We start from the raw sequence: 56721 nt of genomic DNA, 5'->3' as shown, positions 1-56721 counted from the left end.
GGTCGTCATCCGTTCAGTCATCAGGCACCCGAACGGACTCATCCCAGGAGGGATTCACGCCCCTGGTTTCGACGACACTTGGTTCTTAACGACGCGTCCTCGAGGGTTCACTTTCGTTCGTCTCTCGGATGCACACCTGCACGAGTGTCCTCGCGCTTTTCTGCCAACGCTCACCACCACGGCTCTTTACCGCAGCAGCTTGGAGTGGTTTGAGACCTGCTCCTGAAAGCCGATCTCGAGGGGCCCACCCTCATCTATGACGCAGCTTCTCGCACAGTCATCAGTTCATTGCGAACCTCTTTCTGTGCTGCTGCAGCACACTGAATCCATGGAACTTGAATCGAACGATACGGAGCCGCCGTTGCGCGCCATTCGGGCCTTCGAGGCCTTTGCCGAGCATGGTTCGATCGCGGGTGCTGCGGCCGAGCTAAATGTCACGCCGTCGGCGGTGAGTCATCAGCTACATGTGCTAGAGACCCACGTGCAGACTGCGCTAACTGTGCGCAAGGGCCGCGCCCTATACCTTACCGACGAGGGTCGCGATTATTACCGGTCGATTCACAGTGCATTCACCGTTCTGCGGACGGCTACCCGTCAAGCGCAGGAGCGGTCAATGCTGACCCAGTTGACTATCGGGGTGACCGGCATTTTTGGAAGCAACTGGCTGTTGCCGCGAATAGGTCGTTTTACAGATGCGCATCGGGATATAGGTATCAGCGTCGTCTATTCGATGCACGGCAGTTACCCGAGCGATTCGACAGACCTATCGATTCGCATGGGCACGGGACGCTGGCCCGGGTACCAGGCCACCCGTTTGCTCTCCGGCGTGCTGGTGCCCGCATGCACACCGGCTTTCGCGCGACGGTACGGTCCGTTCCGTCATGCCCGCGACATCGCTCAGGCGCCTTTAGTGCATGACGGGAACCGAGCGCGATGGGCCGCGTGGTTCGCGCATGCGGGCGTACGAACTGATCGACTGACGGGCCCGCTGCTCGAAGACGGCCAATTGACACTGGCAGCGGTACGGGCGGAGCTCGGGTTTGGACTTATGCGCGCGAAGATCATTGAACGAGAGCTGGCGGACGGCGTACTGGTCGCGCCGCTCGATCTGACGCTCGACATCGGCCTGGATTATTACCTTTGCATTCGCGACGACGTGCCAACAGGCGACGCGGTTTCAAAGTTGAGCAAATGGCTCTTGTCCGAGGTGCGCCAAGCAGGCTGAGTCGCGAAAGATTCTTCGTCGCATACGTTCGCTGCTCGCACCAAGCCGCAATTTTCTCGAGGTCCGCATTTTATAGCGGCGGGCATTTCAGTATGCGGTACGATGCAAATCATCATACTGAGACAGGGCGCCCCTCATGACAATTGCCGGCTACGACAAGGCCCGTTTGCGTGAAAAACTCAAAGTTGCGCTCTCAGCCGCGCAGCCAGTGCGTACGCCCGAGATGCTAAAGGGCCGTGAGCGCGAGCTCGAGGCGATTGACCGTGCGCTGTGCGCACCCGGGCGCAATGTGTTCATCCACGGCGACCGGGGCGTGGGCAAGAGCTCGCTCGGTGCGACAGCCGCGTACCAGTACCGGAGCGCCGACAATCGCCCTATCATCGTTGGCGGTACACCCAACGAGACGTTCGACTCAATCATCGCCAGCATTGCAAACAAGGCAATGGGTTACTCGCGCACGACGAACGTCAAACAGCAGTCTGTCCAGTCCCGTTGAGTTATCGAAGACCCTCAACCGGCACGCGGAACGACTCAAATGGCATATTCGGCGTATCTATCAGGCGCGAAACGACGTGGTCCACAGCGCACGCAGGATCAGCAGTGCACGACTCCTGCGCGCGAACCTCGAGGTCTATCTTAAACACGCGCCCGACGGGTTCCTTGAGGAACTGCAACTCAAGCCTACCCTGCGCGGAGCGGGCGAATATTTCGACCGGCGCAATCATCTGCTTGACAAGATAACAGGCGAACTGAAAATGGGCAACGAGACCACGCTGCTGTCCTGGCTGGCACATTTCGACGGTAGCTATGCATGACATTACCCTCCGATACTGCCGGCGTAAAGCAACCGCAAGCTGATGGGCGTCCTTGCCGTAGTCGGGGGCAAGATTATGACGAACCATCTCGATGATGAGCGATGGACGGATCTGCTCTGCCACCTTGTCGTCGCGCAGCTGATCGCCCGCGCGCGAACCGGTGACTGGCTCCGAACCGATCACCTTGTCGAATCGAAAAGAATTTGGTCGCAGGCCAACGGCGTTTCGCCGGGCTGGCTCGAAGGCGTGCGACTCTCCCGCGCCTCGATGCAGCTCGCGGCGTCCATATGGGCTATCGACCTGCTCCGTAACCCGGACGAGATATCGAAGCTGTTTTCGAAGAACTGGCGACTCGATCAACAGTCACCGATCGTGCGCGGCATTTACGACGTTTGTGCAGCCAGGCTAAGTACATGGTGGTACGAGTCATAGTCGATATGCTCCGTGTCGCCTCGGACCTGCGTCTTGCCGATCCCGCATCGACGAATGCAGGTGGCGCGATCCACGATATCCCTCACGGCCCGTTCTCGACACCACCGTACTTCGAGTTGACCGCGCTTTTCTGATCGCTGCCGACAGAGTGACACTGATTCAGGAAATTTCCGCGCGCGTTGGACGTACCGCTCAGGTCGAAGTGGCCGTGGTGGTAGCGCACAATCGAAAAGTAGTCCGCCTCGTACTGGCTGCACTCTCCGCCGCCATTGCCGCCCAGCATCAGTCCAGCAAGGCAGAGCACGGCTCCACATGCGTTCTGATTGTCGTCGTCGGCCCGCGCCGTTGTGCCGCCTGTTAGCACAGCGCACATCGCTACCACGACCACAAAAAATCTTCTGGATTGCATGGAACAACTCCTATGCCCGCACCAGATGCAGCACCACGACCGCACCGACAGAGAGGACCGCCGAGGCAAGCGCTGCAAAGACGACCCATGTTGCAAGCTCGAGGCGGCCAATAACGCGGCGGCAACCCTCTTCGTGCAGCACTTCACGCAACTCACCACGCACCCGAGCGCTTGCCGCATCGTATTCGCGCAACGCAAGCTCGCCGATCAGCTGGTCGCGCGCCTCCGCAAAATGACCTGCCTCGGCGAGCACGCCCGTGGTTGATGCGTTGAAGTCCTTGAGGAACTGCTCGTAGCGCGACGTGAAGCGCAGCAGCGTCAGTTCGCCGTCATCCTTGAACTGTTTACCGCTCACCTGCAGCAGCTGGGTGAGATCTTTCACGTCGCGACGCAGCTGCGACAGCTGGCCCAGCACTTCGCCGATCAATTCCTCGCGGATCGAGTCTTCTGACGCGCCCATCAGCGCACCAGCACCTTGAACACATCATCGAGCTCTGTAGTCACCCTGCTCGCAAGACGCTTGAGTGCCACCATCTGTCGAATGTGTGCCTTTTCGGCCTCCGATGCCCCATTTTCCATCGCCTCTGCGTTCAGCGCGACGTAGTCACGCGGGTCGTCGCGGAGTTCGACGATCGACCTGTCGAAACCCTTGATCTTTTCGAAGATCGGGTTCTCGTAAATGACGGCGTCACGATGCATCGAAAAAGCGTCGCTGCGGGAGTGAAACTCGAACAGCCTGGCGAAGCCCCGGTTAAGGTCCTGTTTGCGGTCGACCATATTCATGACCAGGCGGATCTTTGTGGCACGCACACCCAGATCAGAAAGCGCACGCAGCGTTGCGATCGTGTCCACCTGCTGCTTGGCGGTCGATACAGCCGGCACGATGAAGAGATCGAAGTCTTCGTGCGAGCCGTCATAGCTTCGCATCAGACCTACAAAATCTTCGACATTCGATGCGCCCACATCGACGACGGCGTTTTCCAGTGTCATCAACTGATCCTGCAGCTCATCGAATTGCGACCCGCGCAACGCACCTTCCTTTTCGCGGTCATCCGAATTGATTGATTCGATCGGGATTACTTCAGCGCCCGGCAGACGTGGCACAAGCAGATGGTGTGCAACAGTACTCTTGCCAACGTTGCCCGAGAAATTGATAACCGCAATCTTCATGATGCAATGTTCCTTATCGGTTGAACTGGATGTGCCCGCATCACCGCGGTCACGCCAAACGGCTTCAGTTACGGGTCAATTTCCAGCGTCGGTGTGTCATGTCCAGCCTCGTGCGACGGCTGGTCCTGTTGTTGTTTCTGTTCCGTGCGCTGCTGCTGTTGCTGCCACATGCTCTGGCTTGCGCGCTCCCGCTCGATCTGTTCGCGCATGGCATCGATCGTCGCTTCGCTCACCTGCGGCATCGGAACATTGAGCGGGCGGTTAGTACCGCGCGCCTCGGCCACGGCGCTTTCAAACTCCCCCCGCAACTGCTCCTGCTGCTCGTCGGATAGTCCCCTGATTTCGTCTTCCAGCACCTCGCGCGCAGCCTGTTCCTTAATCCGCTCACGCGCGGCGGCAAGCGTGACCTGCTGCGCGTCCGTGTATTGCCACTCGCCATTCAGGAAGCGCTCGCGCGCCTCGTCGATGCGCCGGCGCTCGTCAACCTCGCGACGCGCGGACTCGACCCTCTCCCGCTGCTCAGGCGTCAGCAGTCGTGACAGGTCGGGCGCCGACACGCGCCATTCGTTGCGACGACTCTCGACCTCGTTGGGTGCCAGCTCCTGTCCGGTCTCATCGAACTGCCGCTGTTTGACGGTCACGACCTTGCTGCCGCCCCTTTCGAGTTCGATAGGCTGACCAGGTTGCACACCGCTCTCGCCGATCGCGCGTTCGAGGTCCAGCCCCCATACCGTGCGGTCGCCAGACTCCGTGCGTACCGTAGCGTAGTAACTTTCGTTTTCCTTCGGATCGTGATGAAAGTGCGCGGCGCCGTGTTCAACCAGGACGCCAGCCGTGACGGCAGGCGGTTTCTGCGTCCCAGCCTTTTGACGTGCCGGTTTGCCGGAACCTGTCCGACGCGACGACGCACCGTCCGCGTCCAGAGGCAACTGTGTCTGTTTCGAATCTTCTGACGCAGCGCTCGCGTCGGAAGGAGCAGAGGGTTCGGTAGCAGCCGGCCCAGGCTTCGGAGGACGCGGTTTGCCTCCGCGCCGGCCTCCGCCCGGCGATGCTCCTCCGGGATCGGACGGATCCCTGCCGGATACATCAGCCGTCGCCGCCTTGCGGCTCTGGCTCCCCTGCTTCCGTTCTCTCCCAGTCGCCGACGTCGAATCCATCGTGTGCGTGCGAGGAAGATCATTGGTTGGCGACCGCTCGCCTGCCGCAATGCGCATCGCCTCGCGCGCAGCCTGCAGCGTCGCCCGATCCTGTGCTTCGGGTTTGAACCCGCGTGTAGGCATGCCCGCGAGTTCCGCCGCAATCCACGCCTGCCGGCGGAATTCCTCGCTACCCTTCAGTTGCAGCTCGCCCCAGTGCTTTGCCTGAGCGACGGCAACCATTTGTTCGATCACGTCACGATCCTCACTGGCCGTGGCGAGCGAGCGTCCCTTGTCCTCAAAGTGCACCGCCTCGCTTTTGCGATCGAGATACTTCCCTTCAAATGCCACATACCGGTCGCTGACCGACTTCGGTACCGCGTAGCCGCTCTTCTCAAAGATCGGCTTCGGGCGGATCGCGTTTTCCCACTCTTTACCGTTGATGGACTTGCCGATACCGGTGGCGGGCGCGACCCCTTCGTCCGCGGGCGTACTCGCGCTGGCCCGATTCTCGTACCTCTTCCGGTCGGCGTCACGGATCCTTTTCATCCGCGCGTGCGTCGCTTCATCTAGCGGGGTATCCGGGTTGCCGGGTGCACCGCGCGCGTGAGCCTCGTTGGCCGGCGGCGTCGCGCGGGCGCGAATGGACGATGCATCATCCGCATTGGCTGCCTCCATCTCGCGGTAGTCGAGCTGATCGGCCGGAAATTCAATCTCGTTCATGATGCGGCTCCTTGATGGATAGATGGGGAGGCTGCATCGCCCTTGGCAGGTGTGTCGGGCGACGCCTCGGGTAGCACTTCCCGCAGATAAGGCATCAGCTGGAATAGCGATGCACGGATACTGGAGCGGTTGGCGAAGTGGGCGGCACTCAGCACGCCGATCTCATGTTCGCGGACATCCCTCACCGCATTCGCCGCATGGATAGCCGTCGCACCCTGAGCGCGGCGCGCAGCATTCTGTGCGTGCCACCACTGCTCGACATCGATCTGCGGAACGGGCGCGCATAGCTCACGCGCAACGAACGCGGCGTGCTTCATCTGTTCTTCGTCCGGCAACTTCGGGCCGAAGCCGAACCACGCGCGACGGCGGTTGGCTTTTTCCAGCTTCGCCATCACGCCTTGCAGATAGGGGCTCTGCTGCACCAGACGGTCGACCAGTTCCGGATCCTCGTAGAAGTACGCCTTGTCACACAGGATCGGCTCGCATCCGTCCATCGTGATGATCTGCTTGCGACCCGGCAGCGCACGCAGCTCCTGCGGCATCATCAGCGCGCGACCGTGCTCGGTCTCGTTCGTGCTGGTCGATGCGTTGCGTCCCCGGCTGCGGCTGCGCGAACGCGACAGGTGGGTGAACGTGCCGAGGAGCTTCGAGTACTCTTCGGAATCCTTGAGCGTGCGCGGCGCAAAGAGGCTGCGCATCTTGCAGTTGATCGCGAGCGTTTCCGCACCGTGCCTGCCATACAGCTTCGGATCTTCAAGCTGTGACATGCCGTGAAAGATCAGCATCAGTCGCAGATTAAAGCCCGCGATGAAGGCGTTGGCCGTGTCGATAATGTCGATCTTGCCCGGCGCCGCAAATTCGTCCAGCATCAGCGCACACTGGTATTTCAGGTCGGGATTCTCTGCGGGCTGCTCGCGAGTATTCAGGTCGATCAGCTGTGAGAAGAACAGATTGATGAGCAACGCGCCCGCTTTCAGGTCGCCCGGCTTGATGCCCACGTAGATCGACATGGGCTTCCTGCGCACCTCACCCAGGTCGAAGTCGGAGCGGCTGGTCGCCGCGTCGACGATCGGATTGCTGAACACATTAAGCGGCGCGGTCATTGTGGACACGATATTGGCGAACGCTTCCTTTGACTGCGACAGGAACCGGTTCAGGGCGTCCAGACACTCGAAGCTCAGCGGTGGCAGCGTGTCGGTCGCATGCGATCGCGTGCTGACAATGGAAGAGATGTGCTCGCGCACCGCCCTCCCCTTGCCTGAGGCCTGCCGCAACACTTCGCCGAACGTGCAGGGCAAGGTCGGCGTCTCGAGCAGATACAGCACGACGCCAATAAAAAGGTTGCGCGCATTGTCGTTCCAGTACTTCAAACGCGCATCGACGTTCGACGGATACAGGTGCTCGCCAACCGTCAGCACGTCGCCGACCCGCGTATAGGGCGACCTGCGCTGGATGAATTCGAGGGGGTTGTAAGCGTGTGTCCGGCCATTCTCCGAGAACGGCGACCAGAGGAAAGTTGCCTGGCCGCATTTGCGCCGATAGCCGGATGTGTACAGGTAGTTCTCTTCCTTGATGTCCTCGACGACGACGGAATCGGGATAGGTGAGAAGATTCGGGATCACCATCGAGACGCCCTTGCCCGAGCGCGTGCCCGCAGCAAGCATCAGGAAATCCTGGCCGCGGTACTTCAGATATTCGCCCTTGTACTTGCCGACGATAAAGGGGGGATACATGTGGGACATGCTCACTCCTGAGGCGGGATGCGGTGGGAGGCTAGGACACGAATCGTCATCGTCACTTCTCCAGCAGGCCGGCTTTCACGATGTCGCGGCGCGTGGCGAAGCGCGCGTTGCCGAACTGCGCAATGCGACCGCGTGATTTCAGAAGCGCCATCGCGATCACCATGGCGGGCAGGCCGCCAATGACAGCCGAGAGCAGCGTGCAAACCGACAGCGCCCGCTTCACCCCCGGCACATCCCCATACGCCTGCCAGTAGTCGAAAAGCGTGAACACGCCCACCGAGTTCTGCGGCAGTTTCTGCAGGCGGGCGAACAGCAGGCCACCAAGATACTGGCCGAGGGTCGCGGCGCCAGCGACGAGCACCAGCAGCACAAGACACGGGATCAGGATGCGGAGATATTTCGGCATGGTGGATCTCAGTGTGTCGGAGCAGACGATTTTTCAGTGCGCAACGTCGACAGGATTCGCAGCGCGTTGCGCTGCGTCTCATCGAGTTCCGCATCGGCAAGTGCCTCACACCCATGAACGATCACAGCGCCGTAAAGCCGTGCGAGGGCGCAGGCCTCAGCACTCGTTGCAAATGCTTCATCGGACGAGGCGCGCTGGCGCCAGCTCTCGATCGCCGCCTCGATATCGCTGATTGCGAAGTTCATGATTAGTCTTCCCTGCGCATGAGCCAGTGCGCCGCGAGGCCTCGCGCCCATGACGCCGTGTAGACCAGGCTCAGCGCGAGCACGCCGTACTGGTGTGCGCGCCACGCCATGTCGAACCAGAATGGCTGCGCAACGAGCCCGAAGATGCAGGCCCAGCGACGCCAGCCCAGGCGACTGTCCTGCGAGAGGAAGACGGCGAGCGCACCGCACAGGCCGATCAGGGCCTGCTCGATAACCTCTGTGCCTGCGACCGCGTTCATGCAACACCCCCAAGTAACTGCCACTTTCCGACGGGGTCGTACCAGATCTCGGCCAGCCGCTTGTCCCGCATGAAGAGCACGAGATCCATCGTCATGCGAACCTGCTCCAGGATGAACTTCCAGTCGAGCGTCTGACCGACGGCACTCTGTTTGATAAGCGTCGCGGCGCGCGACGCAGCCGAGCGTGCATCGTTGCAGTGAATCGTGGTGATGCCACCGGGCGTTCCCGTGTTCAGCAGCGTCATGTAATCCCACGTCTCGTCGCCCCGGAGTTCGGCGAGGAACACACGGTCGAACTTCATGCGAAGCGTCGAGCGCACGATTTCCTTCGCCGGAAGCGTGTCACTGAAAAACATGTGCACTCGGTTCGGATGATTCGGTAGCGACAGCTCGGGCGTGTCCTCGATTGTGCCGATCCGCTCACTGATCGGCACAAGGTCGGACAGCGCCTTGTTCAGCGTGGTCTTGCCGGAGCCGGTACCGCCGGCGAGAACGATGTTCAGCCGGTTGGCCACGGCAAGTTCGAGCATGCAGGTGACGTCGCGCCGTGACTTCGCGTCCATCATCCCGACTTCGAACGGCTGCAGGTCCACGCCGTCCGGAACCGTCTGATGCGGAGACACGTCACGGAAACCGTCGAACCAGCCGTTGCGCTCGTACTCGTCGACGGAAAACCGCACGTTCGACGGAATGCGGATCGTGATCGAGATCGTGTCGCGTTCGCACGCCGGCTGCATCAGCACGTGTCCCCGCTGGCCCTCTGGTAACACCACCGGGTGAATGGGCTCCTTGGTGGAAAACTTGCCGCCCTTCATGACCGTCAGTGCGTTGGCCAGCTTGAAACACGCGTCCAGCGTGCAGGCAGGTGCATCGTGCCGTTTCCATGCGCTGGCACCCTGCGTCCAGATCTCGCCTGGACGGTTAATCGCGACCTCGGTGAGACTGCCGTCGAAGAAATTCGCAATGCCCATCTGCTTCAGGAAGTTGCGGGCGACGGTCCCCTTTTCGATGACATCGATAACCACCGCATTCATATGCATTCCTTCTGGATATGTCTGATGCAAGCTGGTAAATTGCGGCCCGGAGCGCGCCCTCAGTGCGATCCCGTGTCTGTGCCCCGCGGCTCGACCTGTACTGAGACCCGTTACGGTCGCCTGTCGTCAGGCACGCTGGTCGCCAGATCGCGCAATGTCTGCGCGGGCGACGTAGAAACAACCGTCACCACCATCGATGCCGTATTCGCAGGACTGGCGATCTTCCACATGGCTGTCGCTGTGGCCAGTCCACCCACCGCAGTGCCTGCTGCGATTGCAAGAACGGCGCGCACGGTCCGGGCACGGCAAGGCAAGGGCGGGGTCTTTGACGACGGACGGTTAGTTGCATCCTCTTCCTGGCCGACGATGCCCGTCGCAATCCCGGGCTCGGACAGCTCAAGGCCCAGGCGCGCGGCGATTGCATGCATGACCACGCGGCGCAGCGCCATCGACATGTCGTCGAACCGGCAGCGGTCGAGCGTCATGCATTGTTCGAACGTATGCTCGTCGCCGATCCGGCGCAGCGGCAGGACATCAGACGGCTCGAACGGCCTGCGCGCATCGACCTGTTCGGCCAACCGCCGTACGCGACGCCCGTCGAAGGCGTAATGCAGCGCGTTGCGCAGCTTTGCCTCGAACGCATCACGCTCGACACCATGAAGGGGAAAGGTCTCGGGAAACCGGATATGCAGTTGCATCGTCATGTCCTCACATTCATCGTTGCCGCGCCGACGGCGCAATCTCGCTGCCGTCGGTGCGGACGTTTTCGTATACGCTGCTCAGATCGACGTCGCGCGCAACGAAGATATTGATCACCGACCCCTGGTTCGAATAAGCGGTCGGCGGGATGTTGATCGTGTTGCGAAGCGTTTCGGCAGCCACGTCCTGCGTCGCGTTCGAGCTGTTCGAGAAGGTAATGGTCTGGCCCGCTCCGATTGCCTTGTTCGCAAGCGCCTGACCAAAGTCGCCGATGAGACTCACCATCAGGGCACCCTTGAAGCGCAGCCAGAAATGCTCGTCGATGTAGGCGGGAATCCCGGCCGCACCGAGCGGATCCGTCGCCGGCGAGTTCAGGGGAATACGGACGTCGCCGTCGTCAATCTCGTCCCAGATAGCACCAATGACACCCTGTCCGTGTACGACTGCATCGCGCTGCTCGCCCTTGGCCAGCGCGCCCTTGCGGATGAGCAGCGTCGTGCCATCGTCTGACCAGACGTCATCAGCGATCGGACAGCCAACCAGTCCCGGCCGGTCGGTGCGGATTGCGGTGGCCTGCCCGCAGCGGATCATGGTGTTCCGGGCAATCATGTAGTGCCGGTTCGGCCTGAACGAGGCGCGCATCGGCTGCAGCTTCGAGGGCTGCAGTGACTGGTCGAAGGAAGATCCCTTGCTGTTGCCGGTATCATGGTTATCAGCCATACCTGCGCCAGATGAACCCGCAGCTCCAGATGGACCGCCCCGCAGCGCGGCGAGCCCCATGGACCTCGCCATGCCGGGCAGACCGTCGCCACCCGGGCCACTGCCCGTGGTGTCTGCGTTGCCACCTGCGTCACTGGACGGGAGGGCGGAGTCCTCAGGCGCGCCGGTAGCCCTGCTGTCACCGGACATAACCAGCACGCTGCCCGAGAGACGCCGCTCGGCGGGGGTCAGTGGCTGCGGCCGGTTGTTCGCGATCGCGGTGCTCCCTTCGCCGACAGGATGCGACGCGGCCGCGGCCGGCGTGGCAAGCTGCTGCCTGGCCGCCGCTTCCGATGCGGCGCGCGCCTGCTCTGCTTCGGCCCGCTTGATGCGCTCCTTCTGTGTCTCGAGGTCGGCACCGGTCTCGCTCGCCCCGCTGTCCTTTGGCTTGTTGAGCGCCGCCTGCTTCGCGTCCTGATGCTGCTGGAAGATCCGCTGCAGGTAAATCGTGACGCCCGAAGCGCCCAGCGCGATCACGATCAGCGCGACCAGCACGAGCCTCAGCCTGCCCGCACGAGCCCGGCGGCGCCCGGGCAGGTCCAGCGACGGCTGAGGCCCAGTGTCCGCAGGCCCTGCATTGCCGATTTCATTGCGTTCGCTCATGCGACTGTGCTCTCCCGTCAGTCTCCCGGCCGATCGCTGCCAGCATGTGCGCGTTCGATGCGCGCCGTGCCGGTTAACGACGAGGCGGTGCGGTTGTAGTGGCCGTCGGGCGAGTAGCCGTCGTTGCGGATGCCCAGCACCGACTGGCCGTAGCGGATGACAAACTCCCTTGAGACCTCATGGACGACGACGGTGTCACCCTCCATATGGAAATTCGCTGTCGCCTCGCTGCCATCCGGCAGCTTTGTGAAGATCGTCGGCAGGTCGCGCGCGGTTGCGTACCTGAAGTAGGTGAAACGGCCGTCGTCCCACAAGGCGGTGGGTGCAAGCGCGTGATCGCCCCGCATCATGTACTGCATGTTCGCTGCCGGCGTGGATGATCCGGGCGGACCTGAAGACACCGCTGCGCCCGGCGCTGCAATTCCGGCCGGGACCGCAGGCGTGTCCTGCTGGCCCGCCAGCGCCGCGCTGACAGCTTCCCGGCGCCGGAGCTGTTCGGCCGCGACCTTCGCCTTCGTGTCCGGATAGTCGAAGCGCAGGATCCACGTCGAGGGTTGCAACCGCGATACGTCGACAAGCGACAGCGAATAGGTGCGCCGGTTGGTCACGAGCACGAGGTTGGTTTCGGGTTGCAGCGCGCCTGGCTTGAGCAGCGCCCCGCTGTCGTTAACGGAGACGTGCCAGGCGTGCGCGTCGCCAATGCCGCCGCCATCCTTCATGATGTGCTCACCGGGCTCGAACTGGATCATCACCACACGCCCCGGCATTGTCGCCACGCGGTAGGCCTGGTCGGGGCTATATGTCGCGCACTGGATATGTGGGTCAGCGCCGCAACTACGCGGGATTTCAAGCGCGCATACGCGGCCAGCCGCAAGTGCACAAGCGGTAATCGCGACCACGTTAGCCGGCAAGCGGAGTCCAGCACGACTCACGACGCACTCCCCGTCGCCTTCGATACTGCCGGTACGGCGTCAGGCGACGCATCCGCGGGCGCACGGGTATAGTCGCGCGTCACTTCGTAAGTCGTGCACCTGAACCCGTCCGGATCAATGTCCTGCTGATCCTGTTTCTCGGGCACATCGACACGCGTGAAGGCCACCGTCGCAATCCAGTAGGTCGGTTCCGGACGCTTCGCCGCCGCATTCAACGGGATCAGTTGCCGCGAGAAGAACACCTGTGCGGTCGAACCGACAAAGGTAATCGAGCCGACCCGTGCGATGACGCGCGCCTGGTCCTTGAGCAGCTTGAGGGGACCGGCCGGACCACGGATGAGCGCGTCGTAAGCGCCCTTTTCGTGATCGTCGCTCATGAACATCACAGCGTTGTGCATGTCCGATATCGTCTCCCAGTCGTAGCTCTCTCGCATCTCGACGTAACGGCGCAGATCTGCGCGGTCGGTTTTTTCAGTGAAGCGCACATGGCCATTCGCGGTCGTCGGCAACACGTCCACCTTGCCGGTCGTATCGTTAACCCGCAGCACAGCCGGTGGGTTCGGTCTTTTCAGGAGTCCTAAAGCCGTCAGGCCAAAAACAGCCGCGAGGGCGATGCCTCCCGAGAGCACCGATCGGCGGTCGGCGATGCGCGCCTTCTCTTCAGCCGCCTCAACCTTCGACCTCTCGAACTCCCGCGCCTGGTCCAGATACCAGCTGACCGCGTCGCGCTCTGACCGGTCAACAGCATTTGTTGCTGCCTCCACGTGCGCCGCCGATGTGGCCGGCGACCGCGCGCGATTGCGCGAGCCTGCGCCCGTCACGAACCACTGTCTGATTGTCGATACCATCCTGATCCTCACCTCGGTTCCGTACGGCCTGACTGCTGCGCCAGTGGCTGATTCACAGGGACCCACTGGCCCGTGGGCTCCGGTGGTTTTGGCGCAGTGCTGCACGCCTGCAGGACAAGCGCGAGCAGACCCGCGCGGAAGATCGCTTTCATGCCTGAACTCCCATTTCACCGGTCATCCATGCAAGCGGTGATAGATGGCCATACCGATGGTGTTGAGCAACGCGCCCACGAAACCGGCAAACGTAACCCAGCAGACGACCAGCAACCACCAGCGGATCAGCCTCGCAAAGAAATCAGGCACGCATCCTCCTACGCTTGCGAAACGGAGCCACCCGTCCTGTACTTGCCAGCGCCACCAGTTTTCGAGGCTGCGGCCAGCGCACGCCCCAGACCACCCAGCTTGCCTGTCATCGTCGAAATGCCCACACCGCTCGCCAGCGCCGAGGCAAGACCCGGAAGATTCAGCGCGACGATGAAGAACACCACGCCCATCACGTCAATCTCCACCACCTGCTGCATCGACGGGAAGGTTGACCCGCCCGGTGCAATCGATTTCGCGAAACTGACTTCAATCGCGCCGGCGCCCGCGAAGAGAGCCACGAGCAGCGCGTAGTTAAAGCACTGTCCCGCCCAGTTCCAGAAGTACTGCCGCACCGGCGGAAACAGCGCCATCGAAATGAACAGTGGCCCGAGCGCAAGCAGCAGTCCGAGTGCGAATTTGGCGAGGATGATGTAAGCCACTGCCATGCCCATGAACGGCGTGGCGAAGATAAGCATCACTGAAATCACCCACACCGCCCCTATGATTTCGAAGTTGTGTGCGTGATCGTAGATCTGCCCACAGGCGTTAATGTACGCGCTCAACAGATTATCCAGCCCCGAGACAGGATTGCTTTGCCCCGTAATCGCACCGGAAAGCTGCTCGCCCAAGCCGTTCACAGCCGGCACGATGTACTCGGTATAGAACTGGATGTTCATGCCGCAGGTCAGGATGAACGCCCAGGCCGCCATGCGCATCAGGAAGTCGTTGATCGGTTCGTCGTTCTGCCCTTGCCAGTACGACCACAAGACCAGTAGCACATAGATGCTGAAGCACGCCATCATCAACGGCGAAATCAGCCCGATGATGCGTTCCGAACCTGAGCTGATGGTCGCGACCACGTTAGCGTCGAAGTCGGACGTCATCCTCGAGAAGATCGTCGTGGTGATAGGCGTATAAGACATCTTTGGCTCCTGAAGTCGTTCCATTCACTGCATTGCTTTCTTCACCACCTGTTCGGCTTCCTTGTCCCGCTCACGCTGTTCGGGCGTTTCCTCCTTCTCGAGCTTTTCGGGCGTCGTACCAAGCAGATGTGCCCTGAACTCCAGATCCTGCCTGTGTGCGATCTCCTCCTGCACGTCGTGCTGGTGTCGGTCCCATGCGAGATAACCCAGATAGCCGGCAATGACGACAAGCAGGCCGACGATCGCACCAAGCAATGCCTTATTGACCATTTGCTCCTCCTAGAAACTGGTTTTTGAATTCCCGCTCCTGCTGCTCCTCCGCGAGCTTGAGTTCGGTCGCCTGCAGTTGTGCGGTGAGCTGCAGACGCGTCTGCTCATTGGAGACCATCGCCTCTTCAGCAGCCATCCGGTTCTGCAGGTCGGCCTTTTGAGCCGGATCCTGCGTAAGGTTCGACTGCTGCATCAGCGACTGGATGTTATTGAGCCGCGCCATCGTCGCGCTGTACGCCTGCTCGTTCATTGCCTTATTGGCCGAGAGCACGTCGTAGTAGCGCTGTTGTCCTGGCGTCGCGGCGTCGGTCATGCCCTCCTGCCGTTCGATCGAGCGCATCGTCGAGCTGATGCCCGACAGGCTGCCACTTTTCGCCTGGTCATAGATGTCCTGCCACTGCTCTGGCAGGTAGTTGCGCAGCGACGCGTCGTTCATGATCGTTCCGAGGCTGCTGTTACCGGTCAATGCCCGGTACTGTGCTTCCTGGTTCTCTATCTGCTGCATCAACTGCTGGACCTGCACCATTTGCTGGGCAAGCTCAGCAGGCGAAATGGTCGGCACACCCTGTGCGTTTGCGAAGGCCGTGGCACCCAGGCAGAGCGCGGTGACGGGAACACGAGCGGCCCGCACCAGGCGTGCAGCGCGTTCGACATCGTTGGCGTTCACGATTCCCTCCATCAGGCAGTGACAGCTTCGTTACCGGCGTCGACAGTGCGTGCCGAATAGATGCGGGCGAGCTCGGCCCGCTTGTGCTCAACACCGCGTTGGAGCTCACCGGCCCACAGCCGTTCGTCGGCACCGTGCCTTGCCGTGAGCCGCGTACGAAGCTTGCGTTCGAAGACGCGTTCCAGGTAGACCGGTAACCATACGTCCGGATCGTCTCCCAGCTCGGCGCGCACGGTGTCGCAGATCAGGACGTTCTCGCGGTCACCCGAGAACACCGCGATCGCGTCATCCATTCCGCTGATGTCAAAACTCGCGAAGGCAGACTGGTTACCCTGCTTGATGAGAAACCGGCGCGACGACGGCGTGAGCTTTTTGAACTCGCTGAATTCCTTGCGCGTCATGCCATCACGCACGTACGCCTCCTCTTCCGCCGCCGGATCGGCCAGATACAGATTCGTAGCCACGAGGCTGCGCAGGGCCGGGTACAGGTCGGCGGCCTTCTGGCCCTGCTCTGGCTGTTGCGTAATCAGCATGATGAACTCACCCTCCTTCCGGCCGCTTGCGAGCGTCTCCTCGATCTGTTCGCGAATCGTGCGGAAGCGGATGGGCAACCAGTATTCTTCCATCACGGTCTGCATGAGCCTGCCCTCTCGTCGCATCATCCTCTTGAGATGGAAAAGCCAGGCGAACGCCGGCTCCGAGGGTTCGTAGTTCTCGACAAGAAATGCCTCGACGTCGAAACCGATCCAGCGCTGTTGCGTCATGTTCAGCGACAGGTTTGGCGGGTTGTCGAACACCCACCAGAAGCGGCCGTTTTCCGATTTGCACCACAGCGACAGCCGCTGGCGAAGGCCGTCGTCGCCCTCATCCGGGATGCTGTCGAGCAGCAGGCTGAATCGCCGCAGGCGAACGTCCTCGATGTCCATTACTGCATCTACGGCGTTGCGGCACTGGATCTTCTCTGCAGCGCTCAGATCGAGCTTGATGGCTTTGCCCTGGTGATCGACACCGTTCTTGCGGCCGCAAAGCTCGACCAGCCCGTACAGGAACTCGCGATTCTCAGCGGTGTCGGCCAGCTCGAACGGCGCCCACCCAGTCGGCTTGCCTTTCTCCAGATGGACGTAGGCACCGCGCATGGCGCGGATGAAAACTTCCCAGCCTCGGCCCTTGTCCAGTACGAACAGCAGCTGACCGAACCGGGACAGCATGCCAGTGACGGCGGTCGCGACAGTCGACTTGCCGGCGCCAGTCGTGCCTTGCAGTTTCAGGTGAGCAGCGAGCTTCTCTGTCACGTTGACGTCACCCTGGCGGCTCGCATGCGGGCTGAAGTGATAGATTCCCGATGCCGAACGGAACGGAATAACAGCTGAGCCGTCACCAATCGGATTGCCCTCGGCCTTGCCGGCCGAATAGTCGTGACAGGTGAACATCGACGAGAAGTTGCGTGAAGACTGGACCTTCGGCCGTGGCTTGACCCTCGCACCAGGGACCTGCGAAAAATACGTGAAGGGTGCCGAAGCAGTCGCAAGCGCCCACTCGACACCGCATTCGTTGAGCGAGCGCGATGCGAACAGGATCCCGTTTACCAGCGCCTCCTGTGTGCTTGCGCCGTAGATCACGGCCGCGCCGTGATACTCACCGAACGACAGCTCGCCTGTATTGACGTAACCCTGCGCATCGCGCAGTTCCCTGACCTGATGCTTCGCCTTGTCGCCAGCGGACTCCAGTTTGTTGATCGCCGAGTCGATCGTGCGGTTCGACTCGAAACCCGTCATGCAGTTGAACGAATGCACGACCGTGAATTCGACTGGCAACGAGAGCAACGGATCAAGCTGGCCAAATCCCGGCTTGTCCGGGAAACTTCGCAGATCGCGGCAGGTGAAGAATCTCCGATGGTCCGGGATCCCCGGCCCGTCGATCGCGTGCGTGTCGTAGCCGAAGCGAAGGTAGCTGGACGGGATGACGTCAACACCCGGCTCGGCAGCGACAGGCAGATCGCCCGTCACACCGTTCACGAGATAGCTGACGAACCCATACAGCGGCGAGAACAGCATCTTCGTGCCGTTGATATGTGCGCGCTCGTACACCTCGAGCAGTTCGGCCTCATAGTCCACAAGCTGTTGCAGCGCCTGCCCGGCAAGCGACGCGATTTCCTTCAGCCCGTCCTCGAAATCCTCGTACTTCAGAATGATCGAAAAGTAATAGCGGTTTTCAAAGAACCGGCCACCCCTGAACTGTCCACCATGCTGCGTCGAAAACCAGTTCATGAAAGCGCTGTCGAAACGGTACTCGCGACTGACATTCACCCGCCGTCGCATGAAAGCACCGTGGTAGGCGAGGCGCCCGCCAAGGTCGCGACCCAGTTTGCTCAGAGTCTCGGTGTCACGGTCGAACTTGCGCTCAAGCACGACGCTTTCAAATACATCGAACGGCACGCCGCGCAGCGCAAGCGTCACCATAAAACGGTTTCCATCGAGGTGCTGCACGTGCTTCGTGACCGGATGCCTGAACTTCGGCATCCAGTCTTCGACAGCGCCGATTGCGCCGAGGATCCCGCTCGAGACGGTTGGTCTGCTGCTGCCCATCATGGCTCCTGCTCGAGCTCACGCAGCCTGCGCTCGCCCTTGTCCAATGGTTGGAGGAAGTCACGGAAGACGCGACGCTGCCGCCCGTATCGCAATGGCGCAAGCGTCGACGTGTTGCCAAAATTTGGCGCTGCTCGTGCGGCATTCACCCGTGCGCGGATGCGCAACCGCCAGAAGTAGTTGCGGCAGCGGAACTGCAGCCACATGATCCACAGTCCCTGATCATCGGTTTCGCATATGTGCTTGAACCACAGCAGCACCGGGAAGCCGAGAAACACGAACAGCAGCCCGCCCGGGCCAACGAAGAAGGCCACCAGCACACCCGTGAACATCGAGGCGACGACCACTACCAGCATCGCCATGTAAGGCACGCCCCAGATGGCCGCGGTGCGTCCAAGACCATTGAAACCGGGATAGCGGATTTTCTCGTCCGACATGGCGCGTACTCAGGTAAAGAGGTTCCACAGGTACGGCGCGAGCACGCCGACCACCGCGCCGACTACCGCAACCTTGCCGCCGAGGGTGACGAATTCGCTCCAGTGAGAACGATCGGCCCAGCATTCGGCACCTTTCCACAGCAGCACGCACGAAGCACAGACACCCAGAAACGAGTACAGCCAGATCTTGAACGTATTCGCACCCTCCGTCGCCGAATCAAGGCCTCCTCCGGCCATGGCAAGTCCGGGCGCAAGCAGTACTGCGCCAAGCAGCGTTGACGTTGCTGCGCCGGCTATGTGCTTCGCATCATCTTTCTGTTGTACTAATTGATTCGCATAGAATTTCACTTTCCGAAACATAGAGCCTCTCCTTTTCAAACGAACGCCGCGGCGCGGCCGGTCAGGTCATCTGCATGAATCGCTGTCACAGCCGAAGTCGCCAAAAGCATCCCACGACGGATGCGGCGAATCCTGGCGCTGCGATCGAACGGCGCGGCTAGCGGGGCTGGACTTACCCGCTCCGGCACCAACCTGCGCTGTCGGGGCGGTTGGCCGGTCCATGACGACGGGTATCGCCGGAACCATGTCGATCGGTCCTGACGTGCTCCGTGCATTTGCAATGACACGCTGAACGTAGCTGGATCCGCCGGACTGAATCCGTTCACCGCCAATGAAATTGCCGCTGTAGTAGCAACTGATTGCCGCCCGCAGGGTGTGTTGATCCTGACCGTATATGGCACTTGCCCGCTGGTAACAGTCGCGCAGGATCGCGCTGCCTGCGCGAAGGTTGGCACACGGGTCGAAAGCGGTTTCGTACGTAAGGCCGTACCGGGCGAGATTGAACCGGTTGACCTGTCCTAACCCCACGCTGAAATTGATTCCGCGGGCCTCGAGCGCACGAGCCGTGGCAACCGCCTCTTCGGAGTCCCGGGGTTGTCGGGCGAGATGACCACCGACTACCCCGATGGCGTAAGGATTGAATCCCGACTCCGTGCGCACCACCGCCTGCATGGTGACCGGGTTGACGGTTGGTGCGCATTGCTGGGCCACGGTGTCAAAGTCGATCATGTATCCTCCGTTCGCCTCTTTTCCTGCCCAATTACTACGGAAGTGTGAAGCTTGAGAAAATGCAAACCGAGATTCGCGTTTGGCTGCTCAGTGGCGCCACGTGCAAGATCAGCAATCGTGAATTGTCCACCGCTTTGACAGTTCAAGCTCGATCATGCCGCCACGCGACCGGTTAGTCAGTTCTTCGACAACAGTTCGCCAGTCCATGCATGAAAATTAGCGGAAAACCGATATTTCTGTCAAGCGGAAAACCGATATTCACCTACTCTATTGTAATCGGATGGAAAATTCTAAAGATGGACGCACACCGTTCGGGGAACGACTACTTCGCGCGCGCAAGAAGAAACGGTTCACCCAAAAACAGGTCGAGATGCATGTGGGTATCGCTCAAAGTAATCTGGCGGAACTTGAACTGAAGGGGACGGGGTCAAGCTTCACCGTCGCACTCGCGTTGCTTTACGGGGTCAACCCTGTCTGGCTTGCACTCGGCAAGGGGCCCATGTCAGGCGGCTTGCCGGCTCCCGAGTGGCTAGAATCGTTAAACGAAAGCGAACTCCAGATTGTGAACCAATTTGTTAAGGAGCTTATTGCGGCGCGAGGGCGAGGCCAAGCTGCACCTCCTTCTTCCAACGACACCATTGAAGCGGGCAGATCATCCGATCAAGGGCCTAGGCGCCAAGGCACAACGAAGAAGACAAGGCAAGGAACAACGTGATCGGGTGACTGCAGCTACCCGAGGGAAACTCACCACTTCTGACGCGTGCCTTGTGTCAGACGAGCGTCGATCTCCTCATATAGCCCGTAAGCGTCCTTCACCGCGCTGGCAGCAATGCGCCTAGCATGTGCGAGTTCCCTGGCATCCCCTGAACCCTCCTCCACGGACGCGAGCAATGCTCGCGCTCCATCCACAAGAGAAGCCCAGTCCATGATCTTGCGCAACATCTGATGGCAATATGCCTCATTCAGGGCAGGGCCATGTTCATCCGGTTGTTGCGCCACAATGCTCTCAAGCTTAGTGTCGATGACCTCAATTCCAGAGCAAACGATAAATTCTACATTCTGGTCGGGCGCAGGCCTGATAAACCTGTTCCGAAACAGGAAGGATCGCGTTCCGTTCACCGTCTCAACTACCCGCTGTACGTCGTATGGAACGCCCTGTTCAAAGAACCTTGCGATATTCTCGCGAGAACTCTTCGCCTCCTCGGGGGACATAAAGAGTTCCTGGGCGTTCTGGCCGATGACGCTCTCCTGCTTGCGTCCGGTGTACTCTTCGGCCAGCCGGTTAAATCGGTGAATGGCCCCCGATCTGTCCAGGACCACCACGACCGAGTTAACCTCGGAAACTATCCCTTCCGCAAAAGCAAGCGCCTGCATGGAATTCCTGGCAACCGATTTCGCATCGCAAAGCGCTGCGGCAATACCAGTCCATTGAGAAGCGCCGACTTTTCTCCCGAGCAGATGTAGGTCCACATGCTTGCCGAATACGTGAACGTCGAGGAGGAGTACTGATGTAACACCGGTCAGTCGTCGAACCTGCTCTATTTGCCTTTCGGTCAACCGTATGCGTATGCCGGGCTCGGCACCACTACCCACCCCGGATAGCATTAGCTCATTGTCAGGACCAGAAAATTTCCAGACAGGGCTGGACGTGCCCAGATAATCGTCGAGCTCCTGAAATGCCTTTTTCCTTTTCATTCGACCACCACCGTCCAATAAACTTCACCACAGATGCTTTGCGTAGGTTACGGCTAGCGAGCCCGTCTTTTAGGCAGTTGAAGGACGTTTTTTGGGATGGCCTCTTCGAAAGCGGCAATCATTGATTCCGTCGGAACAAACTCGGAGTTCGCGGATGCAACGCCGCGCCACTTGCAAAACGAAACTTTTCGTCCAACGAGGTAAACGGCAAGGCGCTCGCCAGCTATGGTTATAACGCAGCGCACCTTTGCCACATCGTTACCCAATGCCCGGATTCTGGCCACTTGAAAGGCATCTAGTTCAGAGGTTACGCATAGAGCATCGCCTGTACCTCCGAAGCAGATCGTGTTGCTGTCATTGGTCACCTTCCAGAAGGGATTGGCCGCACCGATGCGCACCTGAAGAAAGGCAGCAACATCGAGGTCGTTCGTCAAATCCATCGCAGCTGACTCCTTGACAATACTCGCAATCCTGTAGATCTAAGGATTCGATCTGGTCCACGGTTCCTGCCGGATGCCTCCGCAACCTTCTTTGCACATGGGGAACCGATGCGCTCTTTCTAATGGTTTGCTCGACATGAAGCGCAAACGTTTGCGTTGCGGGTCGGCCTACCGGCTAAACTTCAGCGCTCCGCCGTCATCCGTAAGATTCGAGCGTCGAGCGTGGGCTGAACGTACCGGATTGGGACTCTCAACATCGCATGAGCGTCGTCGAAATCGAGCATGAATGAAACTACATTCTCGAGGTGCGCTGACGCGACGTTTGTTACGAAATTTAACGTCGAAGCGGGACGTTATGCGTCGCGGGTCGCTTTTCCACAAGCGCGACCAGATAGCGACAGTTAGGCGTGGGAACTGGCCCGAACAGTCCGTGACGTCTGCGCAGTAGGGAACCTGTTACTCACGCGCTGCGATTAAACGCCTTGCCAGCGGCGAACTGCACCGTCCCAGCCAAAGGGGCCTGGAGAATGGGGACGATTTATCGGCGCAGGTCGAACAGAGCTGGGAATGACAGAGCCCAGAACTGTTGATCGTAATCGTCTCCCGCATGACGAACACACGCCTAAAAGCCCGGACAATGTCGTGCGCAATCGGGCGATCTTCGACCGAAACCGGATACCCTGGCAGATGACGGCACGAGACGAATCGCTGCACGCCCGTCGACGGAGTCTTTGAAGAACGCGCCGGTGACGCCGACTGTCGACGAGAAGGCCGAAACCGGCGCCCCCTCTGCTCATACTGCATGACTGGGGATGACGCGCCGGTTTCACGCCCTGTTTTCCGGGCCGCATTTTGCAGCCGCATTCTGTTGACCACAAAACTCTGGCCGCCTGTAGTCCGTAGGACTTTTGCAAGTCCGTCGCGTTGCTTGCTAACGGCACGGTTATCAAGGGGTCAGGCATGTGGGTTAGGTATGGGCGGCGTCCCGCGACATGTTGTGTTCCCCAACTCACTCTACGGGTCCGCTGCATTCGCGGCTCCACGGCGCCGCGCCCTTCCCTCCCTGTCCTTTCACAGCCTGCTCCCACAGGTGCCTCCGGAGGAGCGTTGGCGATCGGCCCGGCGTTCGTCACGTCGGCAGCACACTGCCTCTCGAGGTCGGCCGGCGCGCGGATACGGCAGAAATCGAGAGGCGGATCCGAAACCACTATATTCTCGAGCATGTCAACCGAGCAGAACGCCGCCGCATCGCGGCCTGGCATGCGCTGCGGCCAAAGATTGCCGCGTTACTGGCTATTATTTATGTTTCCTTCGCCCATGCAATTAGCGTAGCTTTGAGCTAGCTCGGGCTTTGAGAATGCGAAGTGAATCGTCTGAGTCCATCGAGTTTGAAGAAAGACTACACAATACGTATCATTTGATACGCGCAGACGTTTGTAGCGACCGCCGCGCGACAATTGCGCTGAGCGGATGGTCTGCAGACTCCGGATTCGCGGATTTCCGTGAAACATTTCTGCCAAGATGGTCGTAAGCCACTGTTTCGCATAGCTTTAAACTGAACTGTGTCTTTTGCCCTGATGTTTCACATCGGTTCCCCTTCGCGCTGCCTCTGCGAGGTAATCCGCGATAGCTCGTTCGCGCGTTCTGCGCCTTACCCTGAACCGTGTGGGCAGGGTTTCTCGTCGGTTTCCCAAGACTTGCGGATCATCCGTCCCTCTTTAACCATCGGTGCGTGGCTAGATGAGCAATCGCGCCCATTGCGCGCTCGCCATAGTTCGCAGACCTAACCATTAGTCCGCGCTTTTCGGGCGAGGCCCGCATTCCGAAAAGAGAAGCAAATCGTTCGCTCACAAAGTCAGCATGCTGCTGTTGCGCCGCCCCGTTACTGTCTTCATTCCTCGACTATCGAGGATTCGGCCAGCTAGGGCCGGCATGATTCTCGCCCCCAGTCGCAGTCATGATCCTTATAGGGCGGTGTTGTCACCGGGCCTGGTGGGTGGCTGGTGATCGCTAATAGGGGCTCGGCCAGGTTATCTTGAGGCCGTCCGTAACGTGGTTGCCGAGACTTGCCACCGATGTTGCAGGCCAAACCGTTCAACCTGCAAAGCCTTCGATGCAAGAAAACAAACAACATAGCTCTGTCGACGTATTCGTCGGCGTCGATGTCGGCAAAGGCCACCATCACGCCGTCGCCCTCGATCGAAGCGGAAAGCGCCTTTACAACAAGGCGCTGCCCAACGATGAGGCCAAGCTGCGCGCCCTCATCACCGGACTCAAGACGCACGGCCAGCTTCTTTTCGCCGTCGATCAGCCCGCCACTATCGGCGCGTTGCCCGTAGCAGTCGCCCGTGATGAAGGTGTTCTCGTTGCATATCTACCGGGTCTGGCTATGCGCCGCATCGGTGAAGCCAAGACTGATGCCCGCGATGCCTCCATCATTGCTGAAGCTGCACGCTCAATGCCGCATACGCTGCGCTCACTTCGGTTGGCTGACGAACCACTCGCCGAACTCACCATGATATGCGGCTTCGACGACGATCTCGCGGCCCAGATCACGCAGAACAGCAACCGCATACGAGGTCTGCTCACCCAGATCCATCCGACGCTAGAACGGGTCTTGGGACCGCGCCTCGATCATCCGGCAGTGCTCGATCTACTTGAGCGATACCCGTCACCTGCTGAGCTCGCCTCAGCCAGCGAGAAAACTCTCGCCAACCGACTCATCAAACTCGCACCTCGCATGGGCAAGAGCCTAGCTGCCGAGATCGTCCAGGCGCTCAGAGAACAGGCTGTGATCGTGCCCGGTACTCAGGCAGCAACCATCGTCATGCCGCGCCTTGCCCAGCAGCTCGCGTCCTTGCGCAAGCAACGCGAGGGGTTGCCAGCGAAGTTGAACGCTTGGTGCACGCACACCCTCTTTGGCCGGTCCTGACCAGCATGCCGGGAGTCGGCGTCAGGACCGCCGCCCGACTCCTCACTGAAGTCGCTCACAAAGCCTTTGCATCGGCTGCGCATCTCGCCGCATACGCTGGCCTGGCCCCGGTTTATCGAAGCGTGGCCGAAACACTAGCACGCTGCGCTCCGCGAATGTGCTCGTGGGCGCGTTACCTGTAACTCAACGGTCTCAGTTGAACGCGAGCAGTACGAAGGAGGCCGTCGACGTTGGCGGTCACTCGGCCGCGAGCGTCCAGTGGAGCGTTCGTGCTGTCGCCGGCGGGAATCGCTTCGGATTTGCGGGACATCTCTGCCGCCGATCATCGAGCCCATTTCCCCACGGGGGTTTGCCTACGCGACAGACTGCGCCGAGCGGAATCCGGCTGCTCCGCCTCTCGACGCACCGGTGCGTCGGTGATGGCACCGCTTCTGGGAGCGCTTCGCTGCTGCTCAGTCGTCGCTTTGCGGCCGGAGCCTCCGGCAAGACGCACCACGGCACGAAACCCACTTTCATCCGTTCACATCGCGAGGGGAGTCCTAGCGCCTCTTCATCAGAGCCAGCGATGAGCTCAGCACGCGCGCACAACGCCACAGCGCGCTGCAGAAGATGAGGCACACAGCTGCACCAAACCATGCATATGTACCACGCGCTCGAAACTGGCAGCGATCTGTGAGACCGTCAGGCTGGCGTCGGGCATGCTAGCCTAAGCGCGCCCGTGCGGGCCTTCGGGAGAATGAGTTCGGCAGCACTCGAGGAGTGTTTTGGGCGCGGTGCCAGACGCGCCGTGGGCCATTTGGCCACCTAACGGACATTGGACGAGCCGTTGCTTGTGCGACCGGTGCAAGGAAATGGCCTTTCCGGACGGCAGAGCAAAAGACAAACTTCTGGATTGCCGTCTTAAGCAAGCCACATCGTCTTCGACGCGCTCCACATCGCGTCAACATGCCTATCTGCGCGCCGCTGTCGTTCCGCGCCGTCGATGGTAGGTGAGAATGCACCGTCGCTAGCGCTTTTCGGAGTGTGTTCTAATTAGAACACACTCCGCCGGCGCGAGCCTCGGGCCAACGTCGCACGGCCCTCCCGCCATCCTGGAGAGGGTGGTCGGACAGGGTGGTTTGCAAAAGCGTGGACTCTCCCCGGTTAGCGCGGGCGTACTCTAAGCAACCGGATCTTGGCCGAACGACGATCGAAAATGCAGTGTTCTAATTAGAACACCTTCAGCCGCTCACCCTCAGAAGAGATCGTGCGGGTTCCCGCTCCAATGCTGGAAGAAGCGCGAGCACCGTTTCGGATGCATCGGAAGTCATTTTGCTGCGACGGATCGTGGGGCGATATCCTGGCGATTGAGTGAGAGGAGCGGGCGGTACCTTCCCCCTTCGCCGCCCAGCGCGAACGGCATTCAAATGATCGCGGGCTGTGACTCTTTCGTCCGGGCGCACCCGATTGATCTGCGCGCCACAAGCGTTAGTCCTCTCAAACAGATAGATGTTCGACTTGGCGCCTCGTACCGTCGCAAAGCGACCGCTGCCGTCCGAACCAATGTCTATAGCGCTGGTCGTGGGAGACAGTTCTTATCTTTTAGTGACGCCCCATGGAGGGGAATACGCCCACCTCCAACGTCTGGCGACCTGTGCACCTTACCCGCTTCGTCTGGCACGCGGCGCCGCGTACAGGACATGCGCTGATAACTGGGCATGCATCATCTCTCGAAAATGACGCGCCGGAGGCGCATTCGGCAATGCGCCTTACTCAGGCCGGACAGAAAACATTTTCCCGATGTGCTCGCGAAGCTCACTTTCCTGTTCTTCCGTCATCACGCCGGCCTTGAACTTGAACGTTAAACCTTTGACATCCTTCGTAATACTGCCAGCCTGAACCTTCCCGGCAAAGATTTTAAGGATGCTTCGCCCCCCCGCGTCACTCGCCGCGAGACCGCGTGAAACCTGTGCTGTTATGGATGCACCGACCTTTGTCTGAGCCAGGTCGCCACCAAGCACAAGCGACCATAATTCCTTCAGCGCCTTTAGGCCGGGCTCACCCGTTTTCTTCAGTACATTCGCTATATCCTGAGCGGAATTTGCACCCAGCACCGACGGAGTCAGGTCCAGGTCCCGCTTGACGAAGTCAGGCAGATCGTCGAACGCCAGGAATTTATAGAGTTCGTTGCGGGTAACGCCCATCACTTCCGCCAGGCGGGTACGATTCGGAAACTCGCTTTCCGCGCGACGGACCGCAATTGCAATCTCGTAGTCAGAGAGGTCATCGCGGGTGACGTTTTCCATGAGTGCGTAGGCTGCCATGTCCTGGTCGGAGCACTCGATAACGACGCCGCGGATGGTCTCCCGGTTGAGAAGCTTGTGCGCACGCCAGCGCCGCTCACCAGCAACCAGCTGGAAGGTTTCCCCCACCCGTCGGACAGTGACTGCCTGTAGCAGACCAGCCTCGGCAATCGAGCGCGCCAATTCCGAGAGCTTCGACTCGTTGAACTGTCGGCGCGGCTGCCAGGGGTTCGGCACGATGCTGTTCACCGCAATTTCTGTATCGACGCCTTTCGACTCCAGCTCCTGGATACGAAGTTGGGCCGCGGCAAGCGCGCTCGTTATGCCAGGCATTGTTTGCGGTCCCCGGCCGCCTTTGTCCTTCTTGCCCCCTTCCTTAAAGTCGGCAGGCGTTGGCAGGTTTGCTGTCTTTGCCATCAGCTGTTCGCGGATGTTATTGCTCATGCCGACTCCTTCCAGGATTTCACAAACATGTCGTCCAGCCATCGCGCGTACTGCATCATAGGCTGCCGGACACGCTGTAACGACTTGGCCGTCGAATGTGTGCTGACGACGTCGAGCGCTGTCGAAAATGACAGCGCTCCCCCGCTCATCACTGAGCTGGATGGAATTTCAAACGGGTCAAGCCACCGCCCATAGGCACTTTGCGCCCACTGCCGAACCACAGGTGCAGAGGACGTTTTTCCGTAGTCCACTTTCGACAACAGAATGGAAATAAACTCATATGCTTTATCTTCCTCGTACGGCAGAAAGTCTTCCGCTACGTCTGAAAACAGACGCCAGAACGCCAGGGAGCTAATGAAGTCCAGATTCTCCGGAATCATCGGCATCACAAGCGCGTCGGCCGCCAGCAACGCATTGAGGTTCATGTATGACAAAGACGGAGACGTATCAATCAGTATGTAGTCGTACTGCGATCGGAGCGGTTCAAGCCCCTGCCGAAGTACCGACCAGAACCGGTATCCCTGGACGGTCTTCTGTCGGGCCGGCAGTAGGAACTCCGCGCCGTACAGGAACGTATGCCCCGGGATGATGTCGAGGCCGTCCCAGTAAGTCGACTGCACCTTCGCGCTCAGCCCGCCCTCAATGTTGTGGTCATAGATGTACGGCAAGACAGTGTCCTCACCGGAAATCTCCTTCTCCGCGTACAGTCCGCAAAGTTCGGATGCAGAGGCCTGAGGATCCAGGTCGATGAGAAGCACATTCCGTCCAAGCAGCGTCAGAGCCTGCGCGAGGCAGACCGTTGTTGTGGTCTTTGCGGACCCACCTTTCAATTGCGCCGTGGTAAGCACTTTGCCCTTGAAGTTGCCGTCCTCGTTTCCAAGCCGCGTCTGGTAAACGTCGGAAGCCATCTTTACCCAGGTGCGTACTTCCGGCAAGGTAAATGTCCGACTCCGACCATTGCCGTTGAGCGTGCCGGTCGGCAGACTTGCGTCGTCCCTAGTCACCAGATATTGGATCTGCTGACGTGTCAGACTACACATTTCGGCAAGCTCGCTGATCGTATAGATCGGTGCAACCTTGCGTGGCCGCGGTGCGAGAATTTGCTCTCGCAAGTTATCGGAGAAGGGTTCAAGGTTGTCAGCGAATTCCGCGACTTCCCTAAGCGAGACCCTTCGGTCTTCCATCGGTAAGGTGCCTACGTTAGCCATTCTGCGCTTTTCCATTGAATTGACGTCGAAGCGCAGAATACACGAATCTGCGTTAACAGGGTTGTATCGAGCGAGTTTTTTGTCGCCTCACATTGGGAATACTGCCACGTCCCTGATTTTGAAGACTTTTTTTCCACGCTATTGATGTGCTTTGCACGACCGATAGCTGACCGCTGGTCAGGGCTGGCGATCCGCCTTGGCAGTCGCCCTGTACTTGAGACTACGATGCGCACAAAAAGCACCCCTTGGGCGGTTTTTGTGCCAGCCTTTTCACAAGGATTTCATCCGTATTTTCAATGACTTAGACAACCTATTTCCCTAAAGGCCATTGTTTTCCCCGCGCAGTTTGTATAGTTTTTGTAAACATAAAACCTACTAACCTACATACGCGAAAAATAAACCGTTTAAAATCAAAGACGAGATGGGATTTTGGGGGTGGTTTCTGTGATGCTCGGGGCGGTTTTTGTGCCCACTAAACCGCAAGTTGTGCGACCTTGAGCGGTTTTTGGGAAAATCGGGTCGCAAATTGTGATGGCTACCGCGAAGCGGGGCGGTTTTTGTGCGCGGTTTGCAATGCGGGGGCAGGGCGGTTTTTGTGTTGACAGATGATGCCCTGCTGATAGAGTGCGTTGAATTGCGCAGAACCTGACGAATGGAAAATCAAACGCTTCCCGCCACCCCACATCAGCTTGCCCTGGACATCTATGACGACATGTCCGCAGTGGGTACGCCCATTCACGAGGCGAGCAGGGACATCGGCTTTCTGCGGAACAATATTTTCACGCGGGTCGGCGGTCTCGGCATCGCCGCTCGGCGAGTGCTGGACGCAGCCTATTTCATTGTCGCGACCAAGTCGCCGGACGAACTTGTCGACGACAAGGTGTACACGTTCACGGCAGACATCAACTACTTCAAATGGTTGATGCGATACGACAGCCGCAATCATAGTCATCTCATCGCGCAAATGAGAGCGGCGGCGAAGGCTCGCGTAGAAATCATGACGGCGCCATCGATCGAGGAGCTGACCGAGAAAGACTCGTGGGGGACGATCAGTCTTCTGGGTGATTGCTACATCGAGCGCAACGTCGTGTGCATCCTGCTCGCCGGCAGGGTAATCAAATATCTCATCAGCCCGTATAAAGCGCACTGGCTCAGCTTGCGTGCTTCGACCGCGTTCTCCCTGTCACTGGCCCGTGCCATCTATGATCGGCTCATTCCATGTGACGGTCATGGTGTGACGGAGTGGTTTGCGTATGAAGAAGTCTTGGAGTGGCCTGGGAAGGTCGGCGAGTCGCGTAGGGAAGTCAAGGAATTCAAGAAGCGGTTTCTTGAGCCGGCAATGCTCCAGCTCAATGAAGTTTCCGACTTCGAGGTGAACTGGGAGCCGAACGCGGAGCGCATTCCGCCAGAGAAACTCAAGATCCGTTTCCGTTTCAGGAAGAAGCGAGGTGCAGACGCAGCACGGGCGGGCATCCAAGACGACATGTACCTCCTGCTGCACAACGAGTTTGCGTTTGACACGCCCGATTTTGAAATGCTCGCCAAAAACCGCCACGTGTGGACCGATGAGCGGCTCGAGCAGGCGATCGAATACACCCGGCACAAGTTGAACCAAGGCAAGGTGACGAAAAGTCCGAAGGGTTATCTTTTCAGGGCGCTCGATGGCAATTTCCGGTTGGGGGATGCCGATCGGAGAATGGCAGCGATCCAGGTGAGGCAACTGGAGGCTACCGAGAAGGAAATTCGCACTCGCACCGCTTCAGAAGCGAGGGTGCAGGCGAGCATTCAGGTCGAGGCCGAAAAGGCAACTTTCAAATTGAATGCTGAAATCAGGGCGGGTCGCGAATTCTTTGAGTCTGCGGACAGCGGCCTGCGGCAGGACCTGTTTCATTCCTTCGTCAGCCAACGCCTGCAGCAGCGACTTATCGAAAGACAGGGCGTATCACGGGATTTGCTCAGTGCCGAGAACATCCTCTCGGTGAATCGGGTTGTCGCAGATGCATTCGGCTCGCACGTGCACGCGAAGGTGAAAAAACTACTGCCTCGAGGACAGTCCTGACTTCGAGCGTCAGCCTGAAGGCACGTTCTGAGAAATGCAAAAAAGCTAGCGCGCCGAGGCAGTGATGAAAGCACTTCGCGCGGGCCGACTCTTGCGGAACCGACGGGAGCAGGGTCCGGGCGCGAGAGCGCACAGTGTTTCGACCAGCGCTTGCCCGAGTATGGCGGCACGGGCAAACCGGATCCGACGCAGCCCTAGATTCGATGGCAATGGGTCTGGCAGCAGAGCTGCTCGAACCTCGCCATGGTCGCTCTACTCGTGATCGTTCAGAACTTGCAACTGCCCACAGCGCGGCGGCGCCGTACGCACTGACTTTAGCCCACGGGATCACGCCCGCGTTCCTATGGCTTCCTGCGCGTCTTAGGCGCGCCCGCGCCCGCGGCAGCGGGCCGCGTGAGCGCGGCATGACAGTGGGCAGGGGCTTTGCCCTGATGGCATCGGAAGCAGTACGTGCTTCCTTGCGCCCGGCCCGCAGGCGCACCAGTTCGACGTACCTCTCCTGTTCATGCCGTCCGGCTTCCTCGAGCGTGCGCCCGCGCGCTGCCTAGCCTCGACGGCCGCGTCAAGTTTCGCCCGGCGACCGCCGTGGCCTGTACCGCCTTCGCGCATGCCGCCTATTCGGTTTCGAGCCTGCGCAACGCCTGCGCGAAATCCAGTGACATGTGTCAGCCATGGTGCTGACACTTGCTGCAAACTGTCGAGCGGAGAACCTTCGACACAGAATTGGACTACGAATTCCTTGCTCCCTAATTGCCCTTGGCCTAGACGAACGGCTAGGTGATAGCTATAGTATTAGATGGTAATACCTTCGAATATAGGTGTCACATGGCAACGACGATCAAGCTCGATGACGAGCTGAGAAACCGGGTGCATCGCCTCGCAGGCCTGCGCGACCGCTCGGCGCACTGGATCATGCGGGAGGCAATCACGCAGTATGTCGAGCGTGAGGAAAGACGCGAGACGTTCAGGCAGGACGCAATGCGCGCGTGGAACGATTATCAGGCGAATGGCCTGCATGTGACGGCCGAAGAGGCCGACGCGTGGCTGGCGAAGCTCGAGGCGGGCGAAGATGCGGAGCCGCCTAAGTGCCACGAGTGATATGGACGCCGCCTGCGCTGAACGATGTGCAGCGACTGTACCGCTTTCTCGCACCGAAGGATTCGGACGCTGCACGTCGAGCCGTGCAGGCGATACGCGCGGGCGTGAAACTGCTCGCGCATCAGCCGCGTGTCGGCCGCCCGGTCGATGACATGGCGCCTGAGTTTCGCGAATGGCTAATCGACTTCGGGGACAGCGGCTATGTCGCGCTCTATCGCCTCAATGATGAAACAGCCGCCATCTTGGCTGTGCGGCATCAAAAAGAAGCGGGCTACTAAAGGTAGGGTAGCGACGACACTCAAGGCCAAGAGGTCGGCGATGATGGAGCAGATGCCGAATGGCGAACCCAATTGTCGGGCAGGCGATCGTAACGAGGGCTATTGCATGAGACTTCGGCGAGCCTATTCGATGAGCGGCCCTGAATTCCTCAGAAGTGCTGCACGGGCGACTGCAGGGATTTTTCGCGTACCACGGCGATAGCATTCGGACGGCGGTCGCCGCTGATTTCCAGCCGCGAAGGATAGACCGCCGTCGGGCAAGCTGGTAGTGACGCAAAACTTGCAACCATCGACATTGAAGCGGAATTGTCGAATCCAGTGCCTCGAAGCAAAAGCTCGATCACGCGGTGGACGGCCACGGGCGCCAAAATACCCGTGCTGGACACACGACCGAGCTGCAACCCCACCGAATAGCGGCCGGCATTTTAAGCAATATTGGGCGCCAGGCGGGAACATAAAATTTCAGCTAATCGCCTGAGGCGAGGGCGGGCAGTTTGGCCCGATGTGATGGCGCACGACGTGCGGCGTCGCGATGGCGGCATCTGTGAAGCTGTGGCTTGGAAGGCCACTATACTCTTCAACACGCAGTTGAATGTCTAGGGAAACTATGCTTCCTAATCTGACTTATCTTGTCAGCGACATTCGCGCGTTTTGTCACGCTATCGCCACCGCGGCCGGCATCGTCATTCTCTTCCCGCCAGCGGTTTGCGATTTCAAAGTTCGTCGTCACGTTTCCCGGTGTCAGGGCGACGCTGAAGTGCCGGGCGGCCGAAGCTGGACCTCACCCTAAGTCCGTCCAAGCGTTTATCACCTTGAGTTTTTCCTGAGCCTCAGCAATGCGCTGCTTCAATTGCGTCGGAATGTTGTGGGCCTTACCCAGCATGGTTACGGCGTGCTCGGCTTGCCGGATGCGGATCAGCGCATCACGGCATTCGGCGATACTGCCAACGGATGCGGGCACTTTTCCACTCCAGATGCTTTCGATCCATCGTTCGGCCTGCTGGATACTGTCCACGAGCGCCCCATCCTGTCCTTGTTTCGCCGGGTCGGCCGCGTTGGTGTCCTGATCAGCGACAGGTGTTTCTCCGCGCCAGATGCGCTCAAGGCCTGCGACATCACAAAGTAACGCCCAACTGGGGTAGGGGATTGGCGCTTCCCCACCAGTGTAGCGCCGAATACCACGACCGGTGGCTCCCTTCATGCCCAGGAGACGCGCCGCGGCGGCGCCAGTCAGTCCTGCACGTCTGAGTACCTCACGGACTTCCTCACCCGTAGGTTGCGCCCACAAGTCATCAGCAGGTCGCAGGCATTCGGGTCGAATAGGTATCTGTGTTCTGTCGGTCACGTTAAGTTCTCTCTTGCTGCAGATGCGCACGATGCGCACGACTCTGTTGTATCCAGCCCCCACGGCTCCGCCGCGGGGGATTCACGCTCCCTTCAGTCGCTTGACGACCCCGTACCGGGGTCTGCATCCGCCCGAACCGGATCGTCACACCGCGATCCGCGGCGCGCCGGCACTCTCCCCACGCATCCCGCGCGGATCCCCGTGCGCCTCGATCCGGGCGCGCGGCGCGCGCGACGTACCCATGATTATCCAATGTCTGGCTTGCAGGAGGGAGGGTCGGGCGGAAAGCGGCGCACCGGCCAACGTCCGGAGATGCCGACGCCGGCCCGCGAACGCCGCCTGACCTGGCGTTGGTCGTTCCCGCTGATTCAACGCCACCCAGAAGATGTCCAACTGTCCAACTGGTCATCGTTGAGTTTTCGACGAGATCGGCCCGCTCGATGATCACCAGGCCGTAGAGGTCAGCCAGCGGACGAGCATTCGCGCAGAGTGCATCACGCTCGCCGGAAACCTGCAGGGCGCGCCAGTAATCGATCGCCTGCCCAACCCCGGCGATTGCAAAAGCGGTTTTATTTCATAAAAGCCTCGCAGGCCCGCGCAATCGTCGCGCAGGCGTTGATCGCCAGTCCGATCTATTGCAGATGGCCCCGGTGTTCGATGGCCATCGCGATGGGTGCGGAAGGCGGCACGCGATCGAAGTCAGCCAAGGCGGAACGGGCGATTGCGCGCAACTCCTCGCGATGCATGTCGATTGCATGGACGTCACTGTCCAGCATGTCGGCGATGCGATTGAGTGCGTGAGCGGACCGCGCCCCCGCGTCAGCCGACAGCGCCATGCGGTACAGTTCGCCGCGAACCTGGCTCCGGTCGCCGTATTGCCAGATAGCCAGAAGCGGCAGCAACGTGGCCAGCCACGTCGGGCGGGTGTTGAGCGTATCCATGCGGTATCCTTAGTATTCGAAGGTACCCCGACCCGCAGGCCAGGGCGAGCCGGTTAGCCGCGCAGGCGGCGCATCTCGTCGGCAAGTACCCACAGGGCACGGTTGAGACGGATATTCTGGTCAATACCCGTCACGGCGCGCGTGGTGGACGCTCGGCCAGCCGCATTGCGACCACGCAGGCCGCCACGCGTTAGCGCCTCCTGAAGACGATTGAAGGTGGTCCAGAGATCTGACCCACGGTCCTCAATTCGACGCGGCGCGAGAAGCTGTGCTTCCGTGACCGGCGCGGGCTTGTCATCGTCGTAGCGCAGGGCAAGTGCCGCGCGTGCGAAGGCGTGCTGTTCGCCCTCATCAAGCACCATCTCAACCATGCGTTCGCGCCGCTCCGTCTGCTCGTCGAACCCTTCAAGCACCTTGAATGCGCCTTCGATTACTTGGTCGATGACGTCGCCTTTATGTGGCACGCGGATATCGCTCAACGCATTGCCGCACACAATCCCGTTCTGGCACGCAAAGCGGATCATGCCGGAGAGCATCTGGTAGCTCGACTGGCCATTGTGGCTGTTGAGGAGAATGACTTCGTTTGCCTCGCGATTGTTGATCTGGGTCTCATGTCTGAGGCGAAGCATGTGTTTTGTATAGTCGCGCATCCCGCCGTCCCGCACGCGGGTCTGGCAGACCATAAATGGCTGAAAACCTTCCTTGCGCAGGGCATCGAGCACATCGACGGTCGGAATGTAGCTGTAGCGCGACGAGCGGCTTTCATGCGGAGCGTTGGCAAGGATGGAAGGGGCGACCGTCGCGATTTCATCATTCGACAGCGGATGATCGGAGCGCAGGGCGACGGCGTTGCGGCTAAAACGGCTTGCAAGCATGTTCATTTCATTCCTCGATCAGGGCGTAGCCCCGACCCGCGGGCCGGGGCCGGTTCATCAGTCGATAGCGCGGAGGATGTTTGCCGCTTCCACGTGCTGCGAGGCGAACTCGCGCAACTGGTGATAGCGCTCGATGATCGCGTCATCGAGGGTCTTTTCCGCGAGGTGGCAGAGGGCGTACAGCGTGACGGTAATGCCAAAGGCGTCCGCGCCCATCATGTCGCTGTAGCCGTTCAGGTGCCAGTGCACATGGACGCGACCGGATTGGGCCGGGGCCATGTAGAAGCCGCCATTGGACAGTGTGAAGAAGTGCCACAGGCCGCCTTGGTAGGTGCGGTCAAGTCGTGCAGCCCAGTCGTACACGTAGGATTCGCCGGTGAGGTAATGGCGCCCCAGGTAACGCGCCAGGACGTTTAGGCGCAGTTCATCGGGGACCACGGCTGACGTAATGCGGGTCAGTGCTTCGTTGGTCATCGGAAATCTCCGGTTATGTGTCCCGGTCACATGCCTGGACAACGATTTTAATATAGGACATTACGACCTAACTCGCAAGTAAAAGATGGCAATAAACTTCCTATATGCGCTTGCTGTCAAGGATTATATGTCCTAGTATGGCGATGTTGTCCAGGCATGTGACCGGGACACATAACCGGAGGAATACTCTGATGCAGACAGTCACGAAGCAGAGCGTGGAGCGCGCCGTTATCGAGTACGTGCCGATGTCACGGCTGACCCCATCGCCGTTGAACGTGCGCAAAAAAGCGCCTACCGCCATTGAGGCTCTGGCCGAAACAATCCTGGAAACTGGCATCTTGCAGAACCTGGTGGTACACGAACTGAAAGGTCGCAGCAAACAGCCGAAGCTCGGCGTGTGCGCCGGTCAGCGACGGCTCGCCGCGCTCGACCTGCTGTTTTCGGAAGGGCGCATTACGAAGGACTACCGGGTACCGGTGCTGATCGTCAGCGGGGGCGAGGCGCTCGCCGCGTCGCTGATCGAAAACCATGAACGCGAAGCGATGTGTATCGCGGACGAGTGCGTAGCCTTTCGGCTGCTGACAGAGGAAGGGAAGAGCGTTGCGCACATCGCCGCGTTGTTCAAGCTTCCGGATGTCGCCGTGCGCCGTGCGCTGAAAATCGCGAATCTCGCGCCCTCATTGCTCGACCTGCTACGCGATGACGGACTCGACTACGAGCAGGCGAAAGTGCTGGCTCTGGCAGACGATCATGCAGCACAGGAACGAGTCTGGAGCGAAGCGTCCAACGACTGGCAACGTCGTCCGTCAGAGTTGCGCGCCGCCCTGACAAAGGCGGAGATCGACGCGCGCGACAGCGCCCTGGCGAAGTTCGTCGGACTGGACGCTTACGAGGCGGCGGGCGGGCGTGTGCGTCGCGATCTTTTCAGCGACGATCAAAACGCCGGGTATATCGAAAATGCAGAACTACTGCACCGGCTCGCCACCGATCGACTCATTGAACTATCGCAGACCTTGTCCGCCGAAGGGTGGAGTTGGACGGAGTGTCGCACGGGGTACGAGGCGATGGAGATCGTACGTCATGGCCGCATTCCGTCCACTACGCGCGAGCCGACTAAAGCCGAGAAGACGGAGCTTGCCGAGTTGACCGCGAGACGGGATGCGGTGCAAGCGGAGCTTGACGCCTACTACGATGAAGACGGCGAAGCCGACGAGGACCGATGTGAGCGGCTGGAAGCAGCGGCGACGGCGGCGGCGTATGCTGTCGACCAGTACGCTGAGCGCTTCGAATCGTTCGACCCAGACGACATGAAGAAGGCCGGCGCGTTCGTGTATGTCGACGACGACGGGCTTGTCTGCATCGAACGCGGACTGGTGCGGCGTGACGATGCGCCGGTAAATACCGGTAAGGAACCGCACGCACGCGTTGCCGCGTCAAGAGGCCACACGCCGAAGGCGAAGCCCCTGCACGGCGAGAAGTTGTGCAGACGGCTGACGGCACACCGTACCGCCGCCGTGCAGACCGAGCTTGCGCAGCAGCCAACGGTCGCGCTCGCCGTGCTGATGTACCGCATGATTCCGGTCGTGTTCAGGGAACTGTACGAACGCGCCCATATCGATCACGCGGTCAAGATAGAAGTGCAGACGGCGCGCCATGCGCTTGTGTCCAACGCGGACGACATAGCCGACAGCGTTGCGTGGAAAGCGCTGGAAGACCAGCGGCAGAACTGGGCGCGGATCCTGCCAAGGCGGGCGGACGAACTGCTTGCATGGCTGTTGCAACAGGATCCGGGCGTCATGTCAAATCTGTTTTCATTCTGCGTGGCCGCAACTGTAGACGGCATCAGTAACGCCGACCGTCCGCACCCGGTCAACGAGCTAGCGAATACCCTCAACGTGGATTTCGCGCGCTACTGGAAGCCGACGCGCACAGCCTACTTCGAGCATGTATCGAAAGCCCGGATCGAGGCAGTTGTCAGCGAAGCCGTTTCGCCGCAGGTTGCCGGTGAGCTTCGCGGCATGAAGAAGGACGATGCGGCGGCGGCGGCCGAGCTGCGTGTCACGGACTCGGGCTGGTTGCCGGAAGTGCTGCGAAACCGCGAGGTGCCGAAGCATGTCACCTACGGTTACTCGGACGATAACGACGAAGAAGAAGCCGATACGGACCCGGAGACGGGCGAGGCGGCCGCCACGGTTTCCGATGATCCGCAGGACGAAGCCGAAGCCGTCTGAGCGGTCCCGCCTTACGTAGCCGCCCGGGCGTAAGCCAGGGCGGTTTTCTTTTGTTCCAGGGTGGAAAACGAGCCGGTTGTCCGGACTGGCTCGCCGAGGCAAGGCTGACAAGACGGTTCGACCTCAAGGGCGGGAGTGCGGGGGCTGTGGAAACAGGAATTCGTGCAGACGGTCCACTGGCCCTTCTTTGCAGTGCCACTCAGAACGCATTGCGACCGACGAGGTATCGCGCGCGCCGCGCGCTCATCGAGTGCCACGGGGGACCTCACGCGGGACCCGCGCGGAGCGTCCTGACCCGACGCAGCGCGGCGGGCGATACTGTTCAGCGTCTGGGCGGCCCGCCGTACTTGCGCGCAATTTCGTCGAGCCCGGCGCTGGAGATGGACGGCTGATCGTATTGCTGCGCTTCGAGCTTGATCAACTGCATGCGCGATATGTGCGGATTTTCAGCGGCGAGTTCATCGAGCGTCCTGATGCCTGTGCGAGGTGAGGAGGTGGATGGCGTGGACGCGTGCGGCGCGGGTTCTACCTGCCTGACAGGGGCGGCGGACACAGGGGTGGACGCGGACGGTGCAGGACGGCTGAGGGGCGCATGTGTGCGGTTTGGTGCGCGTCGGCCCAGGCGTTTGCGGATGCGGTGGAGGGCGTTGTCGAAAACGGGGAGACTCATGGTGAGGCCGCGCTTTTGCAAACGCGCGTGGAGTTCGCGCCTGGAGACGCCGCGCGCCATGGCGGCATCGATCTGGTCGATCAGATCGGCAAGCTGCGCGGTTTCGGAGCGCGCCGTGCTGGTTGCAGGCGCATCGAGCAGGTCTTCGGCGACGGCGGCGAGATCGGTGAGCGGCATGGCGAGGTCCTGCGGGGAGAGTCGACGCTGCTTGATGGTGCTATGAAAGTGCTAAATAGTCAAAAATGCGTGATGAGTAAAGCTTTATTCCAGCTTTAGTTATGCGAATTGATGCTTGAAACATGCAATATCGCTGCTACAGTGTTTGCTATGGTGTGGCGAATCGAGGCACGTCGGATATGTTTACGCATCGCTACGCGCTTCGTAAAATATCTCGTGCAAAAGGGGCGAGGCCCCTTTGCAACCCCGACGCGGGCTACTGCCCCGCGTTCTTCACGCCGACGGGTCCGTCGGTAACATTCAGCACTGCCTGGTATGCAATACGAATAGGGGCGATTCCTATGATTCTGACCAGCGACTGGGTGATCCAGCGTGTGATGAAGCCTGCCGGCTTCGCGCGCAACAGGCGGTGGCAGTATCTGCCGTGGGCGGGTTATACGTATCCGATGACAGGTGATCAGGCGATGCGTGCCCTGTACGAATGCGAAGCGCATTGGCCCGCATACGAATTCCGCGCGCATCCGATCGACGGCGACATGACGCGATTCGATCTGCCGGGGCAGTCGGCAGACTGGACGCATCCAGTGGGGCTCTGATCATGCCACGCAAAAAGAGCAACGATGGGGCAGGGCTCGGCAAACCGATTGCGTTTCGCCTGTCGGATGCGGATCGTGCGGTCTATCTTGAGAAGGTGAACCGAAGCGGGCTCACGCAGTCCGAATTTTTCAGGCAGGCGGTGCTGACGAACCGCACGCAGGTGATCGCACGACCAGTGGCCAGCGTGGACCGCAAGCGCCTGCTCTATATTTTCAACAAGACGAGCAACAACCTCAACCAGATCGCACATCGCGCGAACTCGGAACACAGGAGCGGTGATCTGTCGGAAGCAACCTATGAGCAACTGCTTACGCAACTGCAGATGATCTCGCGCTATCTGAAAAGCACGCTTGAGAAAGTGGACTGACCGGATACGGATGCAGGTACGGATACATACACGGACAGGTACGGATACAGACGGGCATGGGCATCGATCGCACATACCTTGCAACAGTCGTCACGCCGACGACGCCCGGGTGTGTCGGGCGACATGATGAGCCATGCAACCTTCACCCATCGTGCATCGGCACTGCCACGTCGCATTTCGCGGTATTCGTCCCTCTGTGCGCATCAGCGAAAGGTGAGCGATGCTGATCCGGGTTCGCGGCTATCACGACGGCATAAAGGCCTATCTGGAAGACGGCCAGAAGCAGGACCGTGAGTTCGAGCGCGACGAGATGGATGAGCGCGTGATCCTCGCAGGGGATCTGACGCTAACAAACGACATCATCCAGTCGATGGATACGACGGCCGAGCGCTACATCAACGTAACGCTGTCGTTCAAGGAGGACGAGGTGTCGCGTGAGGTACTCGCAGACATCGTGCGGGAGTTTGAGGCGTTTGCTTTTGCTGCGTACCGCCCGGACGAGTACAACTTCTATGCGGAAGCGCATGTCCCGCGGCTCAAGAGTTACGCCGACCGGCGCAGTGGCGAACTGGTCGAGCGCAAGGTACATCTTCATGTGGTGATCCCTGAAGTGAACCTGCTGACGGGGCACCGGCTGGAGCCGTTCGGCAAGGTCGACCGGCATCACCGGTTCCTCGAAGCATTCCAGGAACATATCAACGCGAAATACGGACTCGCGAGTCCGAAAGATAACCGGCGCGTGCAGTTCACCGATGCGTCGGAGATGATCAGCCGGTACAAGGGCGACGTCTTCGCGCCGATGAACCGCGAGCTGAAGGCCACGATCCTCGAGGCGCTGATGTCGCGTGACATCACCCGTTATGAAGATTTCCGGGCGATGCTCAATGAGTTCGGCGCAACACGCACCCGCAACGCGGGTCGCGATGGTGAGTACGAAAACGTCAAGCCGCCCGGTGCGGCGAAGGGCGTCAATCTCAGGGAATTCGTGTTTTCGCGCGAATTCATCGAACTGGATGCCGACGGCAAGCGTGACGCGCTCGACCAGAACGTGCATGCCGAGTACGTCGAACCGGGTGTACCGCGTGCGACGCAGCAGCACTATCTCGATGCGCTGTATGAGTGGGCTGACACGCGCGCAAGGGAGATCAAGTATCTCAATAGCGGTAGCAGCTTCTACAAGACGTATCAGGCCGCGTCGCCGACGGAGCAGCGGCGCATTCTCGAGCATCGCGAACAGCGGTTCTATGACGCAGCAGGAGGACTTGATGAGCGGACAGGAAGAAGCAGTGGTGGACCAGGAGACTGGCGAGCCTGGGAGCGGCGGTGGCAACACGGGCGGGACCCGCAGTGGCGCGGGCCGCCCGCGGAACACGAACGCCGGGAGCCGTGGCAAAAGTGGAGAAGGGGAGCGGATCACGACCTTGACGCTCGCCTCGATCGACCCGGCCCGTCGTCCCGATCCCCATACGGTGTGCGAGGTGTGCCCGGCGGCGGTGTGGATGGCGACCCCGCGCGACGTCAAGTGCTTTTGCCGGCTGATGCACTACTGGAGCTGGGAGACTACCAAGCCGACCGAATTGACCAACTGCGATGGACTGGCGATCGCGAGCGAGCGGGAAGAGGCCGGCTAGCCCCAGGCAATCCGTCGCTGCTCGACGTGATCGCCGCGCGCATGTACGGCGCGTGGGATACGGCGGACGATACGGGTCGGGCACAGCTGGCGGCAACGGCCGCTGACAAATTCATGCGGGCCGGTGGACCGTTTGACGATTGCGGACAACCGGGCGAGCCGTTCGGGCTGAACCCCGCCTTCGGCGGTGGACAGGTGCCGAAGGATTTCGGTCCGCATGATCCCATCCGCCATCTCGCGGATGTCCCATCACTGGATGCGATCGGGTCGCTTCCCTTTGATCTAGCAGCGCGCGAGGTCAATGAGATCGCCGCCACCTTCAACTCGCGCGCGAGACCATCGACCGGTCGGGAAGCCGATACCGTTCGCGACCAGTTTGCACGGGACCTCGTGGAGTCGCGCAGTACCCGAAGCGAGCGCACGGAGTTTGCGGAGATCCGGGCGACACTTGATGCGAGCCGGTTGCTCGCCGCACTGGCGCATTCGCATGGGCTGATCGTTGACAAGTACAGCATCGGCAAGGGCGCCGACGGCGGTGACCGTATCCGCGCCGGTGCACGCAATCTGAACGTGTCCGACTTCCTGACCAAAGAGATGAATCTCTCCTGGGCGGAGGCCGCGCAACTGCTACGCGACACGTATCGTGCGCAGACCGGACGCAGCCCCGGGCATGCGCCGCGTCATACACCCGAGCGTGACCTGTGGGGTGAATTCCAGCAGTGGCGTGCCGTGTATCGCGACGGGTTGCGCCGCGCGTGGGATGAGCAGACCCGGCGCGAGAAAGAGCGGCGCGCTGCGCTCAAGGCAGTCTTCTACAAGGCCCGCAGTACCGTGACGGAGCGCAGGGATCTGTCTGCACTCGAGCGGCGAGATCAACTGTCAGCCGCACGCGTAACGCGGCTTGAGTCCGAGGCTGCGCTACGCGATCGCATCGCGAAGGAACGTGACGCGCTCAAAGGTGCAGGGCGGCAACCAGTCACCGACCAGTACCGGGATTTTCTGCAGGAGCGCGCGCAGGCCGGTGACACACGGGCGCTACGTGAACTGCGACGCATGCAGCAGGTCCGCCAGCTGCTCCGGCGTGCGGACGACGAAAACATTTTGACCTTCAATGGACCCTTGCCCGGTCCAGGGCCAAGGCCTCACGCTGAACACAATGAACTGATCTACCACGGACCGTCAATCACGTACGAGGTGCGGCCGACCGGTGAGGTTGACTACCACAAGGATGGCGCGGCGTTCCTCGTCGACGAGGGGCGCACGTTGCGGTTATGGGATAGCGAACGCGAAGCCATCGAGATCGCGCTGCGTTTCGCGCAGCAGAAGTTCGGCGCCACGCTATCGCTCTCCGGTCCCGAGGCTTTCCAGGCGGCAGCGGCACGGGTGGCCGCTGACACGCGCATGCGTATCGTGTTTGAACAGCCGGAGCTGGAGCACATCCGCCAGATCCGGCTTGCCGAGCTCGATGCCGAAGCAGATGAACGCCGGGCGGGGCAGCGCGAGCGCGACGCCTGGGAGCGTGACGAGCTACGCAAGGCAGTACGTGAAACGCAACTACCTGTCGGCCGTGATCCGCCCACCCCAAATGGGGACACCCAGCCGCCCAACGCTCCCGATGTGTCCGATCCCGGTTCCGGCAGCGGTCCCACTACCGGTCAGGGCAGCGGGCCCGCTAGCGGACCCGACGTCGAACACTGAACCATCCACCCGAGAGGAATCGAATGCCCCGGCTTGCAACCGCCAACCGCGACGTGACGGTCGTCGAAGAGATCATTTTCAGCGGCACGCCGTCGCAGGTCGTGAATCTGCCTGCGTATCTCAAAGGCGTCGTCGGCACGATCATCGTATTCGCGGCCTATCTGCACGCGACAACCCGATGGCCCGTGCCGTGGTATGCGCCCCTGATCGCGTTGGTGGTCATCGCGGCGAGTGTCGTGCTGGCATACCTCCGAACAGCCTGCACGGAAATCATCATTGACACCGCGCGAATTACCTGTCGCCGGGGCATTTTCAGCCGGCGGGTCGAGAGCCTTGAGCTCTTCCGCAGCCAGGATGTGACGTCGCTGCATCCGTGGTGGCAGCGACCGTTCGGGATCGGCATCGTGATCGCGCTGACCAGCGACTCGAACAACCCGCACTGGCGTTTGCCAGGGATGCGTGAGGCCGAGCAGTTACGCGATAGCCTGAACCGTGCGGCGATCGCGCTGCGCGACGCGAAAGGCATTCGGGAATTCAATATGGGCCGGATCCAAGTGGACGACTTCCGCGCTATCGTTGCAGCAATCAGATGGCCTGTCGCTGGAGCGGGAATGTTACCGACACTGGAAATCAATGAAGGTCCGGGAAAGAAGCCGCGCGTGCTCGTTCTCGAGATCAGCGATCGCAACAAAGCAGATCGTGGCGTGATCGCCCGATTACTCGTCGAGCGCGAAACGCGATATGAGCGCTACGCGGACGGGCAGCTGGATACGGCGCACATTGAGCTTTCATACCGCATGATCGGCGTACCCGTCGGGCCGGCGAGCGGGCAGGGTGAGTTCAGGGCTGCTATTCTGCCGTGCATAACCGCGTTTCCGTGACGGCCTCTTGCGTGTGGGGGCACGGATTTGTGACACTCGATCTGCCGGGGTTAGAGGGGCAACGGATCGGCACATATCTCATGAACGAGATCGTCTGCTGGGCTCGTCAGTGGCCTGACGCTGACGTGAACAACATCGAGCTGCTGGCAGGCCAGGCGTACGGAAAGAACACCGCCCGACGCAACCGCTTCTACGAAAAGTTCGGCTTTAACTTTGATTACACGGATCCGGAACATCGGGCGGGGATGTCGCGCGCGGTCAAGGTGCGCGATCTCAACGCGGTCGAGAACTGGAAGGACAATATCGCAGAGCGGAGTGTGTTCGATTTCCTGCTGAATCAGGCTGACGCTGAGCGGGTTGCACAGGCGGATGTGGCGCGGCTAACCCGTTCCCTGCATGACCTGATCGCCGAGCGCAAACGCGCAGAACGCCACCCACTCTGGTGGGCTGTGCGCGAGGTCTATTCCCGGCTTGGCAGCTGGATCCTTGCTGCAGCATCGATCGTCAGTGTTGCCGCGCTTCTTCATTTCGCACGTTAGAAGCACTGCTGGTTCCTGCTCGGGGATCCCATCAAGGATGACGGCGTCTATGAGAAGGGCGACGGGACGACGGGCGGCACATCAGTTGAAACTATCCACCCATGCGCGCGCCCATCTGAGCCCGGCCAGCTCTGCCTCGTCTTCCGTGCCGAACTCGCCGAGTACACCCGACGCTTCAACGACCTTGTTGTCCAGCGTGATCGTGCCGCTGGCAGCGTAGCGTTCGCGCTGTGAACTTTCCTTCTGCTGGAGGATGGCATGTCCCCAGAGCGTGTAGCCCTTGTGTTTTCGCTTCGCATCAGCGTTCGACTTCAACCTGTGCGTGACGTCCATCGACGCGAAGCACATTGCCCTCGGGTGTCATCTGGCGCGGAATGTCTTCATACCGCGGCTCATGAGCGCGGTGCTCGACGGCCGTGACGGATGCTTTCGGGCCTGGCGCCGCCGCGACGACCCGGTGACGCAACCCGTGGTGCGCAATGCGGACATCCGCGCGTCGATGCTTCGGCGTCTTGTAGATGGATTGTCGCGACTGCATTGCACTGCGCGCTTCGGGTGGATTCCATACTTCTACGTAGCGCGCGCCGGCAAACGCGGGCGATCCCATTGCCAGAAATAACAGGCCGCACCTGATTGTCTTCGTCATCCGCTTGTTCTCCTGGAGAGGTGCGACGTGACATGCCGGTTTCGAATACTGAGCGACACAGTTGACGCCGATATGCTCGCATCACGCTGTCGATCGGGAATACTTGTTAAGCGGGTCCTATCTTCGCGAGCAGTGCGTTTTCGCACGGACGGAACGCGAACCTGCATTTCGCCGGTGCTATGGAATTATTTCGCTAGAATGACTGCAGTGACACTTGCATTGACGAACGAAATGAGTTCAAAGCGACGCGGGACAAGTGCTTCCGGACCCCGGAAGCACCTCACGAAGGCAATGTTATTGCCGACGGCTGAGGCATCTGTGCGCGAACAGTCACTGTCGTCCCATCTTGCCCTCGTTGCCTGCAGGGATGGTCACGGGAACCGTCACCTGTTTAATGAATTGATGCGGACCGTGTACGTGGCGTGGTTTCTTCAGCAGGAAGGCTACGGGAAAGAACCCGTCAGGAGCTTCAAGACAGCGGAATATGCTGTGGAGGCTGCGCTGGAACTGGCGCACGTGTCGAATGAATGGGTGCTCGCTGAAGACACGGTTTCTGTTTTCGAGCGTCTCCTGGCGTTACACGATTCGCAACTCGCGAGCGCACCGCTGCACAAGGTCATTCACGCGGAACAACGTCTCCGGCAGTTTCTTGCGGGAACCGCGAGTTCGCCAGTTCCCGACACTGATCAGGCGGGGAAGTCGTAGGGGACCGTGTCGGCCCCCGTTGTGCCGAACATCCACATGCGCTGTGCGGAGGTGTGGCGATCACACTGTGTCGAAAAGGTTGAGCTGGCGTGGATCGACGATAGCCTGGGCTTGGGTGGTTTGCGTGGCAATTGGCGTCGGTGCGTTCGACGTTGTTTCGATCCGGAAGAACTCAGGACTAACGCCGGCATTTTTCGAAGCGAGCAGCCAGTCCGGCATGTCGGCGAGTCCGTTCCACTGGTGTCCTCGTGCATCGCGATATAGCGGCGGGTGAGCCTCGTCATGCTCAATCGAAGCGGCCAATGTATCCGTCGTGATACCAAATTCTTCCATACGACGCCGGATCCAGATAATCAGGCGATCCCTGGCTTCACCGTCGGCGATTTTTCCTCTCATAACATTGGATGTCAGACGTGAAGACGCGAAGTATAGCGGTATCCGCGGAATGGTGAACTACGGTTCGGTTGCCTGAAGCGGTCGAACCTTTGGCGCTTGCGCCACATCTTCTCGGGTTCCTCTGTGCGGCCGGAGAGCGGCACACGTTCGAATAACCTGGCTATGGGGCCGGAATAAACAGTTGGTTGATCAGGTCGCTGACTATCTCGAAAGTGCGCAGGACGGTCGGATGAAGGAGGCTCGATCCATGAGCGTAAGCGTTCCGGATTTTCGGCAGGCTGTCGATAAAGACACCAATCCAGTCATGGTCCAAGTCCTCCGGGGACGGTTTTACGGACGAGTAATCGACCTCCGCAGTTAACGTTCCGGAACGTTGCATCTGGTCAACCATTTGGAGTTCAGCTCGGCTCCTCGCGCGCTGGAGCGCCCACTCTATCCGCTTCGTGAAGCGGGCATTTGATATCAGTCTGTGAGCCAACGCCTCATTAAGCCAACCGCTTAGCCCGTTTGGCCGGCGTTTTCCCTTCGAGGGAAATTGTGTGACTTCTCCTTCAAGCCGTTCTCGCAACGCGAATTCCAGTGAAGCTAGCGCCTGCTGCTCAGCCACAGCGTGAAATCGATAGACAAACCAAGCGTATGCATAGAGATTTTTCGCGGTTTCAAAATGTACTCTTACAGCCTCGGGTACCTCGGTGCGAAGGGTAAAGCGCGCAACATCCTCAAGTTGGTCGAGAGCCGTTGTAGGTCGAGCATTACCCACGACGCTGTCGAACCGGATGAACCCCAAATTTCTGGGGTCCGGCTCACACAAGGTGTCAATCGTCCGCAACGATTCGCTCGGGTGGATGGTACGAGGGCTTTGGTCCATCAAATCTTTCTCACAGGTGGTGTGGGCGTCGCCGGGCACCGGTGCTTCGGGCCGCAATAATAGCGGATCAGTATGCTCGGGACTTCGTTAATCAGAAATGCTAGCGGGCGCGGAAGAAGTTGCATGGGTCGGTCGCTGAACTTCATTGCCGAATTCGGACCTTTCGAACATGGCCCTTCGCGGCCGAGCCTAGATTTGCATAGCGATCGCCGCACGGGCACTCTCGAAAAGCCGTATCAGGTTCTGTTCGTTACTGATCGCCTTCCAAATGAAATGGCGACCTGTTCATCGCTGTATCGAAAGAAAATCGTCTCGCCGGCCGGTATCCCGGAGCTCCAACGGGCAAAACCCGGCAGTGTGCGCTGCCACGCGCAGAATTCTGGTAAATTTGCCAAACTTACACTGGACCAAAAATCTATTCTCGGCTAAAGAAGATCATTCGAACCGGCTGAGTTTTCAAAGAGACCAGAGTTAAAAGGTATCAAAGAAGAGAGCGTCGGGAAACCGGCGGACAGGGGGCACACAGATGGCTAACGTGGCAAGCGACGAGACGGCGACCGACGTATCAGATCGGACAGCCTTGATCCGGCTGTTCAACGACACTCGCAAGCGATTGGTCGAGACCGGCACCCGAAACCGTCTGGTGCACGTCAACCGTGCGAACACACGTGGGAACGTCGTGAACATCGTCAACGAGCGATCGGACGACGTCCATGCAATCCTTTCGAGTCGAAAGGTTATGCGCTTTCTGGCTATCGGCCATGATCGCGACGATTCCAGCGACGCGATCCATTTAGCCGACGCCGGCTCGCAAGAGTTCGAGGCCGATCGCTACACGGATGCGCAGCTCGAGACCCGCATGGGTCCCGATGCCCTGCAGAAAAGACTTCTCAAGATCGCTCATGAAGCGCAGACGGCGGAGGAGGAGTCGGGCGTAAACATTCTCTATCTGGCGCTCGGCTTCCTCACCTGGTTTGAGGACAAATCTTCGGCCGTAGCGCGCGCAGCACCGCTGGTGCTTTTGCCGGTTGAACTCGTTCGCAACCAGCGCACTTCAACCTTTGATGTCCGGATTCGGGACGAAGACGTCCTTACGAACCTGCCGCTGCAGCAACGGTTGAAGGACGATTTCGGCATCGCGTTGCCCGACATCGAGGTAGAGGAAGGTTGGAAGCCCTCAACCTATTTTGAGCAGGTCGCGGAGGTAGTGAATGGCCGCGCCCGTTGGGAGGTCGAGAGCGATGCCATGCAGCTCGGTTTCTTTTCGTTCTCGAAACTGCTCATGTATCGCGACCTCGCTATCGATGCGTGGCCCGACGGGGCGATTGCGGAGCACGCGCTCACGCGCGGACTGCTGTTCGAAGGCTTCGAATCTGAAGTTCCGCTCTTTGGTCCCGAGGTCAGGCTCGACGACGTGCTGCCACCCGAAAAATTGTTCCACGTCGTCGATGCTGACGCATCGCAGGCACGTGTCATCGAGGAAGTGAGGTCAGGTCGTAACCTTGTCGTTCAGGGCCCTCCTGGAACGGGCAAGTCGCAAACGATTACCAACATTATTGCGGCGGCAGCCAAGGAGGGAAAGCGCGTCCTCTTCATAGCCGAGAAGATGGCGGCTCTCTCCGTTGTGCATGATCGTCTCGTGAAGGTCGGTCTTCGGGATATCTGCCTGGAGCTTCACTCGCGAAGCGCGAACAGGAAAGCGGTGCTTGCGGAACTCGCCCGCACTATCGGAGCTGCCGCTGCCGTCCCCGTTCAACCCGGTGCACCGGTCGCTCTCACTGAGGCACGCGACAAATTAAACCTGCTTGCAGAGGCTCTGCACAGTCCGATTGGAAGCACGGGGGAGACAGCCTTCTCGGTGTTGAGCGTGCAGGTTCATTACATCGGCTCGGGCGCGCCAGCTCCTACCATCTCTGCCGACGACCTTGTGCAGATGACGCGGGAGCAGGAGCGACAACTGCTCGAGACCGTTGCCCGCTATGGCGAAGTGCTCAGGGAGGAGGGCGACGCAAACAGGCATCCATTCGCTGGAACCCAAAACCTTGATCTCCAGCCACTCGACCTCACCCGACTGGCCAGGCTTATCGAGACCGCGCATGCCGCGGTGCTACTGCTAGAAGATGCAGTGAGAACTTCTGCGGGCGCATTGAGCGTTACTGTGCCAGTGACTATCTCGTCGGCAGGAACCATCGCAGACGTTCTTGACCGCCTGGAAGGTCTGCCTGCAGGATCTGCCAACACCGCGCGCGCGTTCCTTTCAGCGTCCGATTTGCCGCGACTCAAGAAGGCGATCGAGGCCGGAGTTGCGTGGCGGTCAGAGCAAGACGCCGCCGATGAGACATTCGTCGAGGCGGCATTCGCTGCGAAGACGGCCACGTTGCGCGGACCATTGGTGGCTGGCACGCGCTCCTTCTTCGCGCGATTGGGCGGTGGCTACCGCGCCGCGTCCCGTGACCTGGCAGGCATGCTGCGCGGCACACTTCCAAAGACAGCCGACAAACGCGTCGAACTGGTGGATCGACTCGATAGAGTCCAATCCCGCAAGGCGCGTTGGGAGGATGACAAGGACTATTGCCTTCGCGTTATGGGAGACGCTTGGCACGGAGAGCGGACTGACATGGGCGCCTTGCTCACAATCGCGGGGTGGTGTGAGCGAGCAGGCGATGCCGCACTAAACTGCTCGCCAGATACGCTGTTGGCGCTCGCCCAGCAGCCGGATGTGGTTGCGAAGATGCGACGCGCGCTTCGTGATGCCGCGCCGAAGGTCGTCCGAGACCTGGATGAGGTCGTTCGTGTTTTGAAGCTGGATCCCAATGTGTTCGGCGAATCGAGCATGGAGAAAGTCGAGCTCGGCGAGATGGCGGCTCGCCTCGACGCGATGGCGTCGTCTACCGACCGCTATTCGGCATGGACTAATCTGACACGCCTGCACCAGCGGCTGGCGTCGACGGGTTTGACGGACCTTGCGCAACGAATGCGAACAGGTGAATTCGATCCTGCGGCGGCGGCTGTGGAACTCCGGTTCGCGCGCGCCGAGCGCCTTTGGCGCGTCGCGTTGGATTCGTCCCCCGTGCTACGCGATATGGGGCTGGAAAAGCGTCATGAACTTGTCGAAACGTTCGCATTGCTCGAACGCAAGCGCTTGTCGGAGAATGTGACCACCATCCTGTCCGGACACCTGGAGCAGGTCCCGCAGGGAGCCATGGGCGAAATGAAGGTGATTCGCGGCGAGATTGGCAAGAAGCGAGGGCACATCGCTGTTCGCAAGCTGTTTTCGACGGCCGGCACGGCCGTGCAGCGGATCAAGCCCGTCCTGCTCATGAGCCCGATCTCGGTGGCCCAGTACCTCCCGCCTGGAGCACTGACCTTCGATCTGCTTGTGATCGACGAGGCGTCGCAGGTGCGTCCAGAGGATGCGCTGGGTGCGATCGCGCGTGCCAGACAGATCGTAGTGGTCGGTGACCAGAAGCAATTGCCACCGTCTTCCTTCTTTGACCGCCTTCTCGACGACGAGGCCGACGACGACGCCGAGGAAGAAGCAGAGGCGGACCTGCTGGGTGGTGCGGCCAAGGTCGGCTCGATGGAAAGCATCCTTAGCCTTTGCGAGGCGCGGGGCCTTGGTTCGCGCATGCTTCAGTGGCACTACCGGTCGCGAGATCCTTCGCTGATCCGGATGTCGAACCGCGAATTTTACGATGACGGCCTCATCTTGCCACCGTCACCACTGCAGAATGACCCAGCGTTCGGCCTATGCTTCACCCGCGTCGATGGTGTTTACGACAAGGGCGGTAAGCGCGATAACCGGAAAGAGGGCGAAGCGATCGTGGGTCGCGTGGCGCAGCACGCACGTATGCACCCAGAGCTTTCGCTTGGCATCGTCACGTTCTCTTCGACACAGAAAAACCTGATCACCGAGCTTCTGGAACTCGCACGCCGCAGCGATGCAACTCTCGACGCATTTCTTCGCGAAGGACAAGCCGAGGACGTGTTTGTCAAAAACATCGAAAACGTTCAGGGGGATGAGCGTGACGTGATCTTGGTCAGCGTCTGCTATGGCCCCGTCACACCCGGCGGCAGACTTGCCAGCATGACCTTCGGGCCGGTGAATATGGAAGGTGGCGAGCGTCGTCTCAACGTGCTTTTTACACGCGCGCGGGTGCGCTGCGAGGTGTTTGCGTCGTTCGATCCAGGCGATATCGATCCCAGCCGGGTAAGTCGCGATGGCGCCCGGATCCTGAAGCGTTTCCTGGAGTTCGCAAAAAACGGCAACATGGACGACTCCAGGCCGACTGGTGAGATGGCCGACACGCCGTTCGAGGAGGATGTGGCAAACGTCATTCGCAGCTTCGGCTATCTGGCGGATCCGCAGGTTGGATCGGCCGGCTTCCGGATCGACATGGGGGTTCGGCATCCGGATCGCCCCGGCACGTACGTTCTCGCAGTCGAATGTGACGGCGCGACCTATCACAGCGCACTGTGGGCGCGAGAGCGTGATCGCCTGAGGCAGGACGTTCTCGAGCATCTCGGCTGGCGCTTTCATCGCATCTGGAGCACCGACTGGTTTTACAACCGTCGAGCGGAGATAGAGCGGTTAAGAGTTGCTCTTGCCTCTGCGCGCGAGGCAGCAGAAGCTGGCGTTCGTATCGACGGCGCCAACCGGCCTCGACCGGTTTCGATCCCGGTCGTCGAAACGACGGCTGCTTCTTTCGAGGTCCCTGATGCTGTCACGAGGCAGATGCCCGCCTACCAGCGCGCACATTTTCCTGTGAGCACCCGGCAGGAACCCCACGAGGTCCCCACGTCAATACTGGCCGATCTGGCCAAGCGAATCGTGGCAGCCGAGGGGCCCATCAATGTTGAGGAGGCTGCACGGCGCCTCGCGGCGTGCTTCGGGAAGGAGAAGGCTGGCTCGCGCATTCTGACCGCGACGCGCGCCGCGTTGCTTCAGGCACAGTCGGGTGACCGTGATCTCCTCTGCGACGAAGAATTCTGGTTCATACGCGAGCATCTGGACGCGGTGCCGGTCAGGGACCGGTCCGCCGAGAGCGGAGCGACACTGAAGTCTACGAACATTTCGATGCTCGAGATCAAGGCCGCGCTGAAAATCGCTCGAGATGACAATGCAGGCGGCACCGACGCAGATCTGGTTCGCACGGCAGCAAGACTGCTTGGATTCCGTCGCGTTGGTTCCGACTTGCAGGCGCGTCTTGCAGCCGGGCTGTCGGCAATTCACTGAGCATCGGCGGCGAATACATTTCTAGGATGCGCAGCTGCCATTTTCGTACACCGGATGCGTTGACGTGATCTGGCTGAAGAGATCAGGCCTACTTCAGTCGAATCTGTGGGTTGAGCAGCTGGCAGCTGGAAAGTGAAGAAAAGGCCATCGGCCAATGACATTCGACGTGGTTGAGCGGTAATTGTCGCTCAGAAGTGATCGGTTGTTGCAAGCGGATCGCGTTGCCCAGCACGAGACCATACTACGCAATGCGCGAGACTAGCGCCGCGCGCTTGACGTTGCCGTATATTGGGATGAAATTCGGAATGCGTAGGCTCGAGACTAACACGACGAGAGACCGGGGAACCAACATGGCACGACGCCGATATCAACGAAAGAGTCATTTGGCTGCGGCGATCAATAGTTCGAGCCCGGGATGGCAGATGTTCTGGGCGGTAGTTGTTATCTTGGCGTTCCTCTTTGCGATGGTGATGGTCTTCTCGCACTGAGCGAGAAAGGTAGCACGATGACCGACCATAACGATCCGTACCGTGAGTCTGAGAGGGTGCGGTTCGCTGATGAAGCGTGAGCGATGCTGGGCGGCTGACAGTCCCCGACGGACCCATGCCCGTTTGAGCAGTTGCGCGGCGTCGAAGAAACGGCTGAGAAGCTTGCGCCCGCACTGACGATTACACACCGGAGAAATTCTAACGGCTAGGCCCGATAACAGGCGAAGCGCGCCGCTGCCCTTCAAACACTATATATAAGCCATCTGCATAGCGGCGTTTTGCCGGCACCCGCTTGCAGACGGGAGTTTAAATGGGTGATCCTTTCGATCCCGTCGCCGGGTCACACCACATAACACGTCAGGAGTGCAGCATTGAGTTACGAGTGGGATATTTTCTTGAGCTATCCCCGCCTTGGGGACGCAGGACAATGGGTCGAAAACCACTTCCATCCACGGCTCAAGGAGTGTTTGACGAACGAGCTTGCGCAACCCCCAAGAATTTTTTTGGATCGGGAGCAGCCAACAGGCGTGGAATGGCCTGAGAACCTGAAGCAAGCTTTGCTGCAGAGTCGCATTATGGTCGCCGTATGGACTCCGCCGTACTTTGCCTCACGCTGGTGCATGGCCGAGTGGACCAGCATGCTGGAGCGGGAAATAGTCCTTGATAAGCGGGGCAGGAAGCCTGCGCGCGGTCTTGTGTTTCCGGTAATCTACTCGGACGGAAAGCATTTCGATCCGCGTGCGAAGCAGATTCAAATCAATTTTGACTTCACCGAATACAATCACCCATTCAAGCATTTCGATAGCACACCTTTATATATCGATTTCAACAAACTGGTGAAAGATCTTGCAATTTCGATCGATGAACACCTGACATTGGCACCGGAATGGGAGGACGGATGGCCCGCGCTTGAGCCTCCTGCGGTACAGACACAATCTTTAGAGCTCCCGAGGCTGTGATCCATGGGTACTGTCGTAACATTTTATTCATACAAAGGTGGCGTCGGACGGTCCTTCGCTCTGGCCAACGCAGCCGTCCTTTTATCGCGATGGGGTTATCGCGTCCTGTGTATCGACTGGGACATCGAAGCGCCAGGGCTTGCGCATTTCTTCGGAAATCTGGCGGAAGAGAGCGGGCAAAACTGGCGAGGGGGCACGCCTGGTCTGGTTGACCTGTTGCAGACCTTCGTTCGATCACCAGAGCAGCCGTTGCCATGGCGAAGCCATGTCGTGAAGCTCGTGGCTGGCTCGGGATCCTCGATCTCGCTCATACACGCCGGTCGTGACGGAGATCTGTACTATTCGCAGGTGCAGTCACTCGACTGGGGCGGTATGTATGAGAAAGGGCTCGGGGGCGCGCTCGAAGCCATGTTTGAAGAACTGAGGCGTGATTTTGACTTCGTTCTTGTCGACGCACGAACAGGAGTGACTGACTTCTCGGGGATAATTACTGCGCAGTTGCCGGACGTACTGGCTTTCATGTTCACCGCAAACGAGCAAAGCTTCAACGGCGCACGTGACATAGCACGCCGCGCGGCCAAGGCACGCAACGATCTTGCCATTGATCGAGCGGGACTGTTGTTACTACCAGTACCTTCGCGGTTTGAAGGACAAGTCGAGCATAATATTGCTATTAGCTGGCGTAAGAAATTCGCATCAGGCCTTGAGGAGTTCTTTCAGCCGTGGCGAGCCAGAGAAGTCAGCGTTGACACACTTGTCCGCTCACTTACTATTCCCTACGTTCCATTCTGGAGCTTCGGAGAAGGTCTGTCGGCGCTCGAGGATGCGTCGTCCGACGCCGCGAGCATCAACTACAGTCTTGAGACAATTGCTGCGTTGCTTGCTCACAGGCTCGGCAACACGAATCTCCTTCAAGACAATCGGGACGAGTTTGTTCGCTCAGCACGCCTCACGGCCCAAAGCGGAGAACGGAGCTCGCTGTCATTATTCATAAGTCATTCGAAGAGTGACGCTCCTTGGGCGCGTCTGATGGCGAGTTCGCTTACCAGTCGGGGATTGAACGTAAGGCTAACGAGTGATTCAGCGACGAACAAGCTTGGTCTTTCGCCGGCAATCGAACTTTCTCAGCACATGGTGGTGCTGCTGGGGCACTCTAGTCAAATATCCAACTGGCAGGATGAGGAGATCAGGCAGTTCCAGAGGCAACTTCACAACTCGAGCGAACCGAGGGTGCTCATTCCAGTCGTAAGTGATGACGTTGCGTCAGTCCCCTGGCAAATTGAACAGTACCAATACCTGCGCCTTGATCAAGATATCGAACGTGTTTGCGATGAAATCTTCGAACGGGTGCATCGCTACAGGCTACCCGTCAGGGGCGTGCGTTCACGCCGGACCCTGACAGTAAACGTCTCATCTTATGCAAATATGCCTCTGCCGGGTGTGACGGTTTCGGCGATATCGCGTAACGGGACGGTGCTAGACGCGGTGTCCGACAGGTCGGGCATTGCAACGCTAGAGGTGGACCCCGATCGTCTGCATGCAATATTGCTCGCCCATCCTCAATATTATGCACAAGTGGTTGACGATTTGCGGAGCGGTCAAAACGAATTGAGGCTGGTTTTGCAACACCGCTGTGACGGCGGATCGCTTGTCGTGCATCAGACGGGTTACATTCCGGGATTAGAAGGGAGACTCAACCCGATTCTCGACACGTCGGGTCGTATGTACCTGTACGCGGACAATATTGCAATCAATGATGGAGAGCCTCAGCCCGCACGATTCTCACTCAATAAACCGTTTTCACTCGAGGATGCTGTTGGCAATATCTACGAGGCGACTGTAGTGTTTATTTTCGCCCGGTCAACGTTGTTTGATTATCGGGAAATTGAACGGCCGTCTGCTCCTGATAGTGAGGCTTCGCCGTGACTCGCTGGTTCGCTAGTGTTCCGCAGGCGCTAGGAGAACAGTTTCGACGCTAGAGGATAAGTATATTTGTTGAGATCGGTGCTCGACACATGTGAACCAAGCCCGCGACGGGTGCAAAGCAGTCGCTCGCGCACACTTCACATGTGTCCACCATTGCTACTGGGCTGCGAATTATGGGCAGCCGGAGAAAAGAAAAGCTAACGCAAGTCACCGGCGACGCGACGTCGCATCTCAGTGCGTGGATCGTCCATTCAGGGGAAAAGATGCGTTCGCAATCCTGTATGCTGACCCGGCCTATCGATCTGTCGGGCAGCGCGAATCCCTCGCGCGACCACTTTTGCCACTTGCCACCGGTTCGCCTCGTCTGTCTTTTGCGCTGTGGCTGACGAAATGCTAACTAAAGACGCCGCTAGCGATTATTCTGAGGTTTTGACTCGTCTTGAATTAGCAGTTCTGCGAGTATGCGTAAGCTGGCTACGCGTTTTGTCTTTCCAATATTCGACTTTGATCAATATAAAGGGCTCTTTTGAAAATGCAGTGGGTAACGGCCGTCAGCGGGCATGCGAGTTGAATGCGGAGAAGTCGAGTTTGCCCGCGATAAGAAACAGCACGGTTCGCATGGTTTCGAAGCGCGTATAGCCACGCGCCTTGCGCTTGGCGGCCTGAAACAAGCCGTTGATGGCTTCGATGAAGCCGTTGGTCTGTCGAGTCTGAGTCCACGCAACGATGCCGTCGAAGTGTCGACGAATCAACCGTGCGACGTCCTTCATAGGTTCGACTTTCGAACGCATGACGTTGGTGCACCACTGCTGCAACATCTCAGAGACGACATGAATTTGCTTGCGTTCGAGAATCTCGCGCAACTGCTCGCGATACAACCAGGCGCGGGCCGTTCGCTTGGTGGTGTACTGCCTGAGCAGCGCCTCGAGGTCGGTCAATTGCGCA

General features: G+C 59.7%; 56 protein-coding genes and 1 pseudogene. 20 read left to right on the top strand and 37 right to left on the bottom strand.

Translation table 11 applies throughout. From position 1 onward, the window contains the following. The first annotated feature begins 328 nt into the window (after window positions 1-328). The 4 genes from J8I87_RS29035 to J8I87_RS29020 all read left to right on the top strand — a co-directional run bounded on the left by J8I87_RS29035 (window position 329) and on the right by J8I87_RS29020 (window position 2472). Window positions 329-1225, top strand: a complete 897-nt coding sequence (locus J8I87_RS29035) for a LysR substrate-binding domain-containing protein (RefSeq protein ID WP_209935578.1) — start codon at window positions 329-331, stop codon at window positions 1223-1225. A gap of 136 nt (window positions 1226-1361) precedes the next feature. Continuing rightward, window positions 1362-1721, top strand: coding sequence for an ATP-binding protein (locus J8I87_RS29030; RefSeq protein ID WP_245254238.1), 360 nt, complete (start codon window positions 1362-1364; stop codon window positions 1719-1721). Between the two features lie 76 nt (window positions 1722-1797). Next, on the top strand, window positions 1798-2040 hold the full coding sequence (locus tag J8I87_RS29025; protein ID WP_209935559.1) for a hypothetical protein: 243 nt from the start codon (window positions 1798-1800) through the stop codon (window positions 2038-2040). A 75-nt stretch (window positions 2041-2115) separates the two neighbouring features. After that, window positions 2116-2472: a hypothetical protein gene (locus tag J8I87_RS29020; RefSeq protein ID WP_209935558.1), complete on the top strand. Its 357-nt coding sequence runs from the start codon at window positions 2116-2118 to the stop codon at window positions 2470-2472. 82 nt (window positions 2473-2554) lie between these two features. Here the strand turns inward: J8I87_RS29020 and J8I87_RS29015 are convergent, their stop codons facing one another. The 21 genes from J8I87_RS29015 to J8I87_RS28920 form a co-directional block, all read right to left on the bottom strand. Continuing rightward, complete coding sequence (locus tag J8I87_RS29015; protein ID WP_209935557.1) at window positions 2555-2881, bottom strand: TrbM/KikA/MpfK family conjugal transfer protein; 327 nt, start codon at window positions 2879-2881, stop codon at window positions 2555-2557. Window positions 2882-2891: 10 nt separating this feature from the next. Beyond that, the gene (locus tag J8I87_RS29010) at window positions 2892-3341 is read right to left on the bottom strand and encodes a hypothetical protein (protein ID WP_209935555.1); all 450 of its coding nucleotides are present in this window, start codon (window positions 3339-3341) and stop codon (window positions 2892-2894) included. Next, window positions 3341-4051, bottom strand: a complete 711-nt coding sequence (stbB, locus tag J8I87_RS29005; protein ID WP_209935554.1) for a StbB family protein — start codon at window positions 4049-4051, stop codon at window positions 3341-3343. Before stbB ends, J8I87_RS29010 begins: the two co-directional genes overlap by 1 nt. Window positions 4052-4119: 68 nt before the next feature. Beyond that, window positions 4120-5910 (bottom strand): LPD7 domain-containing protein, encoded by a 1791-nt coding sequence (locus J8I87_RS29000; RefSeq protein WP_209935553.1) that lies wholly within the window; start codon window positions 5908-5910, stop codon window positions 4120-4122. Continuing rightward, window positions 5907-7652, bottom strand: coding sequence for a type IV secretory system conjugative DNA transfer family protein (locus J8I87_RS28995; RefSeq protein WP_209935552.1), 1746 nt, complete (start codon window positions 7650-7652; stop codon window positions 5907-5909). The genes J8I87_RS29000 and J8I87_RS28995 overlap by 4 nt, the downstream gene beginning before the upstream one ends. A 52-nt stretch (window positions 7653-7704) precedes the next feature. Next, window positions 7705-8058 (bottom strand): hypothetical protein, encoded by a 354-nt coding sequence (locus J8I87_RS28990; RefSeq protein ID WP_209935551.1) that lies wholly within the window; start codon window positions 8056-8058, stop codon window positions 7705-7707. A gap of 8 nt (window positions 8059-8066) precedes the next feature. Next, the gene (locus J8I87_RS28985; RefSeq protein ID WP_209935550.1) at window positions 8067-8303 is read right to left on the bottom strand and encodes a DUF3717 domain-containing protein; all 237 of its coding nucleotides are present in this window, start codon (window positions 8301-8303) and stop codon (window positions 8067-8069) included. A gap of 2 nt (window positions 8304-8305) precedes the next feature. After that, a complete protein-coding gene (locus J8I87_RS28980) occupies window positions 8306-8563 on the bottom strand; it encodes a hypothetical protein (RefSeq protein WP_209935548.1) in 258 nt (85 codons plus the stop codon). After that, a complete protein-coding gene (gene virB11, locus J8I87_RS28975; RefSeq protein WP_209935547.1) occupies window positions 8560-9597 on the bottom strand; it encodes a P-type DNA transfer ATPase VirB11 in 1038 nt (345 codons plus the stop codon). The genes J8I87_RS28980 and virB11 overlap by 4 nt, the downstream gene beginning before the upstream one ends. Before the next feature lie 110 nt (window positions 9598-9707). Beyond that, window positions 9708-10295 carry a hypothetical protein gene (locus tag J8I87_RS28970; protein ID WP_209935546.1) on the bottom strand — a complete coding sequence of 196 codons (588 nt, stop codon included), beginning with the start codon at window positions 10293-10295 and terminating at the stop codon, window positions 9708-9710. 16 nt (window positions 10296-10311) lie between these two features. Further along, window positions 10312-11658: a TrbI/VirB10 family protein gene (locus J8I87_RS28965; RefSeq protein ID WP_209935545.1), complete on the bottom strand. Its 1347-nt coding sequence runs from the start codon at window positions 11656-11658 to the stop codon at window positions 10312-10314. Between the two features lie 17 nt (window positions 11659-11675). Beyond that, a complete protein-coding gene (locus J8I87_RS28960; RefSeq protein ID WP_313066581.1) occupies window positions 11676-12557 on the bottom strand; it encodes a TrbG/VirB9 family P-type conjugative transfer protein in 882 nt (293 codons plus the stop codon). A 29-nt stretch (window positions 12558-12586) separates the two neighbouring features. Next, window positions 12587-13438 carry a type IV secretion system protein gene (locus tag J8I87_RS28955; protein WP_209935576.1) on the bottom strand — a complete coding sequence of 284 codons (852 nt, stop codon included), beginning with the start codon at window positions 13436-13438 and terminating at the stop codon, window positions 12587-12589. 174 nt (window positions 13439-13612) lie between these two features. Then, complete coding sequence (locus J8I87_RS45780) at window positions 13613-13741, bottom strand: hypothetical protein (RefSeq protein ID WP_280923109.1); 129 nt, start codon at window positions 13739-13741, stop codon at window positions 13613-13615. Between the two features lie 8 nt (window positions 13742-13749). Next, a complete protein-coding gene (locus J8I87_RS28950; RefSeq protein WP_209935543.1) occupies window positions 13750-14664 on the bottom strand; it encodes a type IV secretion system protein in 915 nt (304 codons plus the stop codon). Between the two features lie 24 nt (window positions 14665-14688). Beyond that, the gene (locus J8I87_RS28945) at window positions 14689-14934 is read right to left on the bottom strand and encodes a hypothetical protein (protein WP_209935542.1); all 246 of its coding nucleotides are present in this window, start codon (window positions 14932-14934) and stop codon (window positions 14689-14691) included. Next, window positions 14924-15601, bottom strand: coding sequence for a type IV secretion system protein (locus J8I87_RS28940; RefSeq protein ID WP_209935540.1), 678 nt, complete (start codon window positions 15599-15601; stop codon window positions 14924-14926). The genes J8I87_RS28945 and J8I87_RS28940 overlap by 11 nt, the downstream gene beginning before the upstream one ends. Window positions 15602-15612: 11 nt before the next feature. Then, window positions 15613-18189 (bottom strand): VirB4 family type IV secretion system protein, encoded by a 2577-nt coding sequence (locus tag J8I87_RS28935; RefSeq protein WP_245254235.1) that lies wholly within the window; start codon window positions 18187-18189, stop codon window positions 15613-15615. Further along, window positions 18186-18623, bottom strand: coding sequence for a VirB3 family type IV secretion system protein (locus J8I87_RS28930; protein WP_209935539.1), 438 nt, complete (start codon window positions 18621-18623; stop codon window positions 18186-18188). The genes J8I87_RS28935 and J8I87_RS28930 overlap by 4 nt, the downstream gene beginning before the upstream one ends. Before the next feature lie 9 nt (window positions 18624-18632). After that, a complete protein-coding gene (locus J8I87_RS28925) occupies window positions 18633-18983 on the bottom strand; it encodes a hypothetical protein (protein ID WP_209935538.1) in 351 nt (116 codons plus the stop codon). A gap of 45 nt (window positions 18984-19028) precedes the next feature. Next, window positions 19029-19691 (bottom strand): lytic transglycosylase domain-containing protein, encoded by a 663-nt coding sequence (locus tag J8I87_RS28920; protein ID WP_209935537.1) that lies wholly within the window; start codon window positions 19689-19691, stop codon window positions 19029-19031. A gap of 280 nt (window positions 19692-19971) precedes the next feature. Between J8I87_RS28920 and J8I87_RS28915 the strand changes: the two genes are divergently transcribed. Then, a complete protein-coding gene (locus J8I87_RS28915) occupies window positions 19972-20406 on the top strand; it encodes a helix-turn-helix transcriptional regulator (RefSeq protein ID WP_209935536.1) in 435 nt (144 codons plus the stop codon). A 29-nt stretch (window positions 20407-20435) separates the two neighbouring features. On the opposite strand, the gene J8I87_RS28910 is transcribed toward J8I87_RS28915, so the two are convergent. Further along, the gene (locus J8I87_RS28910; RefSeq protein ID WP_209935534.1) at window positions 20436-21386 is read right to left on the bottom strand and encodes a PAS domain S-box protein; all 951 of its coding nucleotides are present in this window, start codon (window positions 21384-21386) and stop codon (window positions 20436-20438) included. 53 nt (window positions 21387-21439) lie between these two features. Continuing rightward, window positions 21440-21826, bottom strand: a complete 387-nt coding sequence (locus tag J8I87_RS28905; RefSeq protein WP_209935533.1) for a hypothetical protein — start codon at window positions 21824-21826, stop codon at window positions 21440-21442. Window positions 21827-23939: 2113 nt separating this feature from the next. Between J8I87_RS28905 and J8I87_RS28900 the strand changes: the two are divergent. Further along, window positions 23940-24877, top strand: a pseudogene (locus J8I87_RS28900) (IS110 family transposase); the annotation flags it as partial. A 1629-nt stretch (window positions 24878-26506) separates the two neighbouring features. Here J8I87_RS28900 and J8I87_RS28895 read toward each other — a convergent pair. Both J8I87_RS28895 and J8I87_RS28890 read right to left on the bottom strand, forming a co-directional pair. After that, window positions 26507-27484 carry a ParB/RepB/Spo0J family partition protein gene (locus J8I87_RS28895; RefSeq protein ID WP_209935532.1) on the bottom strand — a complete coding sequence of 326 codons (978 nt, stop codon included), beginning with the start codon at window positions 27482-27484 and terminating at the stop codon, window positions 26507-26509. Continuing rightward, the gene (locus tag J8I87_RS28890; RefSeq protein WP_209935531.1) at window positions 27481-28692 is read right to left on the bottom strand and encodes a ParA family protein; all 1212 of its coding nucleotides are present in this window, start codon (window positions 28690-28692) and stop codon (window positions 27481-27483) included. Before J8I87_RS28890 ends, J8I87_RS28895 begins: the two co-directional genes overlap by 4 nt. A 652-nt stretch (window positions 28693-29344) precedes the next feature. On the opposite strand from J8I87_RS28890, the gene J8I87_RS28885 reads away from it, so the two are divergent. The 3 genes from J8I87_RS28885 to J8I87_RS28875 all read left to right on the top strand — a co-directional run bounded on the left by J8I87_RS28885 (window position 29345) and on the right by J8I87_RS28875 (window position 32127). Then, window positions 29345-30751, top strand: coding sequence for a RepB family plasmid replication initiator protein (locus J8I87_RS28885; RefSeq protein WP_209935530.1), 1407 nt, complete (start codon window positions 29345-29347; stop codon window positions 30749-30751). A gap of 825 nt (window positions 30752-31576) precedes the next feature. Beyond that, the gene (locus J8I87_RS28880) at window positions 31577-31849 is read left to right on the top strand and encodes a CopG family ribbon-helix-helix protein (protein ID WP_209935529.1); all 273 of its coding nucleotides are present in this window, start codon (window positions 31577-31579) and stop codon (window positions 31847-31849) included. After that, window positions 31837-32127 carry a type II toxin-antitoxin system RelE/ParE family toxin gene (locus tag J8I87_RS28875; RefSeq protein WP_209935528.1) on the top strand — a complete coding sequence of 97 codons (291 nt, stop codon included), beginning with the start codon at window positions 31837-31839 and terminating at the stop codon, window positions 32125-32127. The genes J8I87_RS28880 and J8I87_RS28875 overlap by 13 nt, the downstream gene beginning before the upstream one ends. 149 nt (window positions 32128-32276) lie before the next feature. Here the strand turns inward: J8I87_RS28875 and J8I87_RS28870 are convergent, their stop codons facing one another. The 6 genes from J8I87_RS28870 to J8I87_RS28845 all read right to left on the bottom strand — a co-directional run bounded on the left by J8I87_RS28870 (window position 32277) and on the right by J8I87_RS28845 (window position 35762). Further along, window positions 32277-32513, bottom strand: coding sequence for a hypothetical protein (locus J8I87_RS28870; RefSeq protein WP_209935527.1), 237 nt, complete (start codon window positions 32511-32513; stop codon window positions 32277-32279). 395 nt (window positions 32514-32908) lie between these two features. Then, a complete protein-coding gene (locus J8I87_RS46395) occupies window positions 32909-33328 on the bottom strand; it encodes a hypothetical protein (RefSeq protein WP_409518814.1) in 420 nt (139 codons plus the stop codon). Between the two features lie 145 nt (window positions 33329-33473). After that, window positions 33474-34028 carry a DUF3717 domain-containing protein gene (locus tag J8I87_RS46390; RefSeq protein ID WP_209935574.1) on the bottom strand — a complete coding sequence of 185 codons (555 nt, stop codon included), beginning with the start codon at window positions 34026-34028 and terminating at the stop codon, window positions 33474-33476. A 76-nt stretch (window positions 34029-34104) separates the two neighbouring features. After that, window positions 34105-34413 (bottom strand): hypothetical protein, encoded by a 309-nt coding sequence (locus tag J8I87_RS28855; protein WP_209935526.1) that lies wholly within the window; start codon window positions 34411-34413, stop codon window positions 34105-34107. 53 nt (window positions 34414-34466) lie between these two features. Then, entirely contained in the window at window positions 34467-35294 is an 828-nt protein-coding gene (locus J8I87_RS28850; protein WP_209935525.1) for a DUF932 domain-containing protein, read from the bottom strand. A 51-nt stretch (window positions 35295-35345) separates the two neighbouring features. Continuing rightward, window positions 35346-35762, bottom strand: a complete 417-nt coding sequence (locus J8I87_RS28845; protein ID WP_209935524.1) for an antirestriction protein — start codon at window positions 35760-35762, stop codon at window positions 35346-35348. A 191-nt stretch (window positions 35763-35953) separates the two neighbouring features. Here J8I87_RS28845 and J8I87_RS28840 point away from each other — a divergent pair, with 191 nt between their 5' ends. Next, on the top strand, window positions 35954-37993 hold the full coding sequence (locus tag J8I87_RS28840; RefSeq protein ID WP_209935523.1) for a ParB/RepB/Spo0J family partition protein: 2040 nt from the start codon (window positions 35954-35956) through the stop codon (window positions 37991-37993). A gap of 322 nt (window positions 37994-38315) precedes the next feature. On the opposite strand, the gene J8I87_RS28835 is transcribed toward J8I87_RS28840, so the two are convergent. Then, complete coding sequence (locus J8I87_RS28835; protein WP_245254234.1) at window positions 38316-38840, bottom strand: hypothetical protein; 525 nt, start codon at window positions 38838-38840, stop codon at window positions 38316-38318. A 341-nt stretch (window positions 38841-39181) separates the two neighbouring features. Here J8I87_RS28835 and J8I87_RS28830 point away from each other — a divergent pair, with 341 nt between their 5' ends. The 5 genes from J8I87_RS28830 (at window position 39182) to J8I87_RS28810 (ending at window position 44552) form a co-directional block, all read left to right on the top strand. Beyond that, a complete protein-coding gene (locus J8I87_RS28830; RefSeq protein WP_209935522.1) occupies window positions 39182-39436 on the top strand; it encodes a hypothetical protein in 255 nt (84 codons plus the stop codon). 2 nt (window positions 39437-39438) lie between these two features. Beyond that, the gene (locus tag J8I87_RS28825) at window positions 39439-39804 is read left to right on the top strand and encodes a plasmid mobilization protein (protein ID WP_209935521.1); all 366 of its coding nucleotides are present in this window, start codon (window positions 39439-39441) and stop codon (window positions 39802-39804) included. Between the two features lie 220 nt (window positions 39805-40024). Beyond that, window positions 40025-43132 (top strand): LPD7 domain-containing protein, encoded by a 3108-nt coding sequence (locus J8I87_RS28820; RefSeq protein ID WP_209935520.1) that lies wholly within the window; start codon window positions 40025-40027, stop codon window positions 43130-43132. A 53-nt stretch (window positions 43133-43185) separates the two neighbouring features. Further along, entirely contained in the window at window positions 43186-44013 is an 828-nt protein-coding gene (locus tag J8I87_RS45050; RefSeq protein WP_313066538.1) for a PH domain-containing protein, read from the top strand. An 80-nt stretch (window positions 44014-44093) separates the two neighbouring features. Next, the gene (locus J8I87_RS28810) at window positions 44094-44552 is read left to right on the top strand and encodes a hypothetical protein (protein WP_209935518.1); all 459 of its coding nucleotides are present in this window, start codon (window positions 44094-44096) and stop codon (window positions 44550-44552) included. Between the two features lie 81 nt (window positions 44553-44633). On the opposite strand, the gene J8I87_RS28805 is transcribed toward J8I87_RS28810, so the two are convergent. Next, window positions 44634-44867, bottom strand: coding sequence for a hypothetical protein (locus tag J8I87_RS28805; protein WP_245254232.1), 234 nt, complete (start codon window positions 44865-44867; stop codon window positions 44634-44636). Then, entirely contained in the window at window positions 44851-45198 is a 348-nt protein-coding gene (locus J8I87_RS28800) for a hypothetical protein (RefSeq protein WP_245254231.1), read from the bottom strand. Before J8I87_RS28800 ends, J8I87_RS28805 begins: the two co-directional genes overlap by 17 nt. Before the next feature lie 291 nt (window positions 45199-45489). On the opposite strand from J8I87_RS28800, the gene J8I87_RS28795 reads away from it, so the two are divergent. Further along, window positions 45490-45903, top strand: a complete 414-nt coding sequence (locus tag J8I87_RS28795; RefSeq protein ID WP_157097498.1) for a hypothetical protein — start codon at window positions 45490-45492, stop codon at window positions 45901-45903. A 60-nt stretch (window positions 45904-45963) separates the two neighbouring features. Here the strand turns inward: J8I87_RS28795 and J8I87_RS28790 are convergent, their stop codons facing one another. Both J8I87_RS28790 and J8I87_RS28785 read right to left on the bottom strand, forming a co-directional pair. After that, window positions 45964-46299, bottom strand: coding sequence for an H-NS histone family protein (locus J8I87_RS28790; RefSeq protein ID WP_209935516.1), 336 nt, complete (start codon window positions 46297-46299; stop codon window positions 45964-45966). A 160-nt stretch (window positions 46300-46459) separates the two neighbouring features. Beyond that, complete coding sequence (locus J8I87_RS28785; RefSeq protein WP_209935515.1) at window positions 46460-47206, bottom strand: hypothetical protein; 747 nt, start codon at window positions 47204-47206, stop codon at window positions 46460-46462. 84 nt (window positions 47207-47290) lie between these two features. Here J8I87_RS28785 and J8I87_RS28780 point away from each other — a divergent pair, with 84 nt between their 5' ends. The 4 genes from J8I87_RS28780 (at window position 47291) to J8I87_RS28765 (ending at window position 55776) form a co-directional block, all read left to right on the top strand. Continuing rightward, window positions 47291-47596, top strand: a complete 306-nt coding sequence (locus J8I87_RS28780; protein ID WP_209935514.1) for a hypothetical protein — start codon at window positions 47291-47293, stop codon at window positions 47594-47596. Window positions 47597-47693: 97 nt separating this feature from the next. Next, the gene (locus tag J8I87_RS28775) at window positions 47694-52403 is read left to right on the top strand and encodes a DUF3320 domain-containing protein (protein WP_209935513.1); all 4710 of its coding nucleotides are present in this window, start codon (window positions 47694-47696) and stop codon (window positions 52401-52403) included. Between the two features lie 859 nt (window positions 52404-53262). Next, entirely contained in the window at window positions 53263-53850 is a 588-nt protein-coding gene (locus J8I87_RS28770; protein WP_209935512.1) for a toll/interleukin-1 receptor domain-containing protein, read from the top strand. A gap of 3 nt (window positions 53851-53853) precedes the next feature. Continuing rightward, window positions 53854-55776: a KGGVGR-motif variant AAA ATPase gene (locus tag J8I87_RS28765; protein WP_209935511.1), complete on the top strand. Its 1923-nt coding sequence runs from the start codon at window positions 53854-53856 to the stop codon at window positions 55774-55776. 551 nt (window positions 55777-56327) lie between these two features. Here the strand turns inward: J8I87_RS28765 and J8I87_RS28760 are convergent. Further along, window positions 56328-56721 (bottom strand): transposase (locus tag J8I87_RS28760; RefSeq protein WP_209935510.1); only part of this gene is annotated, 394 nt, incomplete at its 5' end.

It is taken from the genome of Paraburkholderia sp. LEh10, from assembly GCF_017814945.1.
Classification (GTDB): domain Bacteria; phylum Pseudomonadota; class Gammaproteobacteria; order Burkholderiales; family Burkholderiaceae; genus Paraburkholderia.
The sequence above is the reverse complement of the archived record's forward strand: the minus strand, read 5'-3'. Positions and strand labels throughout refer to the sequence as shown.

Excerpts from the sequence above, each read along its gene's own strand:
- J8I87_RS29035 (WP_209935578.1), top strand. The coding sequence starts at position 329 with ATGGAACTTGAATCGAACGATACGGAGCCGCCGTTGCGCGCCATTCGG.
- J8I87_RS29030 (WP_245254238.1), top strand. The coding sequence starts at position 1,362 with ATGACAATTGCCGGCTACGACAAGGCCCGTTTGCGTGAAAAACTCAAA.
- J8I87_RS29020 (WP_209935558.1), top strand. The coding sequence starts at position 2,116 with ATGACGAACCATCTCGATGATGAGCGATGGACGGATCTGCTCTGCCAC.
- J8I87_RS29015 (WP_209935557.1), bottom strand. The coding sequence starts at position 2,881 with ATGCAATCCAGAAGATTTTTTGTGGTCGTGGTAGCGATGTGCGCTGTG.
- J8I87_RS29010 (WP_209935555.1), bottom strand. The coding sequence starts at position 3,341 with ATGGGCGCGTCAGAAGACTCGATCCGCGAGGAATTGATCGGCGAAGTG.
- stbB (WP_209935554.1), bottom strand. The coding sequence starts at position 4,051 with ATGAAGATTGCGGTTATCAATTTCTCGGGCAACGTTGGCAAGAGTACT.
- J8I87_RS29000 (WP_209935553.1), bottom strand. The coding sequence starts at position 5,910 with ATGAACGAGATTGAATTTCCGGCCGATCAGCTCGACTACCGCGAGATG.
- J8I87_RS28995 (WP_209935552.1), bottom strand. The coding sequence starts at position 7,652 with ATGTCCCACATGTATCCCCCCTTTATCGTCGGCAAGTACAAGGGCGAA.
- J8I87_RS28990 (WP_209935551.1), bottom strand. The coding sequence starts at position 8,058 with ATGCCGAAATATCTCCGCATCCTGATCCCGTGTCTTGTGCTGCTGGTG.
- J8I87_RS28985 (WP_209935550.1), bottom strand. The coding sequence starts at position 8,303 with ATGAACTTCGCAATCAGCGATATCGAGGCGGCGATCGAGAGCTGGCGC.
- J8I87_RS28980 (WP_209935548.1), bottom strand. The coding sequence starts at position 8,563 with ATGAACGCGGTCGCAGGCACAGAGGTTATCGAGCAGGCCCTGATCGGC.
- virB11 (WP_209935547.1), bottom strand. The coding sequence starts at position 9,597 with ATGAATGCGGTGGTTATCGATGTCATCGAAAAGGGGACCGTCGCCCGC.
- J8I87_RS28970 (WP_209935546.1), bottom strand. The coding sequence starts at position 10,295 with ATGCAACTGCATATCCGGTTTCCCGAGACCTTTCCCCTTCATGGTGTC.
- J8I87_RS28965 (WP_209935545.1), bottom strand. The coding sequence starts at position 11,658 with ATGAGCGAACGCAATGAAATCGGCAATGCAGGGCCTGCGGACACTGGG.
- J8I87_RS28955 (WP_209935576.1), bottom strand. The coding sequence starts at position 13,438 with ATGGTATCGACAATCAGACAGTGGTTCGTGACGGGCGCAGGCTCGCGC.
- J8I87_RS28950 (WP_209935543.1), bottom strand. The coding sequence starts at position 14,664 with ATGTCTTATACGCCTATCACCACGACGATCTTCTCGAGGATGACGTCC.
- J8I87_RS28945 (WP_209935542.1), bottom strand. The coding sequence starts at position 14,934 with ATGGTCAATAAGGCATTGCTTGGTGCGATCGTCGGCCTGCTTGTCGTC.
- J8I87_RS28935 (WP_245254235.1), bottom strand. The coding sequence starts at position 18,189 with ATGATGGGCAGCAGCAGACCAACCGTCTCGAGCGGGATCCTCGGCGCA.
- J8I87_RS28930 (WP_209935539.1), bottom strand. The coding sequence starts at position 18,623 with ATGTCGGACGAGAAAATCCGCTATCCCGGTTTCAATGGTCTTGGACGC.
- J8I87_RS28925 (WP_209935538.1), bottom strand. The coding sequence starts at position 18,983 with ATGTTTCGGAAAGTGAAATTCTATGCGAATCAATTAGTACAACAGAAA.
- J8I87_RS28920 (WP_209935537.1), bottom strand. The coding sequence starts at position 19,691 with ATGATCGACTTTGACACCGTGGCCCAGCAATGCGCACCAACCGTCAAC.
- J8I87_RS28915 (WP_209935536.1), top strand. The coding sequence starts at position 19,972 with ATGGAAAATTCTAAAGATGGACGCACACCGTTCGGGGAACGACTACTT.
- J8I87_RS28910 (WP_209935534.1), bottom strand. The coding sequence starts at position 21,386 with ATGAAAAGGAAAAAGGCATTTCAGGAGCTCGACGATTATCTGGGCACG.
- J8I87_RS28905 (WP_209935533.1), bottom strand. The coding sequence starts at position 21,826 with ATGGATTTGACGAACGACCTCGATGTTGCTGCCTTTCTTCAGGTGCGC.
- J8I87_RS28895 (WP_209935532.1), bottom strand. The coding sequence starts at position 27,484 with ATGAGCAATAACATCCGCGAACAGCTGATGGCAAAGACAGCAAACCTG.
- J8I87_RS28890 (WP_209935531.1), bottom strand. The coding sequence starts at position 28,692 with ATGGCTAACGTAGGCACCTTACCGATGGAAGACCGAAGGGTCTCGCTT.
- J8I87_RS28885 (WP_209935530.1), top strand. The coding sequence starts at position 29,345 with ATGGAAAATCAAACGCTTCCCGCCACCCCACATCAGCTTGCCCTGGAC.
- J8I87_RS28880 (WP_209935529.1), top strand. The coding sequence starts at position 31,577 with ATGGCAACGACGATCAAGCTCGATGACGAGCTGAGAAACCGGGTGCAT.
- J8I87_RS46395 (WP_409518814.1), bottom strand. The coding sequence starts at position 33,328 with ATGAAGGGAGCCACCGGTCGTGGTATTCGGCGCTACACTGGTGGGGAA.
- J8I87_RS28855 (WP_209935526.1), bottom strand. The coding sequence starts at position 34,413 with ATGGATACGCTCAACACCCGCCCGACGTGGCTGGCCACGTTGCTGCCG.
- J8I87_RS28850 (WP_209935525.1), bottom strand. The coding sequence starts at position 35,294 with ATGAACATGCTTGCAAGCCGTTTTAGCCGCAACGCCGTCGCCCTGCGC.
- J8I87_RS28845 (WP_209935524.1), bottom strand. The coding sequence starts at position 35,762 with ATGACCAACGAAGCACTGACCCGCATTACGTCAGCCGTGGTCCCCGAT.
- J8I87_RS28840 (WP_209935523.1), top strand. The coding sequence starts at position 35,954 with ATGCAGACAGTCACGAAGCAGAGCGTGGAGCGCGCCGTTATCGAGTAC.
- J8I87_RS28835 (WP_245254234.1), bottom strand. The coding sequence starts at position 38,840 with ATGCCGCTCACCGATCTCGCCGCCGTCGCCGAAGACCTGCTCGATGCG.
- J8I87_RS28830 (WP_209935522.1), top strand. The coding sequence starts at position 39,182 with ATGATTCTGACCAGCGACTGGGTGATCCAGCGTGTGATGAAGCCTGCC.
- J8I87_RS28825 (WP_209935521.1), top strand. The coding sequence starts at position 39,439 with ATGCCACGCAAAAAGAGCAACGATGGGGCAGGGCTCGGCAAACCGATT.
- J8I87_RS28820 (WP_209935520.1), top strand. The coding sequence starts at position 40,025 with ATGCTGATCCGGGTTCGCGGCTATCACGACGGCATAAAGGCCTATCTG.
- J8I87_RS28810 (WP_209935518.1), top strand. The coding sequence starts at position 44,094 with ATGAACGAGATCGTCTGCTGGGCTCGTCAGTGGCCTGACGCTGACGTG.
- J8I87_RS28800 (WP_245254231.1), bottom strand. The coding sequence starts at position 45,198 with ATGACGAAGACAATCAGGTGCGGCCTGTTATTTCTGGCAATGGGATCG.
- J8I87_RS28795 (WP_157097498.1), top strand. The coding sequence starts at position 45,490 with ATGTTATTGCCGACGGCTGAGGCATCTGTGCGCGAACAGTCACTGTCG.
- J8I87_RS28790 (WP_209935516.1), bottom strand. The coding sequence starts at position 46,299 with ATGAGAGGAAAAATCGCCGACGGTGAAGCCAGGGATCGCCTGATTATC.
- J8I87_RS28780 (WP_209935514.1), top strand. The coding sequence starts at position 47,291 with ATGGGTCGGTCGCTGAACTTCATTGCCGAATTCGGACCTTTCGAACAT.
- J8I87_RS28775 (WP_209935513.1), top strand. The coding sequence starts at position 47,694 with ATGGCTAACGTGGCAAGCGACGAGACGGCGACCGACGTATCAGATCGG.
- J8I87_RS28765 (WP_209935511.1), top strand. The coding sequence starts at position 53,854 with ATGGGTACTGTCGTAACATTTTATTCATACAAAGGTGGCGTCGGACGG.